This window comes from Micromonospora aridisoli (assembly GCF_056150025.1).
In genome coordinates this window covers 1-42,323 of the sequence record NZ_JAXCFK010000025.1, presented here as the reverse complement: position 1 = coordinate 42,323, position 42,323 = coordinate 1, and the positions used below count along the sequence as shown (strand labels likewise).

Genomic DNA, 42,323 nt, shown 5'->3' with positions numbered 1-42,323 from the left:
GCCCAACACTGGAACAGCTGACAACCCTAGACATTCCTCCACAGGGGGAAACAAGACCGCCGGCCGGCACCCGAACCAGGGCGCCGGCCGGCGGTCTTTGCTCTGCCGGGGCGGCCGGGGCTCCGCCCCTGCTCATCTGGTCCGGGTACCGGTGTGGCAGCGTGATCGGATGAGCTGCGCGCCGGTCGACGTCGACCTCGCCCTGGTCGGTGGGGGCGGCGCCGCCTCGCTGGTGTTGGCCGCATTGGCCCGGCACGGCGTACGCGATGTGCGGATCGCCGTCGTCGATCCGGTGCACCGGCGCGGCCAGGACCGTACATGGGCGTTCTGGGACCAGCCGGGCAACGACCTGGACGAGCTGCTCAGCGCCAACTGGTCACGGGTCGAGGTGGTCACGCCCGACGCGCACCGCGCCCTGGACCTGGCGCCCCTGCGGTACGCGATGCTGCGCTCCGGCCCGATCTACCAGCGGGCCGCCGAGGCGGAACGGCGCCTGGGCGCGCTGCGGATCGTCGCCGCTGCCGGTGACGTCGACGACGACGGTGAACGGGTGCTGGTGCGCGCCGTCGACGGTCGGCCGCTGCTGCGGACCCGCTGGCTGTTGGACTCCCGGCCGCGACCGCCGCGCCGGCCCGGTCGCACCAACTGGTTGCAGCACTTCCGTGGCTGGTGGCTGACGGCCGACCGGCCGGTCTTCGACCCGGCACGGGCGGTCCTGATGGACTTCCGCACCCCGCAACCGGCCCGGGGCGTCTCCTTCGGCTACGTGCTGCCCGTCGACAGCCGGTACGCGCTGGTCGAGTACACCGAGTTCTCACCCGACCTGCTGACCGGGGCGGCGTACGACGCCGCGCTGGCCGGATACCGGGATCTGCTCGGTCTCGATCCGGCCCGCCTCACTGTGACCGAGGTCGAGAACGGCGTCATACCGATGACCGACGGTCCGTTCGTGGTCCGCCCCTCGCCGCGGGTGGTGCGGCTCGGCACGGCCGGCGGTGCCACCCGTCCCTCCACCGGCTTCACCTTCTCGGCCATGCACCGTCAGGCCGAGCAGGTGGCCCGGGCGGTGGCCGCCGGCCATGCGCCGGTGCCGGCGCCCGCGTACCCCCGCCGGCACCGGTGGATGGACGCGGTCGCGTTACGGGCGCTGGACCGCGACCTGGTCGACGGCCCCGCGTTCTTCGGCCGGCTCTTCGACCGCAACCCGGCGCAGCGGGTGCTGCGTTTCCTCGACGGCGAGACCACCGTGGCCGAGGATCTGACGGTGATGCGCTCCACCCGCCTGCGACCCATGGTCGCCGCCACCGTCGGCGATGCCGCCGGTCGGATCCGCGATCGGCTCATGCCCTCGCACCGCCCCACCTGGACGGTGCCGCCGCCGGTCGTCGACCGTGAGCCGCCCACCGGAGACCGTCCGCTGCGGTGAGCCGCCCGTCGCCGCACCTCGGCGGCGGCCACCGGTGCCGGACCGGCGTCGGATAGGTTCCACACATGGTGGACGAGGCAGCCGGCCGGGTGGTGCGGATCTGGACCGACGGGGCGTGCAGCGGCAACCCCGGCCCGGGTGGCTGGGGCGCGGTGCTGCGTTACGGCTCTCATGAACGTGAGCTGCGCGGCGGGGAGGCGAACCCGACCACCAACAACCGGATGGAACTGACCGCGGCCATCGAGGCGCTGGAGAGCCTGACCCGCCCCGTCACCGTCGAGCTGCACACCGACAGCACGTACGTGCGCAACGGCATCACGAGCTGGCTGGCGTCCTGGAAGCGCAACGGCTGGCTGACCGCCGCCAAGCAGCCCGTGAAGAACGCCGACCTGTGGCAGCGGCTGGAGGCGGCCTGCGCCCGGCACCGGATCACCTGGTTGTGGGTGAAGGGCCACAACGGGCACCCGGAGAACGAGCGGGCCGACGCTCTGGCGAATCAGGGCATGACCGAGGCCCGCGCCGCCGCCACGACGGGTCGCCGCTGACCGGTCGATCAGTTGGCTGCCGTCGGGCAGGATGAACGTACCTGCGATCCGGAGAAGCCAGTGGCACGATCACGTCCCGCCCAGCCGACCCTCGCCGACGTGGCCCGCCTGGCGCGGGTGTCCACCGCCACCGCGTCGCGGGCGCTCAGCGGCAACGGCCCGGTCTCCGCTCCGGTACGCGAGCAGGTGAGGCGGGTCGCGGCCGAGCTGGCGTACGTGCCGAACCCGCTGGCCGTCTCGCTGGCCAGGCGACGAGGTCACCGGCTGGTGATCGGCGTCGTCGCCACGCACCCCCAGATGCTCGCCGACCAGTACGTGACCCGGCTGGTCGGCGCCGCCGCGGGGGAGGCCGACGGGCACGGTCTCGGCGTCTCGACGCGGTGGATACGCCCCGGTGACGTCACTCCCGTCGTGGAGGTCGCCCGTGACCGGGGCGTGCACGGGGTGCTGCTGGTCAACCACGATCTTCAGCTGCTCGACGCGGTGCCCGCCGCCCTGCGCGGGAGAGTCGCGGTGGTGGGCCCGGGCTTCGGGCGGGTCGCCTCGCACGACGTGGACACCCGGGCGGCGATGCGCGCCAGCCTGCGGCATCTGATCGCCGGTGGCCGGCGGCGGATCGCCATGCTGACCGGGCCGAGCTGGGTGCCGAGCATGCGGCAGCCGCTCTCGGCCTACCGGGCGAGCCTGCGCCAGCACGGCCTGCCCGTGCGTACCGTGACCGCAGGGCTGAGCCTGGCGACCGGGGCGGCGGCAGCGCAGCGGGTGCTGCGACGCTGGCCCGACACCGACGCGATCGTCGCGATCACCGACATCACCGCCCTGGGTGCGCTGCGGCACCTGGCCGAGCAGGGGCGTCACGTCCCCGACGACGTGGCCGTGGTCGGCTTCGACGACGTGCCGCTGGCCGAGCTGGGCCGGCCGGCGCTGACCACCGCCACCCATCCGGTGGAGCGCATCGCCGTCGGTGCCGTGCGTTGCCTGCTCGACGGCACCGCCGACGCGTCGGCCCAGGTCGTCCATCCGTCGACGCTGGTGCACCGGCAGAGCGCCTGAACCGCGCCACCTCGGCACTTGCGGTGTAACCGCTTCCACACCGTACGGTCCCGACATGGACACGACGGGGATGCGCCCGGGCCCGGTGAGCTGGCCGTACCGGGACGAGGACCAGCTCGACCTGCCCGCCTACCTGGCCCGGATCGGTCACCCGTCCCGGCCGAGGGTGAACGAGGAAACCCTGGCGTCACTGCACCGGGCGCACGTGGCGGCGATCCCGTTCGAGAACCTGGACATTCCGCTGGGCCGTGGGGTAAGCGTCGAACTGGCCGTCATCCAGGCGAAACTGGTCGGGCACCGGCGCGGCGGCTACTGCTTCGAACACGGTCTGCTCTTCGCGGCGGTGCTGGAGAAGCTCGGGTTCACCATCACCCGGACACTCACCCGCACCGGTGACCCGGCCGTGCAGCCGCGACCCCGCTCGCACCTGGTGGTGCGGGTCCGCCTCGGGAACGTCGACTGGCTGGCCGATCCCGGCTTCGGCTCCGGACTGCTCGAACCGGTTCCGTTGATCCATGCCCGGGTGCACCCGCAGGGCCGGTGGCGGCTCCGCACCTGGCTCGGCGGCGACGGCGGCTGGCGGTTGCAGCAGTGGCGACCCGACGGCTGGGAGACGCTCTACACCCTCGTCGACGAGACCACGTACCCGGTCGACGTGGAGGGCGCCAACCAGCTCACCGCGACCAGCCCAGGCTCACCCTTCGTCGGCCAGCTGGTCGTCGTCCGCAAGGACGACGACCAGGTCCGGAGACTCGTCGGCCGGGAGTACGCCGTCGAGCGTGCCGACGGTGTCACCGTCACCCGCACCGTGGCCGCCACCGAGCTGGGCACCCTGATCGCCGAGCTGGGCGTCGAACTGTCCCCGGACGACCTCGCCGTACTGGCCCGACCCACCCAGGCAGAGAGGTGATCCGCATGTCCGACCCACCGATCCGGCTGGCGGTGATCATTGGCAGCGTCCGGGCCGAGCGGTTCGCGCCACGGGTCGCGGACTGGTTGCTCGGCCGGCTGAAAGGCCGTACCGATTTCGACGTCGACCTGATCGACCTCGCCGGGCTGACCCTGCCGGCGGCGATGGACGGCACCGGCGACACCGGGGGTTTCGCCGACCGGATCCGGCGGGCCGACGCCTTTCTGGTGCTCACTCCGGAGTACAACCACGGCTATCCGGGACCGCTGAAGACCGCGATCGACAGCGTCCACCGGGAGTGGTGGGCCAAGCCGGTCGCCCTGGTCTCCTACGGCGGGATCTCCGGCGGCCTGCGCGCCGTCGAGCAGCTACGGCTGGTCTTCGCCGAGCTGCACGCGGTCACGCTGCGGCACTCGGTCGCCTTCGCCAACGTGTGGGAGCGGTTCGACGCCGACGGTGACCTGCGCGACGCCGAACGGGTTGCGGAACACCTCGCCGCTCTGCTCGCCGACCTGCGCTGGTGGGCGACGGCGCTGCGCACCGCACGGTCCGTCGAGCCGTACCCCGGTTGACGGCCGCGCCGACAGAGCTGCCCTGCCCGTCGCGGGGACGGGGGACGGCGGGCAGGGCCGTCCGGGCGTCTCCCGGGTCACCGTCCGAGCTGGCTCGACGAGATCCGGGAGATCCCCGGGCACCGGTCAGCGGCGCCGGCCGCGCCGCGCCGTCGACGTCGCGGCGTGCGGCAGCTGCGACCAGTGGGCCGGGCGGACGATCCGCTCCGGCAGCCGGGTCCGCAGGTCGCCACGGGCGGCCTCGACCTGCGACCGGTGCAGGAACAGGGCATCGGCGAGGTCCGCCCCCCGCACGTCCGCCCCGCGCAGGTCCGCGCCGGTCAGGTCCGCCCGGGCGAGGTCGACCGCGCGCAGGTCGGCACCGACCAGCAGCGCGCCGCGCAGGTTGGCTCCGCGCAGGTCGGTACGGCGCAGGTCGCGGCCGACCAGCGCGGCGCCGCGCAGGTCGACGCCGGCTCCGTCGCGGGCGCGGGCCAGGTCGGCGGCGCGCGACAGCAGCGCGTTGACCGTTCCCCGGTGCGCGTCGACATCCAGGGCGAGCAGCGTTTCCGGGTCGGCGGCGGCCAGCCGCTCGGTCTCGGCGAGCGCGGCGGTCAACCGCCCGCGCAGCTCGGCCGGGGGACCCAGCCGCAGCGCCTCGGTCAGATACCACAGCAGCTCGTGCAACGGACGCATGACCGCGAAGACGTCGAACATCTGCCGCGCGCTGCCCGGCTCGCTGCGCCAGTCCCGACCACCGAAGGTCACCTGAGCGACCCGCTGACCCGCGCCGAAGCAGTCGAAGACCGTGCAGCCGGCGAAGCCCCGCCCGCGCAGCTCGGCGTGGATGGCGCAGCCGAAGTCCGCGCGCAGGTTGCGGCACGGCTGGCCGGCGGGCTTGTCGAGCGCGAAGTCGGCCGAGGCGGCGAACGCGGGGGCGACGCAGCACAGGCCGAAGCACCGGGCACAGTCGGCACGCAGCTCGCCGCCACCCGCCAGCGGGTGTCCCTCGGACATGCGACCCGTCCCTCCCGGCACCGGTTCGATAACGTGCAACAGCTCTATTGCCTGTAGTGGATCCCTCTGACATATTCCTGCGTGGACGCTGCCAGCGACGGTCGCCAATCCGGATGCCGCGCTGCGGTGACGCCGTCATGCCGGAGGGACCCCCGTGAAGCGTAGACGTCGCCATCTGCTCGTGGGCCTGGCGGTCGGTGCCCTGGTGGCATCGACCGGCCTGGTCGGAATTCATTACGCCGGAGCCGAGGTGCCGGCACCCGTCGCGGCCGGCGGGGAGATGCCCAACGCCCTCGGCGCCCACCTGGAGCGGCTGCGCCAGGCCGTTCCCGGCGACGGCGGCATGTCACCCGACGGGCCCGGGGGCGCCGCCCAGCAGGCGTTCCTGGAGCGCGCCTACCCGGCCGACGCGATCACCATCGCCCAGCTGGACCGGTCCAAGGCGGCCTTCACGGCGGCCGACAAGCGGTTCAGGGGCAGCCGGCAGTGGACCAACATCGGTCCGAGCGAGGCGCTGTACCCGTTCACCGAGTACCGCAACGCCTTCAACTACGTGCCCAACGAGTACGTGGCCGGCGGCCGGGTCACCTCCATCGACATCAGCCCCGACTGCTCCAAGCTGCTGTGCCGGGCGTACGTCACGCCGGCCGGTGGTGGCGTCTGGGGCACCCTCAACATCCTCGCCGCCGAGCCGAAGTGGTTCTACCTGGGCGGTCCGCTGGGCATCAACGCCGCCGGCGCGGTGACGATCGACCGCAACGACCGCACCGGCCTGACCATCTACGTCGGCACCGGCGAGGCCAACACCTGCGGTTCCGGCTGCGTCGCCGGCGTCGGCCTGTACAGGTCGACAAACGGGGGCCTGACCTGGTCCGGCCCGCTCGGCAAGGACGTCCTCGCCGGCAAGGGCATCGGTGAGATCACCATCAAGCCCGGTGACCCCAAGACGCTCTACGTGGCCACCACCACGGCGCTGCGCGGCATGTCCAGCTCCTGCTGCACCGGGGTCACCCGGCCGGTGCCGGACGCCGAGAAGTGGGGCCTCTACAAGTCCACCAACGGTGGCAAGAGCTGGAAGTTCATCCACAACGGTTCGGCCGACGCCACGGCCTGCACCGGCAGCCTCGCCGAGTACAACAACACGACCAGCTGCTCCCCGCGCGGTGTACGCCAGGTCAAGCTCGACCCGCGCGACGCCAACATCGTCTACGCCTCCTCGTACGCCCGGGGCGTGTGGCGCTCGTCCGACGCCGGTACGACCTGGACGCAGATCAAGCCGTCGCTCAACGCCGCGATGTTCCAGACCCGCGCGGCGATCGACGTGACCGCCCTGCCCGGCGGCAAGACCCGGATGTACGTGTACGAGGGCAACACCGGCACCCCGTACTCGCGGCTGTTCCGCAGCGACGACGTGGCCGCCGGCTCCCCGGCGTTCGCCGACCTGACCAGCTCCAACCCGGCCGACCCGGGCTTCGCCACCTACAACCAGTGCACCGGTCAGTGCTGGTACGACGTCTTCGTGCACACCCCGCAGGGGCACCCGGACATCGTCTACACCGGCGGTTCCTACCTGTACGGCGAGACCGTGGCCAACAAGCGGGCCGTGGTGCTGTCCACCGACGCCGGGGTCAGCGGCACCGACATGACCTACGACGGCACCGACGAACTGCACCCCAACGGCCTGCACCCCGACCAGCACGACCTGGTCACCAACCCGCGTAACCCGTACCAGTTCTTCGAGGCCAACGACGGTGGGGTGATGCGCTCCAGCGGCGAGTTCGTCGACCGTTCGTCCTGGTGCGACAACCCGGACCGCAACCTGACCACCCAGGCCCAGCGGGACCGCTGCCGGCAGATGCTGTCGAAGATCCCGTCGAAGCTGGAGGGGGTCAACAAGGGCATGAACACCCTGCAGTTCATCAGCCTCTCGGTCAGCCCGCACGACGTGAACCAGTTGCAGGGCGGCACCCAGGACAACGGCACCTGGGAGAACAAGGGCCAGCGTCAGCGCTGGGTCAACACGATGATCGGTGACGGCGGTGCCTCCGGCTGGGACGTCGCCCGCCCCGAGTTCCGGTTCCACACCTTCTACGACGTCTCGCCCGAGGTGAGCTTCGCCAACGGCGACATCGCCAGCTGGATCTGGACCGCGGACCCGATCTTCGGCCAGCCGGGCAACCTGTTCTACGCCCCGGTGATCACCGACCCGAAGGTCAGCGGCACCATGTTCGCCGGCACCGGGCTGTCGGTGTACCGCACCAAGACCTTCGGCCTGGGCGACCGGAGCCTGGCCGAGGCCGACCGGATCTGCAACTCCTGGACCGGCACCTACGAGGAGGACTGCGGCGACTGGGAGCCGCTGGGCACCACCGGCCTGACCGCTGCCGGCTGGGGTGACCGGGCCGGCGGGGCCGTGTCGGTCGTCCAGCGGGTCGACTCCGACAGCTCGACCGCGTGGGCGGCCACCAGCACCGGCCGGGTCTTCGTCTCCCGCAACGTCGACGCCGAGCCGGCCTCCGCGGTGACCTGGACCCGGGTGGACACCGCCGCCACGCCGAACCGCTTCGTGACCAGCATCCACGTCGACCCGGCCGACCCGGCCCGGGCGTGGATCTCCTACAGCGGGTACGGCTCGAACACCCCGGCCACCCCCGGTCACGCCTTCGAGGTGCGGGCCACGGCCGACGGGGCGACCTGGAGCGACCGGTCGTACGACTTCGGGGACCAGCCGATCACCGACCTGGTCCGCGATGACGTCACCGGCGACCTGTACGCCTCGACCGACTTCGGGGTGCTGCTGCTGCCGAAGGGCAAGACGTCCTGGACCAAGGCCGCGGCCGGCATGCCGAACGTCGAGGTCGCCGGGCTGACCGTCGTGCCCGGCGAGCGGGTTCTCTACGCCGCCTCGCACGGCCTCGGCGCCTGGAAACTCAGTTTGAAGTAGGGTTTCCGATCATCGGCACAACGTTGGCGAGGGGCCGCACCCGCGGCCCCTCGCCGCTGCCCGAGCGGGCCGCCCGGCTGTGGCGTACGCTCGGCGCGGCCTTCGTCATCCTGGTCTTCGTCCCGCCGCTGCTGCTGCTGGTCTCCGGCTCCCTCACCGAGCCCGGCCTACCGCCGTCGCCGACGCCGCAGCTGGTGCCCGACCCGCTCTCCACCACCGGCTACGAGCGCGCCCTCGACCTCGGTGGTCTGCTGCGCGCCTCGCTCAACTCCGTGCTCGTCGCCGTGGTGGCGGTGCCGCTGAGCGTGCTCGTCGCCTCGCTGGCGGGTTTCGCGTTGACCCGGCTCGCCCCGCGCACCACGGCCGTCGTGGTGGCGGCGTCCCTGGTCGCGCTCATGGTGCCGGCGACCGCACTGCTGGTGCCGCGCTTCGCGATCTTCCGGTTCCTCGGGCTGACCGACACCCTCGTCCCGCTGGTCGCCCCGGCCCTGCTGGGCACCTCGCCGCTCTACGTCCTGGTCTACTACCTGGCCTTCCGGGCGTTGCCGGCCGACCTGTACGACGCCTGTCTGGTGGAGGACCTGTCGCCGCTGCGCACCTGGTGGCGGGTCGCGCTGCCGCTGGTCCGCCCGGTGACCGCCGGACTCACCGCCCTCACCTTCGTGCTGACCTGGTCGAACTTCCTCGACCCGTTGATCTACATCTACGATCGTGACCTGTTCACCCTGCCCCTGGCGCTACGGTCGTTGTCCCTGCTGGACCCGACCAACTTCCCCGCCTTCCTGGCCGGGGCGGTGATCGCCACGGTGCCCGCGCTGGTGGTCTTCGCGTTGGCCCAGCGGCGTTTCCTGCACCACGACGACCGACCCGAGGGATGACCACCGTGCGACCCAGACCCCTGCTCGCCCTCGCGTTGAGCGCCGTGCTCGCCGTCACCGGCTGCGGTTCCGGCGGCGCGTCGTCGTCCACCGGTCCGGTCAAGCTGCTGGTGTTTGGCGCGCCGGAGGAACTGGGCGCGTACCGCACCCTCATCGAGGCGTACCAGCAGGCCCGGCCCGGCGAGCGGGTCCAGCTGATCGAGGCCAGCGACCGCAAGGACCTGCTGGCCCGGCTCGCCACCTCGGTCGCCGGTGGCGCACCGCCGGACCTCTTCCTGATGAACTACCGCTTCTACGGGCAGTTCGCCGCCAAGGGCGTGGTGGAGCCGCTGGACGAGCGGATCGCCGCCTCGGCGGCGCTCGACCCGGCCGACTACTACCCGGTGGCGATGGAGGCGTTCCGCTGGGACGACGCGCAGCTGTGCCTGCCCCAGAACGTCTCCAGCCTCGCCGTCTACTACAACCGCACCCTGTTCACGAAGTTCGGCGTGCCCGTGCCGACGGCCGGCTGGACCTGGAACGACCTGGTCGCCACCGCCACCCTGATGACCCGCGACGACCGGGGGCTGGTGATCAAGGGCACCGAGGCCGAGGGAGCCGCCCGGTTGCCCGCCGTGCACGGGCTCGGCGTGGAGCCGTCGATCATCCGGCTGGCCCCGCTGGTCTGGTCCAACGGCGGTGAGATCGTCGACGACCCGGAGCGGCCGACCCGGCTGACGTTGGACAGCCCGGCCGCCCGCGAGGCGCTGCGGAACCTGGTCGACCTGCGGCTGGCGTACGGGGTGGTGCCCAGCGACGCCGAGGTGGAGGCGGAGGACGACGAGTCGCGCTTCCTCAACGGTCGCCTCGCCATGCTGATGACCTCCCGCCGGGCCACCACCAACTTCCGCACCATCAGCGGCTTCGAGTGGGACGTCGCGCCGCTGCCGGTCTACCGGCAGCCGGTCGGCGTGCTGCACTCCGACGCGTACTGCATGACCCGGGGGTCGCGGAACAAGGACGCCGCGTGGCGGTTCATGGAGTACGCGATGGACGAGGAGGGCCAGCGGATCATCGCCGCGACCGGGCGCACCGTGCCCTCGCACATCGAGGTGTCCCGCTCACCGGCGTTCCTGGACCCGGACCAGCCGCCCCGCAACTCACAGGTCTTCCTCGACGCCATTCCCACCGTCCGGGCCCTGCCGACGGTCTCCACCTGGCCGGAGATCGAGGACCTCAGCTACGGCATCCTGGAGAACGCCATGCACCGCGGCGACAAGCTCGACGACGTGATCCGCGAGCTGGACACCAAGAGCCGGCCGATGTTCGCCCGGGGGGAGAACGGGTGAGCGAGCGTCAGCGAGCGAACCATCATCGCGGCGCGCTGCCGCCTCGCGGCGTCGCCGACCGCAGGGGGGCAGCGGCGTGACCGACGGACTGGTGCTCGACGGGGTCAGCGCCGCCTACCGCGACACCACCGTGCTGCACGAGGTGGACCTCACCGTCTCCCGGGGTGAGCTGCTGGTGGTGCTCGGTCCCTCCGGCGCCGGCAAGTCGACGGTGCTGCGGGTGGTCGCCGGGCTGGAACCGGTCACCGCCGGACGGATCAGCATCGCCGGTCGGGACGTCACCGACCAGCGGCCCGGCCGGCGCAACGTGTCGATGGTCTTCCAGTCGTACGCGCTGTTCCCGCACCTGACCGTGGTCGAGAACATCGCCTTCGGCCTGGAGGTACGCGACACCCCGCGTCGGCAGGCCCGCGAGCGGGCCCGGGCGGCGGCCGAGACGGTGGGCTGCGCCGGGCTGCTCGACCGCCGGCCCGGGCAGCTCTCCGGCGGCGAACGCCAACGGGTCGCCCTGGCCCGGGCCCTGGTCCGGGAGCCGGACGTGTTCCTGCTCGACGAGCCGCTGTCCAACCTGGACCTGGCGTTGCGCACCGAGATGCGCACCGAGCTGCGGGCCCTGCACGACCGGATCGGGGCGACCATGGTGCACGTCACCCACGACCAGACCGAGGCGCTGGTGCTCGCCGACCGGATCGCGGTGCTGCGCGACGGGCGGGTCGAGCAGGTGGGCACCCCGGAGGAGATCTGGCGCAGCCCGGCGAGCACCTTCGTGGCCCGATTCGTCGGCTCACCGTCGATGAACCTGCTGCCGGCTGACGGCCCGCTGCGACCGCGTGGCGACGCACCAGCGCTGCCCGACGGTCCGCTGGAGATCGGATTCCGGCCCGAGGCGGTCGCCCTCGACGCCGCCGAGGGCACCCCGGCCACCGTCGACCGGGTCGAGGTGATCGGCGAGGACGCCTTCGCGTACCTCAGCCTCGCCGCCGGGGAGCCGGTGGTCGCCCGGGTGCCGGCCGCCCGCCGGCCCGAGCGCGGCGCGACGGTACGCCTCGACGTGCGCTGGGCCGACACGCACCTGTTCCACGCCGACACCGGCCGACGGTACCGACCGTGAGCGCGGGCGGTGAGGCGTCAGCCACCCGGCCACGGGCCCGGGCGGCCCGGCGCCCGGACAGCCGGTCACGGCGACACCTGGCGTTGATGCTGGCGCCGTACCTGGTCGGGCTGGTCGGGCTGGTGCTGCTGCCCGCCCTGGTGACGCTGGGCATGTCGGTCACCGACTACGACCTGCTGCGCCCGCCGACCTGGGCCGGGCTGGACAACTTCGTCGCCCTGCTGGACGACCCGATCTTCCGGGTGGCGCTGCTCAACTCGGTGGTCTTCGCGCTGGTGGCCGTACCGCTGCGGGTGCTGCTGGCGCTCGGCCTGGCGCTGCTGCTGCACCGGCGGGCCCCCGGCGTCGGCACCGCCCGCACCGCGGCGCTGCTGCCCACCGCCGTACCGGAGATCGCCTACGGCCTGCTCTGGCTCTGGCTGTTCAACCCGCTGTACGGGCCGATCAACCAGCTGCTGCGCCTCGGCGGTGAGCACGGGCTGACCGTGCTGGGGCGTACCCCGCCGCAGTGGCTGACCGACCCGACCAGCGCTCGCGCCGGCATCATCCTGATGAGCCTGTTCACCATGGGGGAGACCTTCGTGGTGCTGCTGGCCGCCCGGCGCGCGCTGCCCCGCGACGTGTACGAGATGGCCGCCCTCGAGGACGCCACCGGCTGGGACGTCTTCCGCCGGATCACCCTGCCGCTGATGGCGCCGGTGCTCGCCCTGCTGGCGGTACGCGACGCCGTGGCCAGCCTGCACTTCACCTTCGTGCCGGCGTTCGTGGTGACCGACGGCGGCCCGCCACCGTACGCCACCACCTACCTGTCGCTCTTCGTCTACCAGACCGGCTTCGAGTACCTGCGGTACGGCTACGCGGCGGCGGCGACGCTGGTGATGATGCTGCTGACCGTCGTCGCGGTGCTGGTGCAGTGGCGGCTCATCCGCCGCTACCGTCGCTTCTACCAGGTGTGACGGCGGTACGGGCCCACCGCAGGAGGGCCGTGAAGGCGAGCGCGGCGGTCACCGCGCCACCGACCAGCCGCACCCGGTGCCCGGCGACGAACTCCTCGGCCACCTGGCGCAGGTACTGCGGCGAGTGGGTGCCGACCAGGTCGACGAACATGATCTCGTTTCGGGGCCAGAAGAAGACCACCGAGAACAGGAACTCACACGCGACGAACACCCCGGTCGCGGCGGCGACCCACCAGCGCAGCCGGCGGTCGCGCCAGGTGAGCAGGGTGGTGGCGGCACCGAGCAGCACCACCGAGGCACCCAGCGGCGGGAAGTAGTCGCTCGGGCCGCTGACGACCATGAACTCGCGGGCTCGCTCCAGCGACGCCGGTGCGTCGTGGAAGATGTTCGGATAGAGCATCACGGTCTCGGCCGCCACGCCGCCGAACGACATCATCGCCGCCCAGGTCAGCGCGACGAGCGCGATCCAGGTGAGTCTGCTGCGCGACACCGGTCCTCCTGCCGGTTCGGCGCCCCGTGCGGGCGCGTCGGTCCGTTGCGCTACGAACGCTAGGTCGGCGACGGTGGGTCATCTGCCGTCCGGCGACGCGAACGGGGGTCGCCTCTCGACGTACGGCGGTGACCGTCCGGCACGTCCGTGGGCGATGGTCGGCTGCGGCAGGTGTAGCCGGGGCGATGGCGGGTAGCCGCCGCGGATGGAGGTGGTCGAGGAGTCGCCGTACCGGTTCCGGATCGAACGGCACGACCCGATGCGGGTGCCGGGGGTGGTCTTCGCGTCCCGGTCGCTGCTGCCCGACCCGACGGCCGACCGGTCGCTGGAGCAGGTCGCCAACGTGGCCACCCTGCCCGGCATCGTCGACGCCTCGTACGCCATGCCGGACCTGCACTGGGGCTACGGCTTCCCGATCGGCGGGGTCGCCGCCACCGACGTCGAGGCCGACGGTGTGGTCTCGCCCGGTGGTGTCGGGTTCGACATCTCCTGCGGCGTCCGGTTGCTCGTGGCCGACCTGGGCCACGACGAGCTCCGCCCACGCCTGGACGCGGTGATGGACGGGCTGAGCGCGGCCACCCCGAGGGGCATGGGCAGCGGGGCGGTGTGGCACCTCACCGGCCGCGACGAACTCGACGCGGTGCTGCGCGGCGGTTCCCGGTACGCGGTGCGGCGCGGTTTCGGCGTGCAGCGGGACCTGGACCGGTGCGAGGACCACGGCGCGGTGGACGACGCCGACCCGGGCCAGGTCAGCGACCGGGCGATCGAGCGCGGCGCGCGCCAGGTCGGCAGCCTCGGCTCCGGCAACCACTTCCTGGAGGTGCAGGCGGTCGAGCAGGTGTACGACGAGCCGGTCGCCGAGGCGTTCGGGCTGCGCACCGGTCAGGTCTGCGTCATGATCCACTGCGGGTCGCGGGGCCTGGGCCACCAGATCTGCACCGATCACGTGCGGGTCATGGAACGGGTGATGGGCCGGCACGGCATCCAGGTACCGGACCGGCAACTCGCCTGCGCGCCGGTGGCCTCCGCGGAGGGACGCGCCTACCTGGGCGCGATGGCCGCGGCGGCCAACTACGCACGGGCGAACCGGCAGTTGCTCGCCCACGCGGCGGGGCAGATCTTCGAGCGGCTGACCGGGCGGCGCCTCGACCTGGTGTACGACGTCTCGCACAACCTCGCCAAGATCGAGGAGCATGTCGTGGCGGGGGTCGCGCGGCGGCTGTGCGTACACCGCAAGGGCGCCACCCGCGCCCTGCCGCCCGGGCACCCCGAACTCCCCGACGACCTGCGCGACGCCGGCCAGCCGGTGCTCATCCCCGGCTCGATGGGCACCGGCTCGTACGTGCTGACCGGGGTGGCCGGCTCACCCGCCTGGGCCTCCACCTGTCACGGGGCGGGCCGGGTGCGCAGCCGCAAGCAGGCCGTCGCCGCCGGCCACGGCACCGACCCGCGCGCCGAACTGGAGGAGCAGGACATCGCGGTACGCGGAGCGTCCCGGCGCGGCCTGGCCGAGGAGATGCCGTCGGCGTACAAGGACATCGCGGCGGTCGTCGAGTCCGCCGAGGGGGCCGGCCTGTGCCGCAAGGTGGCCCGGTTGGTGCCGCTCGGCGTGGTCAAGGGCTGACTCAGACGTCGAGCGTCACCGCACAGGACCAGCCCTCGCCGTCGCGACCGAAGCGCAGCTCGTGCAGCGAGACCGCCTTGGGCACCGCGCCGGTGAGCTCCAGCTCGGCGGTGGCGCTGGTCCGCCAGCGGATCGACAACCCGCCGCCGGCGTCGTCGGTCACCTCGCTGGCCAGCGGCAGCTCGTCGGTCGTCTCCATCCGGAAGATCACCTCGTCGAGGACGGTCACCAGCAGGTCCGCGTCGGCGGCGGGCGGCGCGTGGAACGTCCGCTGGGCGCTGGGCCGAGCCACGCCCGGGTCGGTGAACGACTCGACCAGCGCGGCGACCGCCTCGGCCACGCAACCGGCCCGGTCCGGCGCCCACGCCTCGATCCGGACGTCCGCGGTGTGCGGTACGCACCGGTGTCCCCGAGCCGGCTCCATGCATCCGATGATGCCCGCCGCGACCCCGCTACGCCGGCCGTACCTCAGACGTCCTGCGGCAACCAGTAGACGGAGACGGCGAGGAGCGGGTCGGGCCCGTCGTTGCGGATCTGGTGCGGCACCTGGCTGTCGAACGCGACCACGTCCCCCGCGCGGAGGCGGGCGCTCCGATCGGCCCATCTCAGCGTGCCGGTGCCGGCCACCACGACCCACACCTCCCGGGACCGGTGGACGTCGAGGTCGTTGGCGGTCCCGGGGGCGACCGACCAGCGGGCGACCTCGAACGGCGCGGGCGCGGTCGACGGGAACGGGAGCAGGGCACGCTCGACCGGGCCGCCCTCGGCGAAGGCGTACCAGGGTTCGAACCGGACGGGGCCGCTGGTGACGGCTGGGCTGGTGCTCGACATGCCGTCGAGACTGCCGGGCGGCCGACGGCACCGTCTGGCGGCAATCGGTCGTCGCGTTCCGAGCCACTCGACGTCGGTGGGGAACCCGGCTCACCTCGTCCGACGCGGGGCATCGGGCAACCACCACGCTAGTGTGCGCCGAGGCGGGCGATCGGCTCGACCAGTTCGCGCTCCTCGTAGGACAGGTGTGACAGCAGCGTGTCGCTGAGCAGGTCCACCGCGGCCCGCAGGTCGGCCATGCCGTCCTGGGTGGCCACGAAGGCGACCAGCGCCCGGTCGACGCCCTCCAACACGTCGTGGATGGCGTGGTGCTCCTCCTCGAGCCGGTCGATGACCGGCTTGAGCCGCGGGTCGGCCCGCCGAAGGTGGGGAAAGAGCGACCGGTCCTCGATGGTGTGGTGGGTGGTCACCACCCGGCAGTACGACTCGCAGTAGGTGCCCAGGGTCCACTTGTTCTGCCGCATGGTCATCGTGTTGATGTGCGAGCGGGCGGTGCCCACGTCGATCAGCCCGGCCGCGACCTGCTCGACCAGGTCGTGGATCTGGGCCAGTTCGGCCCGCAGCCCGTCGTGGACGTCGATCAGGTGCTGCGCACCGGCCTGCTCGTGCGCGGTGTAGGTGCGCTGCGGGTCCGGTGCCGGCCCGGTCGGTCGGGCCGACTCGTCCCACACCCGTACGTCGCTGCGGCGAACGCCGTCATCGGGAGTGGGGGTCACGGCGAACGGAGCCGCCCCGACCATGCTCCGGTGCCGTCGGTCCGGGCCCTGCGCCGTGGCCGGGCCGGGGGCGGCGTCGCCGGTGGCGGTGGCGGTGGTGCTGCCGGGCGCGGTGCCGGCCGGCGGGGTGGCGCGTTCGGCGGCGACCAGTTCCCGGGTGGCCGGCGCCACCTCGGCGGCGAAGCGCCGCAGGTCGTCCGGGTTGTCGCTGCCGAGGATGAAGGTGCTGATCCCCTCGGTCAGCGCCAGGTCGGCGAGTTCCTCGGCCCACTGCTCGGCCGGACCGTCCAGCGGACCCCGCCCGGTGGCCGCGAACCGGCCGTTGACGTTGAGCAGGCGGCGTACGCCGGTGGGGGACCGGCCGGCACCGTCGGCGGCCTCGTCGATGATCGCGTTGCCTCGGGCCAGGTCGCCGGGTTGCAGGTAGGCCAGCGAGGGCAGCCAGCCGTCGGCCCGGCGTCCGGTCAACGCCAGCATGCGCGGCTTGTAGGCGCCGAGCCAGATGCCCACGTCGTGCGCGGGGGCCGGTCCCCGCTTGGCACCGACCGCCCGGTGGAACTCGCCCTCGACCCGGACACCGCCCCGGGCGTCGGCGTCCCAGATCTGACGGATGATCTCGATTGCCTCCTCCAGGGCACGTACGCCCTGCCCGGGGGAGAGGCGTCGCCCACCCATCGCCTCGATGGCGTCCCAGAACGCGCCGGCGCCGAGGCCGAGTTCCATCCGGCCGCCGCTGAGCAGGTCGAGGCTGGCCATGCTGCGGGCGAGCACGGCGGGCGGGCGCAGCGGCAGGTTGGTGACGTTGGCGGAGAGCCGTACCCGTTCGGTGCGGGCGGCGACGAAGCTGAGCAGTGTCCAGGTGTCCAGGAACGCCGGCTGGTACGGATGGTCCTGGAACGTCACCAGGTCGAGCCCGACCTGCTCGGAGAGCATGGCCAGGCCGACCGGCCGCGCGGGATCGGCGTTGCCGGGGGTGAGGAACGACCCGAAGGTCAGTGGGTGCCCGTAGTCGCTCATCTCGGCCGTCCTTCCGATCCGGCGGCGTCGCCCGCCACGGGTGAAATGCTATGTCCCACAGAACATCATCGCTAAAGAAAATATGTGACTTACGCTATCGTGGGATGATGAGCGGTGCCCAGGCCAGCGACCCGATCAACGATGACCTCGGATGGATGCTCGGCGTCGTCTTCCGCGCCTACGCTCGCGCCGCCGACCACGCCGTCGGTGACCTGCCCGGCGGGCCGCGCGGCTACCAGGTGCTCACCTCGGCCGACCGGCAGCCCGCCCCCAACCAGGGCGCGATCGCCGAGGAACTCGGCATCGACCGGACCGTGCTCACCTACCTCATCGACGACCTGGAACGGGACGGGCTGGTGGTCCGCCGACCCGATCCGGCGGACCGGCGCAGCCGCCTGGTCACCCTCACCGAGGCCGGCCGGGAGGCCGCGCGACGCCGCCGGGAGGCCCTCGGCGCGGTCGAGGCGCGCCTGCTGCGGGAGCTTTCCGCCGAGCAGGCCGAATCCCTGCGCACCCTGCTGCGCCAGGTGGCCTGCGCGGCGCAGGCGGTGGACCCGCTCACCGACCTGTGTCAGGCGGTCGAGGCGGCGGCCGAACGTCCGCCGGCCACCCGCGCCGGTCGCCGTCGACCCACCCGCACCTGACAACGGACCCCCGCGCGGCACGACCTCCCGGCGTACCCTGCCGGGGATGCGGATCACGAAGTACACGCACTCCTGCGTCCGGATCGAACACGACGGCGTCGTGCTCGTCATCGACCCGGGCACCTGGAGCGAGCCGCGGGCGCTGGCCGGCGCCGACGCCGTGCTGGTCAGCCATGAGCACACCGACCACGTCGACGTGCTCCGGCTCGCCGGTCTCGGCGTGCCGGTGTACGCGCCGGAGGGTGCCGTCCTGCCGGACCTGGCGCCGCTGCCGGTGACCCGGGTGCGGGCGGGGGAGCGGTTCACCGCCGCCGGCCTGGAGGTCACGGCGGTCGGTGGACGGCACGCCACCATCCACGGGGGGCGGCCCGACTGTGTGAACCTCGGCTATCTCGTCGCCGACGCGGTCTATCACCCGGGCGACTCACTGCACCCGCCCGGCCGGCCGGTGCGCACCCTGCTGGTGCCGGCGCAGGCGTCCTGGCTGAAGCTGACCGAGGCGATCGACTTCGCCGTCGGGGTCGGCGCGACCGAGGTCATCCCGATCCACGACGCCCAGCTCAACGAGCGTGGTCTGGCCAGCGTCAACGGCTGGTTCGGTGAGACCGTGCCCGGCTACCGCCATCTCGCGCCGGGCGAGTCGCGCTGACCCACCCCGGGCGCGGCCCGGAACGGCCGCCCCGTGCCGGCCGCCCCGGGCCGCGCCCGGGGTGGGCCGCCCGCTACGCCTCGAACCGTGGTTGGTCCGGGGTCAGCACGCTGACGCGTGTCGGGACATCCCAGCCGTGTCGCAGTCCGGCGGCGAGCGCGTCGAGCACCGCCGGCACGTCGCGCACCGCCTCGTCGTGCATCGCCTCGACGACCACCAGGACGGCGCGGGTGTCCTCGCGTACCGCCGACCAACCGCTCTGCCGGTTGGTCCAGCGTCGCGCGTGGGCCCGTCCATGTCGCGCACCGCCTCGTCGTGCATCGCCTCGACGACCACCAGGACGGCGCGGGTGTCCTCGCGTACCGCCGACCAACCGCTCTGCCGGTTGGTCCAGCGTCGCGCGTGGGCCCGTCCATGCGGATCGGCGAAGATCACCTCACCCGGCTCCGGATGCTCCTCGACGCCACCGAAGGTCAGGTAGCGCTCGTCACCCCGGGCCGGGCGCACCTCGATGCCCCCGCCACAGCGGTCGACGTCGAGGATCCCGACCGGCACCGCGTACGCGGCGGAGACGGCGTTGCCGAGGTCCACGAGCGGGTGTACCCGGGGCAGGTCGCCGGAGGTGCGGAGCCGCCGCAGCAGCGACTCCGCGGCGCAGCGGTACCTCGTGGGAGCCAGGCCCATCCGCGCGAACGCCCGCCGCCACGCCTGGATCTCCGCGAATCCCGCCTCGGTGCCTCCGGCGAGCCGCCGGCGGGCCGCCGCGAGCAGCTCGGTCAGCGGCAGCTCCGCCCGGGGCCGGCCGGCGACTCCCTCGGCGTACAGCACGCCGGCGACCAGCGTGGGGTGCTGCGCCCACACCTGTGGTGAGTGCTGGAAGAACACGCTCGGCACCTCGTCCGCTCACGCCTCGGCGCGGGCCAGCAGCAGCCCGAGCCCCAGGAACGACCCGGCGAAGCACCGGCGCAGCCAGTCGGCCACCCGGGGCCGGTCGAGCACCCGTCGGCGGACCGCGGCGGCGCAGAGCCCGTAGCCGACGAAGACCACCAGTGTGGTCGCCGTGAAGACCGCGCCCAGCGCGAGCATCCGGCCGAGCGCACCCGGGCTGCCGGGGTGCACGAACTGCGGCAGGAACGCGACGAAGAAGATCGTCAACTTCGGGTTGAGCAGGTTCATCGCCACCGCCGAGCCGATGATCCGGCCGGCCGGGCGAGCCGGGGTCTGGTCGTCGACGGTGAACGCGCCCCGCTCGCGTAACGTCGCCACCGCCAGCCAGAGCAGATAGCCCACGCCCAGGTACTTGACCAGGTCGAAGGCGAGTGCGCTGGAGTGCAGCAGCGCGGCGAGCCCGGTCATCGCCGCCACCAGGTGCGGCAGGGTGGCCAACGTGCCGCTGAGCGCGGCGAGCAGGGCGGCCCGGTGCCCGCCGGTCAGGCCGGCGGAGAGGGTGAACAGCACCCCGGCACCCGGGGTCGCGACCACCACGAGTGTGGTCAACAGGAACGCGATGGTCACGAGAAGTGCTCCCTGGTCCGGTGACGGTACGACACCACCCTGCCGTCAGAATGGTCCGGTGAGCAGTGCCAAAACCGCGCCATCCGACAGGTCCACAACCGTGGGTAGGGGAGCGGGCCCAACGGCCCGGCCGATCGCGGAGCCCACCCTCAACGCCGGGGCGGACTTTCTGCACCTGGACATCACGCAGGCCCCACCGGGCGGTCGGGCCACCTGGCTCGCCGACCGGCTGCGCCGGGCGATCGCCGACGGCACCGTCCCGGTCGGCTCGCGGCTGCCCGCCACCCGGACCCTCGCCGCCGACCTGCGGGTGTCGCGGGGCGTGGTGGTCGAGGCGTACCAGCGGCTGATGGAGGACGGGCACGTCACCGGCCGGGGCCGGGCCGGCACGGTGGTCGTCGCCACCGCGCTCGCGGCCACGGCCGCGGCGCCGACCGGCGAATCGCCCGGCGCCGCGTCGTCGAGCCCGCCACCGGATCCGGCCGCCGTGTTCCGGTCCGCACCCGACACCGACATCTTCGACGCGGTACGCACCATCCCGGCCCGGATCGACCTCACCCCCGGCGTACCCGACCTGGCGGCGTTTCCCCGCGCGGCGTGGCTGCGTGCCGAGAAGGCGGTGCTGGGCCGGCTGCGCGCCACCGACCTGGGTTACGGCGATCCGTGCGGGACACCGACGCTGCGTCGGGCGGTGGCCGGCTGGCTGGCCCGCAACCGGGGCGTCGTTGTCGACCCGGCGGAGGTCATCATCACCACCGGCGTCTCACAGGCGCTCGGCCTGCTGGCCCAGGCGCTGCGCGACGACGGTGTGACCACGGTGGGCGTCGAGGACCCCGGGTCACTCGGCGTCCGGCAGCACCTCGACAACTGGCGGCTCACCACCGTGCCGATCCCGGTGGACGACGCCGGCGTACGGGTCGACGACCTGACCGCCAGCGGCGTGCCGGCGGTCATGCTCACCCCGGCGCACCAGTTCCCGACCGGTGTGGTGCTCGACGGGGAGCGGCGCCGTCAGCTCGCCGACTGGGCCCTCTCCGGCGGCCTGGTCATCGAGGACGACTACGACGCCGAGCACCGCTACGACCGGCCCCCCGTGCCCGCGCTACGGGCCACCCTGCCGGACCGGGTGTGCTACGCCGGGAGCGTATCGAAGTTGCTCGCCCCGGCGCTGCGGACCGGCTGGCTGCTGGTGCCCCGCCGATACCGCGACGCGGTGGTGGCGGCCAAACGCAACGCCGATCTGGGCAACGCCGTCCTGCCCCAACTCGTCCTCGCCGAGCTGATCACCTCCGGAGAGTTCGAGCGACAACTGCGGCTGCTGCGCCGCCGGCACGTACGCCGTCGCGACGCGATGATCGCCGCCCTGGCCCGTCACCTGCCCGAGGCGACCGTCCACGGCGCGGCGGCCGGGCTGCACCTGACGGTCACCCTCGACGGCGGCATGACCGACACCGAACTGGCGGCGGCGGCGCTGGCGCGCGGGGTGAAGGTGCAGCCGCTGTCCTGGCACTGCCTGCGGCCGTACCGGCCGGGCCTGGTGTTGGGCTACGCGGCCAACACCGACACGGCCATCGACTCGGGCATCGCGATCATCGCGGCGGTGCGGCGGGGCGGGTGACCGCCGTCGGTCACCCCCGGCGCGGTCGGGCCGGCCGCTCACCGCCCAGACGGGCGTCGGCGGCCTGCTGGCCGTCGTCGTCGCCCACCATCTCGCAGACCGCCGCCGCGTCCGCCCAGTGCCGGCGGGCCTCCTCGTGGTTGCCGAGCAGCGCCGCCGCGTCGCCCCGATGAAGCTGCGTCCGACCCAGCCCGGCGTCCGGGCGGCCGTCCTGCCGCAGCCGCCAGCTCTCGGACAGCAGCTCGTACGCCTGCTGGGCCTGCCCCGGAGCCACACCCAGCAGCGCCACACCCGCGTTGAGCAGCGCCACGGCCTGGTTGGTCGGGTCGCCGAGCGACTCGTACTCGCGGAGCGCGGCCCGCCACGCCTGCGCCGCGTCGAGGTGCTCGCCCATCGCCGAGTGGACCAGCACCAGATTGGTCAGCGCCGCCGCGTAGCCACGCGCGTCGCCGAGCGAACGGAACGAGTTCGCCGCGCGTACCAGCAGGTCGTGCGCGACCTCCAGTTCACCCCGCGCCAGCCTCGCCGCGCCCAGGCCCAGGTTGCTGAGCGCCTGGCCGGCGCGGTCGGTGCCGGCGCGGTGCCGGCGTGACAGCTCCAGATGCTCCACCGCCTCGTCGGTGCGGCCGAGGTCGAGCAGGGCCAGGCCGAGGTTCATCCGCGCCTGGGCGGTGCCGCGCCGCCCCTGCCCGGCCACTGCCAGGCTGAGTGCGGCCACCGCGCCATACGGGTCGTGCCGGCGGCGGCGCAGCACCCCCAGTTCGTTGTGCGCCCAGCCGGCGATCTCCGCCCGGTCCTGCGCGGTCGGGTTGGCCAGCACGGTGCGGCAGACGTCCTCCCACTCGTCGAGCCGCTCGGTGTGGGCGAGCCACCCGCACAGCGCCACGGCCAGCCGGAACCACCAGCCACGCACCCGCCGGGGCAGCGTCTCCACCGCCCCGGCCGGTACCTTCACCACCGCCAGCAACAGCTCCTGATGCAGGTCGAACCAGCTGTAGGGATCGTCGTCGGGCAGCCGGTGGTCGCGGTCCAGCGCGCCGGCCGCCAGCGCGGCCAACTGCTGCTCGGCCCGACGGGCCAGGTGCCGGGTGAGTCGGGCCTGCACGGTGACCCGGCGGCGGACCGGCTCGGCCTCCCGCAGGTGCAGCCGGGCGTACGCCCCGAGCAACGGGCGGACCTCGTACCGGTCGCCGGGCGCACCGACGATGAAGGCGCCGTCGGCCAGCTCGTCGAGCAGGGCGGCGACCCGGTGCGGTCGGCGGTCGGCCAGCGCGGCGATGGTCGCCCGGTCCAGCGGCACCGGGCTCAGTGACAGCAGCCGCCACAGCCGGCGGGCCTCGCCGCTGAGCGCGTGATACGCGGTGTCGCGGGCGGTGACCAGTGCCGTCACGGGTGATACACCCACCCGCTGGTGCGGAGGGGTGTCGGCGGCGCGGCGCAGCGCGTGCAGCACGTCGGCGTGCCGCCAGCCGTGCTGCGCGCTGCGCCGGCCCAGCTCGGTCACGGTGCGCGGCTGCCGCCCGCAGAGCTCGACGATGTCCCGTACCGCCGGGTCGGTACGGGGATCCGGTCGGTGTGGCCGGGCCACCGCCGTGGCCGAACCGGCCTCGGCGAACATCTCCACCGCGTCGTCGACGTCCGGCTCGGCCAGCCAGTACGCGACCACCCAGTCGACCTCGGCGAGCCGGCCGGTGCCGGCCAGCAGCAGTCGGCAGTTGTGGGCGGTCGGCGGTAGCAGCGGCCGCACCTGCGCCGGCGAGTCGACGTTGTCGAGAACCAGCAGCACCTTGCGACCGTCCAACTGGCCGCGCAGTGCGTCGGCGGCGTCGGCGAGATCGTCCGGTCGTCCGGAACGCGGGGCCCGGGTACCGAGGATCCGCGCCAGCGCGGTCAGGATCTCCCGGGGCGAACGGGCCCGACCGCCCCAGCGCACGTCGAGGTAGTACTGCCCGTCGGGGAAGGCGGCGCGGCTCAGGTTCGCCGCCTGCACCGCACACCAGGACGTGCCGACGGCCCGCCGGCCCACCACCGCCACCGCGTGTTTGGGCGCGAGCATCGCCACGACCGCCTCCGCCTGGCCCGCCCGCCCGGTGTATCCCGCAGGCCAGGGCAACGTGGGCGCGCTGCTGCTCGCCTGGGTCGCCACATCGTCGGCGGCCAGCAACTGGTCGCGTTGCCGACGCCGCCACTCCACCAGGAAGGAGGCGGCCACCCCGATCGCCGCCAGGCCGAGGCTCGCCGAGCCGAGTGCGGTCAGGGACAGCTCGGAGAGCAGATTGCCGGTGACGTTGCCGAGCACGGCGCTGATCCCCGCGCCGGCCACCCCGCCGACGGCGAGCAGCACGCTCAGCAGTCGGGGCCGCCGGTCCCGCGCCGGAGGCCCGGTCACCGCACACCCCCGGCGACCAACCCGGCGACCACCTGCCGGCGCGCCAGCACGAACACCAGCACCGGCAGGATCGACGCCAGCACGCACCCGGCGGCGAGCGTGCCGCTGCCGGCCACGAAGCCACGGGTCTGTCCGGCGAGGAACAACCCGAGCGGGGCGGCGTCCGGGCCGCTGAACAGCAGCCCCACCACCAGGTCGTTCCATACCTGCACGAACTCCAGCACGGCCACCGCCACCAGCGCGGTGCGGTTGTGCCGGGCCAACCGGCGCAGCGTGCCCCACCAGTGCCGCCCGCCGATGCGGGCCCCACGGATCTGCTCGGCGGGCAGGTCGGCGAAGGAGTTGCGCAGCACCAGCACGGCGAACGGGACGCCCAGGGCGATGTGCACCAGGGCCACGCCCCGCGCCGTGCCGGAGGAGAGCGCCAGCCCGAGCACCTCGTTGAGCGGACCGGCGATCACCTGCACCGGCACCACCACCGCGGCCATCAGCACCAGCCCGGTGGCCTGCGCGGCCGGGCCCGTCAGCCAGGCCAGCGGGTACGCGGCCAGCAGCGCGACGCCGAGCACCGCGGCGGTGACCACGGTGGCCAGCACGAGCGTGAAGCCGAGGCTGCGCCACAGCTCCGGGCCGGTGAGCACGGCCCGGTAGGAGTCCAGACCCGGTGGGCCGGACCACCAGCCTCCGGTGGCCGCCCGTACCGGGTTCTGCAACGAGGTGGCCGCCAACACCCCCAGCGGCAGCAGCCAGGCGATCGCCGCACCCGCGGCGAGCAGCCGGACCAGCCGACGCGGTGGCGACGCGGTCGCGGCGCCGCCGGCCGGCTGCCGCGGTGGTGGCCACGCCTGCCGGACGAACAGGGCCACCACGAGCATGCCGGCGGTCACCGCGACCAGCCAGATCACCCCCAGCGCGGCGCCCTCACCGGTGGTCGTCGCGCCGGAGGTCTGCCAGATCCGCAGCGACAGCACCGCCGCCTCGTCCCGCACCGAACCGGGCGTCATCACCACGAGCAGGTCGAAGGTGCGGCTGGTGCCGACGGCGACCAGGGCGAACACCACCGCGACGGTACGCAGCAGCAGCGGTCGCCACTGCGCGTCCCAGAGCACGTCGCGGCGGCTGCCGCCGAAGGCCCGGACCGCGTCGACGAGCCCGGTCGGTACGGCGTCGAGGGCGGCCCGGAACACCAGCATCGCCAGCCCGACCCAGGCCCACACGAACGCCGACATCACCGCCACGGTGACCAGTTCCGGGCCGAGCAGCTGCGGCAACTGCTCCGGGGCGCGTCCGGTCACCCGGGCCAGCAGCACGGTGGCCAGCCCCCGCCGCGGATCCGGATCGTAGAGCAGTCGGAAGGTCACGCCGGTGACCACCAGCGGCAGCGCGGTCGGCACCACCAGGATGAGCCGGACCAGCCAGCCCTCCTGCGAACGCCGGGAGGCCGCGGCGAGCAGGTAGCCCAGCACCGTGACCACCGCCGGCACCAGCAGCGCCCAGAGCAGGGTGCGCCCGATCACCGCGCCGGTGCCGGGTGCCGCGAGGGCCGCCCGGTAGTGCTCTGCGCCCACCCAACGGCCGTCGGTGGTCACGCTGGCCTGCACGGTACGCAGCACCGGCCAGGCCAGCAGACCGCCGAGCAGCACCACGGCGGGTGCCAGCAGCGCCCAGCTGACGCCGGCCGCGGGGTAGGCCCGCCCGCGTCGGGGCGGCCCGACGTCGTCGAGCACCGCCAGCTCGCCCAGCAACGGCCCCCGGCTCACCTGCTCTCTCCCGCCGCCCGGGCCGCCTCAGCGAGTTGCCCGGTCGCCCGACGGACCGCCTCCCGGGCCGGCGACCCGTCGGTCACGTGCATGAAGAAGTCCTGCATGATCCGCCAGATCCCCACCCCGTCGGTGCCGGTGAACGTCCCGGGCAGCCGGTCGGAGAGGTCGAACTGCACGGTGTCGGCGGCGCGTAGCTCGCCGGCGAGCCGCCGGCGCAGCGGGTCCCGGTAGCTGTTCACCGGCACGGCGAGGTTGGGGGAGAGGTAGCCACCGGCGTCCAGCCAGGGCAGGAAGGCCACCGCGTCGCTGAGCCAGCGCACCAGCTCCGCGCCGTCCGCGGAGCCGGCGAACGCCACCGCCGCGTCGCCGCCGACGATCAGCGGCTGATCGGCCACCCGGGCACCGGGAAAGCGGAAGGTGGCCAGCGGCTCGGTGCCACGGCGGAACCGGGCGACCACCGCATCCACGAAGTCGGCCTCGAACACCATGGTCGCCTCGCGGTGGTGCACCACCTGGATGATCGACTCCTCGAACTGGGTGAGCAGGGCACGTCGCCCTCCACCCGGGAAGGCGCCGTCGACGCTCCACAACTCGGCGAGTCGGTCCAGCGCGTGTCCCACCTGTCGGTCCCGCCAGTCGGCCTCGCCACGGGCCAGCGCCTCGTACAGGTCGGTGCCGGCGACGTCGGCGAGCACGTTCTCGAACCAGTCGGTGAGCACCCATCCGTCGGCCGCGCCGATCGCCAGCGGGGCCGGACCCGCGCCCGCCCGGTGCCGCGCGCCGAGCCGGCGGGTCAACGCCACCAGCGCGTCCCAGGTTCTCGGTGGTTCGGTCAGCATCGACGGAAAGTGCCAGAACAGCGACTTGTGCGCCGCCTTGATCCACACGCCGTAGCGGCGTCCGTCGACGCTGAGCAGGTCGGCCATGCCGGCCGGGGCGGTGTAGGTGACGGCGGGGGTCACCTCGTCGAGCCAGCCCCGTCGGGCGTACTCGACCACCAGCCCCGGGCGGGGCAGGATCGCCACGTCCGGGCTGGTGCCCGCGGCGCGCCGGGCGGTCAGGAAGGCGTCGATGTCGTTGCCCACACCGACCACCTGCACCGGCACCGGGTAGCCGGCGACCACCTCACCGAACCGGGCCAACTCCCCACCGGCCCAGACCACCGCGACCTGCACCGACCGGCGACCCCGCCCGCATCCCGCGGCACCGGCCACGGATGCCGTGGCGGCGGCCCGCAGCAGCGTACGACGGCGCAATCCGACCCCGGTCATGGCCGCACCGCCGACTCGACCGGCTCGGCCGAACCCTCGTCGGTGATCGGCACCCGGTCGGAGACGCCGGCCAGCACCTCCTCGTCGGCCGAGCAGAGCAGCACCGTCACACCCGGGGCGTCCGGCGGGGACGCCCGGTCCAGCAGGTCGGACAGGCGCACCCCGTCGACGGCCGTCGGCAGGTCGACCACCAGCACCTCGGGCAGACAGGCCATGGCCCGGGCCAGCGCGACCCGGAACCGCTGCGCCTCGGACAGCAGGTGCGGGCGCAGACCCAGCGTGGGGGCGAGTTCGAGCCGGTCGACCAGCACGGCCGCCCAGCCTTCGGCGACGTCACGTACCCACTGGCGACGGCGCTGACCGTAGGAGATGTTGCGGCCGACGGTGAGGTGGGGAAGCAGCGCGCTGTCGGCCGGGACGTACCCGATGCGGCGGCGCAGTGGCGGCAGGTCCGTGACGTCGCGGCCACCGACCAGGATCCGGCCGGCGACCGGCGGAGCCAGCCCGACCACGACCCGCGCCACGGCGGTCGCCGTCCGCGGCCGGGCGACCAGGGCCACCGTCGCGCCGACGGCCACGTCGAGGTCGATCGGTGGCAGGTCCGGCACGGCAACGAGTTCGTGCATGCGTAACGTGACCATCACCTCCGGCGACCATCGTCGTCATCCCAGCCTGTCACAGGTGGGCCACGCTCGGTGCGCCACCCCGCCGTCCATCATGGCCGCAGCCGATGCCGGGTACCGTCTCCGGCATGGCAGCCGCGACCCCCTTCGCCGCCGGCCGCGACGCCGACGTGTACGCCCTCGACGACGGTCTGGTGCTGCGCCGTTACCGCGACGGCAGCGACGTCACGGTGGAGGCCCGGTTCATGTCCCACCTGCACGCCGCGGGGTTCCCGGTGCCCCGGGTGCACCGGGCGGCCGGTGCGGATCTGGTCATGCGCCGGGTGCCCGGCCCGACGATGCTCCAGGCGCTGGTCGCCGGCACCACCGAGGTCGGCGCCGCCGCCCGGATCCTCGCCGACCTGCACCGCCGGCTGCACATCGTGCCACCACTGCCGGGCGCGTCCGAAGACGAGCGGATCCTGCACCTGGACCTGCACCCGGACAACGTCATCCTCGCTCCTAGTGGTCCGGTGCTCCTCGACTGGCGCAACGTGCGCCACGGACCACCCGGTCTGGACGTAGCCATGACCGCGCTGATCCTCGCCCAGGTCGCCGTCGACCCCGATCAGCCGATGGCCGACGCCGCCGCTGCCGCCCTGCGGGCCTACCTGTCCGCGGTCCGCGACCACGCCGTCCCGCTGGTCGCCGACGCCCTGGCCATCCGGCGCGCCAACCCCACCCAGACCGCCACCGAACTCGCGCTGCTCGACACCGCGGCGGCCATGCTCACCTCCTGACTCGCCGATCTTGCGCTTGTGGTCGCCGGGATGCCCCTTTTTGTCAGGTATGCGGCGGCAGAAAGTGCAAGATCGCGGCGTGGGTGGGTGGGAGGGTAGGGTCCGGTCGTTGGCGTGGGGTGGGAGGTGGGATGGGTCGGGAGCATGTCGACGTGCTCATCGTCGGCGCCGGTCTCTCCGGCATCGGTGCCGCCTGCCATCTGCGCCGCCGCCACCCGGGCCGGACTTACGCGCTGATCGAGGCGCGCGACGAGATCGGTGGCACCTGGGACCTGTTCCGCTACCCCGGTGTGCGCTCGGACTCGGACATGTTCACCCTCGGCTACTCCTTCGCACCGTGGACCGCCCCGAAGGCCCTCGCCGACGGTGCGACCATCCGCGACTACCTGCGGCGTACCGCCGACGAGCATGACGTCACCCGCCACATCCGGTTCCGGCACCGGGTGGAGCGGGCCGAGTGGGACTCCGACCGGGCCCGCTGGACGGTGCACGCCCGCCGCGAGGACACCGCCGAGACCGCCGTGCTCACCTGCTCCTTCCTGTACGCCTGCACCGGCTACTACCGCTACGAGGCCGGTCACACGCCGCACTTCACCGGCCAGGAACGGTTCGCCGGCCGGATCGTGCACCCGCAGCACTGGCCGACCGACCTCGACCACACCGGTCGGCGGGTGGTGGTGATCGGCAGCGGTGCCACCGCGGTGACGCTGGTGCCAGCGCTGGCTCAGCGGGCCGCCCGGGTGACCATGCTGCAACGCTCACCCACGTACCTGCTGGCGTTGCCCGCACACGACCGGTTGGCCGACGCGGCGCGGCGGCTGCTGCCGGCACGCCTGGCGTACCGGCTCGTACGGTGGAAGAACGTCCTGCTCACCACCGCCAACTACCAGCTCAGCCGGCGCGCTCCCGGGCTGGTACGCAGGCTGCTGCGCCGGGGCGTGGCCCGCCACCTGCCCACCGGCTTCGACGTCGAGCGCCACTTCACGCCCCGCTACGACCCGTGGGACCAGCGGCTGTGCGTGGTGCCCGACGGGGACCTGTTCACCGCGCTATCCGACGGGCGCGCCGAGATCGTCACCGACACCGTGGACACCTTCACCGCCCGGGGCGTCCGGCTCACCTCCGGCCGGGAACTGCCCGCCGACGTGGTGGTCACCGCCACCGGGCTGGACCTGCTCGCGCTCGGCGGGATGACGCTGCGGGTGGACGGCGCTGACGTGGACCTGTCGGAGACCGTCGCCTACAAGGGGATGATGCTCTCCGGCGTGCCCAACTTCGCCATGACCATCGGCTACACCAACGCCTCCTGGACGCTCAAGGCCGACCTGGTGGCCGGCTACGTGTGCCGGCTGTTGCGGCACCTGGACCGCACCGGCGCCCAGATCGTCAGGCCGGTCGCCCCGCCATCGGGCCCGCGTACGCCGCTGATCGGTCTCACCTCCGGGTACGTGCGCCGCGGCGTCGGGCACCTGCCCCGCCAGGGCCCCCGGGCCCCCTGGCGGCTGAACCAGAACTACGTCCTCGACCTGCTGCTCATGCGGTACGGGCGGCTGACCGACGCCGGCGTCCGGTTCGACCGGACCGGCGCACCGCGAAGGAGTCCCGTTGATGCGTAGGTTCACCGCCACCGGCGGGGTTGCCGTGGTCACCGGCGCGGCCGGCGGCATCGGGGCCGCGCTGGCCCACGGCCTGGCCCGCCGGGGTGCCGAGCTGGTCCTCGTCGACCGGGACGCGTCCGGGCTGGCGGCGGTGGCGGACGCGATCCGCGCCGAGCATCCCGCACGGCGGGTGTGGACCCACGTGGTCGACCTGGCCGACACGGACGCCACCGCCGCCATCGCCGAACAGATCGGCCAGCGGCACCCGCGGATCCGCCTGCTGGTCAACAACGCCGGCGTGGCGCTGGGTGGCCGGTTCGACGAGGTGACGCTGGCGGAGTTCGGCTGGGTCGTCGACGTCAACTTCCGGGCCGTGGCGCAGTTGACCCACGCGCTGTTACCGGCACTGCGGGCCGAACCCGGTGCGCACCTGGTCACCATCTCCAGCCTGTTCGGCCTGATCGCGCCGCCCGGGCAGGTCGCCTACGCGGCCAGCAAGTTCGCGGTGCGCGGCTTCACCGAGGCGCTGCGGCACGAACTCGCCCCCGAGGGCATCGGCGTGACCTGCGTGCACCCCGGTGGCATCCGCACCCGCATCGCCCGCGACGCCCGGGTGGGCAGCGGCGTCGACCGGGTCGAGTACGAGGCCGGCCGGCAGCGCTTCGAACGGCTGCTCACCATCGACCCGGCCGTCGCCGCCGAGGTCATCCTGCGCGGGGTGACCCGTCGGCGGGGACGCGTGCTGGTCGGCTGGTCGGCGCGGTTGCTGGACCTGCTGGCCCGGATCGCGCCGGTGGGGCACGGCCGCCTCCTGATCGCCGCCGCCGGCACCCGCCGGTCCACCGCCGGGCGGACCCGGACCCCGGCCTGATCGCGCCGCCCGGCCCCGGCACCCCACCACCGCCGGAGTCCTCGGGTGCCCCCGGTCGGTGGCCGGTAGCTGGGCGTCAGCGACCTGCCGGGCACCGGCGGCTAAGCGGTGCCGATCCGCCGCAACGGCGGTAGGTTCGCCTCCGGAGGCGAACGTGGCCGCGTCGCGGCGACGACGGCGCTGTGGGCCGGCGCGGAGTAGGAGGACAGCGTGAGCCAGCAGGTACGAGGAGTCATCTCCCGCAGCAAGGGCGCGCCCGTCGAGGTCACCGAGATCGTGGTGCCCGACCCCGGGCCGGGCGAGGCGGTCGTCCGGGTGCAGTCCTGCGGGGTCTGCCACACCGATCTGCACTACCGCGAGGGCGGCATCAACGACGACTACCCCTTCCTGCTCGGTCACGAGGCCGCCGGCATCGTCGAGCAGGTCGGCGCGGGCGTGGACGCCGTGACACCCGGTGACTTCGTGGTGCTGAACTGGCGGGCCGTCTGCGGGGTGTGCCGGGCCTGTCGGCGGGGCCGCCCGTGGTACTGCTTCGCCACCCACAACGCCGCCCGGAAGATGACCCTGACCGACGGCACCGAGCTGGCTCCGGCGCTGGGCATCGGCGCCTTCGCCGAGAAGACCCTGGTCCACGCCGGCCAGTGCACCAAGGTGGACCCGGCGGCCCGACCGGCCGCCGTCGGGCTGCTCGGCTGCGGGGTGATGGCCGGTCTCGGCGCGGCGATGAACACCGGCGGGGTGACCCGGGGCGACTCGGTGGCGGTGATCGGCTGCGGGGGCGTCGGCGACGCGGCCGTGGCCGGCGCGGTGCTGGCCGGCGCGACGACGATCATCGCGGTGGACACCGACTCCCGCAAACTCGACTGGGCCCGCCGGTTCGGCGCCACCCACACCGTCAACGCCTCCGAGGCCGATCCGGTCGCGGAGATCCAGGCCGCCACCGGCGGCTTCGGCGCCGACGTGGTGATCGACGCGGTCGGCCGGCCGGAGACCTGGAAACAGGCCTTCTACGCCCGCGACCTGGCCGGCACCGTCGTGCTGGTCGGCGTACCCACCCCGCAGATGCAGGTGGAACTGCCGCTGCTGGACGTCTTCGGCCGGGGCGGCGCGCTCAAGTCCAGTTGGTACGGCGACTGCCTGCCCAGCCGGGACTTCCCGATGCTCACCGAGCTGTACCTGCAGGGCCGGCTCGACCTGGACGCCTTCGTCACCGAGGAGATCGGCCTGGACGGGGTGGAGGAGGCGTTCGCCCGGATGCACCGGGGCGACGTGCTCCGCTCGGTGGTGGTCCTCTGATGGCCGCCCGGATCGACCACACGGTCACCTCCGGCACCTTCTCGCTGGACGGTCAGACCTTCGACGTCGACAACAACGTCTGGGTCGTCGGCGACGACACCGAGTGCGTCGTGATCGACGCCCCGCACGACGTCGACGCCATTCTGGAGGTGGTGGCGGGACGGCGGGTCGTCGCGATCGTCGCCACCCACGCCCACGACGACCACGTTCGGGTCGCCCCGGCGTTGTCCCGCGCCACCGGTGCCCCGGTGCTGCTGCACCCCGCCGACCGGGTGCTGTGGGACCTGGTGCATCCCGACGAACCGCCGGGCGGCACCCTCGAGGACGGCCAGCCGATCGAGGTCGCCGGCATCACGCTGACCGTGCTGCACACCCCCGGGCACAGCCCCGGCGCGTGCTGTCTGTACGCCCCCGCCCTCGGCGTCGTCTTCACCGGCGACACCCTGTTCGCCGGCGGACCGGGCGCCACCGGCCGCTCGTACAGCGACCACGGGACCATCGTCGACTCGATCCGCGAACGGCTGCTCACCCTGCCGCCGCGGACCGTGGTGCACACCGGTCACGGCGACAGCACCACCGTCGAGGCCGAGGTGCCGCACGTGCCGAGCGGCACCTGACGCGGGAAATCCGGGTGCGCCGACGGACCGCCGGCCACGACACTGCTGGCGTGCCGCCCACCCCGTACCCGACAGGGACCCCCGCCCAGCGCGCGGCGCTGCGACACGTGCGGACGGTGGCGCTGCGGGACCGTCCCGCCGCGCTGGCGGCCATCGGGCGGGCGCTGGCCGGCACCGGCGTACGCCTCGAACCGGAGCGGCTCGTCGCCGCGATCGGCCGGCAGGGGCGGGTCACCGTCAACTTCCATCCCGACCGGCTATGCGCCGACGGCAGGACGGTGGCGGAGGCCCTCGCCAGTGATGGGGTCTACCGCAGTCAGTTCGAGACGCGGATCTCCAACGGCGGGCTCACCGCGTACCCCGGCGGCGACCGCGACCGCTGGGAGCGGCGGATGTTCGGCGGCGCCTACCAGCGACCGGGCGTCCACCCTGCGGAGCGTCCGAAGTACGGCGGCCTGAACCTGCTCGACCACCCTGACGGAGCCTGCCCCCGGTTCGGCTCCTGCCACCTGCGACTGCGTCCCGAGGTGCTGGCCCGGACCACCCTCTGCTTCGGTGACAGCCACCTCGGGCCACGGGACGTCGGCACGGTCGACGTGGTCGAGCCGGTGCTGGCCGCACTGATCGCCGCGACCGCCGAGACCGGCGTGTGCCTGGGCCGGCGCGGGATGGACCTGATGGCCGTCACCGATGAGCTGCTGCGCCGCCGGGAGGCGCTGGCCGCGCGGCCCCGCGCCGCCGGCCGGGCGCTCGACGACTACATCGAGGCGCAGGTCCACGGCGAGATCCGGCTCAGCAGCGACGTGTTGGAACTGGTCGTCGATCCCTCGTTCCGGGGCACCGACACCGAGGCGAGCCTGACCACCGCCGCCCGGCGGTACGGATTCCCGCTGCGCTGGCACGCCGGCTTCGCGCTGCCGGTCGACCGGGTCGACGCCGAGTTCCGTGGGCCGGCGATCCCGCCGCTGGCGGCGCGGGTGCACGCCGAGTTCGCCCGAGCGGACGAACCGCTGCACGCCGCGCTCATCGGGCGTGCCGCCGCGTCGGTGGTGACCGAGCCGGGCCGGTGGGCCGACCGGGGACCGCTGCCGGACACGATGCAGCACCTCAAGCAGCTCTGGCACGTCCTGGTGCGGTTCGGCACCCCGTACGAGGTCTGATCACGCCTGTCCGTTCCGTGTCGCGCCGGCACCTCCGTGCCGGGCTGCGCCGTGACCCGGATCGCAGCCCGCGGAGACCTGGTCATTTCCGGAATGCCCGACACCGCGACCGGGTTGTGTCCCCGTAGCGCCGGTTGGCAAACCCTCGACCGGCCTGCGCTATCCCCCGAGAGCGGCTCAACCCCGAGCGGCTCGTACCCGATCGAAAGGGCAACCATCGTGAAGCCGGACTTCAGTCGATGGCTCCCCGCCATCGCGACGAACCCGAACCGGAAGACCGCGCTCAGCGTGGTGGGCGTGACCGCCCTCGCCGGACTCGCCTTCGGCCCCACCGCCGTCGCCGCACCGATCACCGAAGGCCCGCACACCGGCGCGGTCGCGGCGATCGACCGGGCCACCGGACGCGCCAGCACCGGTGCCACCGTGGAATCCGGGCTGACCACCGGCGGCCGCACCGACAAGCCGGACGCCGGCAAGCCGACGCGTGACCAACTGATCCCGCACGGCTCGCAGGGCGCTCAGTCGCGCATCCCGCTCGACAAGGCCCAGCGCGACAACGCCAAGACCATCATCGAGGTGGCCAAGCGGACCGGGGTGGGCGAGCGCGGCGCGGTGATCGGCATCGCCACCGCGCTGCAGGAGTCGAAGCTCTACAACCTGGGTCACCTGGGTGCGTGGAACGACCACGACTCGCAGGGGCTGTTCCAGCAGCGTCCCTCCACCGGATGGGGCAGCGTGGATCAGATCACCGACCCCGAGTACTCCTCGACCGCCTTCTTCGAGGCGCTGAAGAACGTCGGCGGCTGGCAGGACCTGCCGTTGACCACGGCCGCGCAGACAGTGCAGGTATCGGCCTACCCGTTCCACTACGCACAGTGGGAGGAGCAGGCCGCGGACATCGTCGCCCAGCTCTGGTGACACACACGAAATGACCGGCCGGCCCGATCACGGGCCGGCCGGTCCGTGTCCGTCGCGGTGTGGTGTGCGGCCCATCGCGCCAGACGGTCAGGCCAGGGGCGTGGCCTCCCGGCGCAGCATCGAGGAGCCGGCCCCGACCGACCAGCCGGCCACCCACCGGGTCGCGCTCGCCCGCCGGGTCCGGTCGGCCAGGTGGTACCAGTCCATCCGGCAGTTCTGCCGGGTCACCTCCAACACCCCGTACCCGTGCCCGTCCAGTTCGGTCCAGCGCACGTGCGGGTTGGTCGAGCGGATCAGGGTCGTACCGAGGCCGCTGAGCGCGTTCCCGGCCGGCAGGCCCAGGAAGTCGTTGACGTTGTCGCTGGTGACCGACGGCACCACGAACTCGGCGGCGGCCGGGTTGGCCTGCCCGGTGCCGCGGGTGGTCACCTCGTTCGCCCACGAGGTGTGGATGTCGCCGGTCAGGAACACCACGTCGCGGGTGCCGGTGACCCGCAGGTGATCGATCAGTTCGTTGCGGTCGGCGTTGTAGCCGTCCCACTGGTCGGTGTTGAGCACCGCCCCGTTCTGCGGTATGCCGAGCAACGTCCCCAGCGGGCCGAGCAGCCACGCCGGGAGCGCCCCCACGTCCAGTCGGGCGATCATCACCGGGTTGCCGACCAGTTTCCAGCGGGCGGTGGAGGCGGCCAGCCCGTTCTTGAGCCAGCTCATCTGGGCGCGTCCGGTGATGGTCCGTCCCGGGTCGTCCACCGAGGTGCCCGAACTCTGCTGCGATCGGTAGGTCCGCAGGTCCAGCATGGACAGCTCGGCGAGCCGGCCGAACCGCAACCGTCGGTAGATCGCCCCGTCGGTACCGGTCCGCACCGGCATCCACTCCAGGTACGCCTGCCGGGCCGCCGCCAACCGGACGGCGAAGTCGCCCTCGGCTCCCGGCGTGTGGTTCTCTGCCCCACCGGACCACTGGTCGTTGGCCACCTCGTGGTCATCCCAGGTGATCACCCAGGGCACCGCGGCGTGCAACGCCTGGAGATCCGGATCCGTCTTGTAGAGAGCGTGCCGCGCCCGGTAGTCGGCGAGCGTCAGCGTCTCGTGGGCCGGGCTCACCGGACGCACGACGGTGGCACCGGCGGCGAACTGCCCGGTGCCGTACTCGTACAGGTAGTCGCCCAGGTGCACCACGAGGTTGAGGTCGCCGCGCTCGGCCAGGTGCCGGTACGCCGCGAAGTAGCCCGCCTCCCAGTTCGAGCAGGAGACGACGCCCAGCCGCAGCCGGTCGATCTCCGCGTCGGGGTCCGGGGCGGTCATCGTACGACCGGTCGGAGACCAGCCGCCGGCGTAGCCGAACCGGTACCAGTACGTGGTGGCGGGTGCCAGGCCCGTCACCGCCACCCGCACCGTGTGGTCCCGGCCCGGCCCGGTGACCTGGACGCCCTGCGCCACCAGGGCTGCGAAATCCGGATCGGCGGCCACCTGCCACGTCACCTGCACCTCGGGACCCAGCCCGGAACCCGGCTGGGCCTGCTCGGTGGGAGTCAGTCGGGTCCACAACAGGATCCCGTCCGGCAGCGGGTCGCCGGAGGCGACGCCGTGCCGGAAGGCACCGGCGGCGGCCTGGGCGGCGGCGCTGCCGGCGAGGGTGGCACCGGCGAGCGCCGCAGTGCCGGCGGACGCGCCGGCCACACGCAGGAGGGTACGACGGTCGAGGGTGTTCGTCATGGTTGATGTGTCTACCGGTCCCGGCGCTCCTTGCGCTGCCCCGCAGACCACTGTTCGCCGGGGTTTCCGCCGTCGTTCTCGTAGCGCCGGCGGCGACCGTGCCGCGGGTATGACCAACGGCGACCGTCCCTTGGCGAGCCGCGAGTTCAGGCCGCCGTGCGGTGCCGGTGGCGGTGGTTGCGGACGATGTCGACGGCCGCCGCCACCAGGGCCAGCGCGATGATCGCGGCCGAGGTCAGCAGCGACCGCTCGAACGCCCTGGACCAGGCGTCCACGCCGTCGGCCAGCGCGGAGAAGAAGACCGAGCCGACGACCGCGATGCCGGCGGCCGAACCGATCCGCTGGCCGGTCTGCAACATGCCGGCGCCGCTGCCGGCCTGCGCAACCGGCACCTCGGACAGGGTCAACGTCTGGTTCGGGGCGATCACCAGCCCGCTGCCGAGGCCGGCGACCAGCAGCGGCAGCGCGGTCACCCAGGGCACCGGGGCGTGCGGCAGCACCTCGATGGCCAGTGCGGCCAGGCCGAGACCGGTCACCACGGCGATCAGTCCGATGGCGACCAGTGGGCGGCCGTACCGGTTGACCAGCCGTCCGCCGATCGCGGAGGCGACGGCCGAACCGAGCGCGAACGGGGTGATCGCCAGGCCGGCGACCAGGGCGCTGTAGCCACGTCCGTTCTGCAGGTAGAGAGTGAAGATGAAGAAGATCGCGGTGAAGCCGCCGAAGTAGAGCAGCGCGATGGCCGAACCCAGGCCGTACGACCGGTGGCTGAACAGCCGGACGTCGAACAGCGGCGGGCCGTGCCGGGCGTACCGCCGCTCCCAGCTGACGAATGCGGCGAGCGTGACCAGGCCGGCGGGCACCAGCAGCCACTTCGCCGTACCCTGCCACTGCTCGCGCTGCACCAGCGGCAGCAGCACCAGCGTCACACCGACGCCGAGCAGCAGCACGCCGACCGGGTCGAACCGGCGTTGCGCGCCGCGCGGGGTGACCCGGCCGGGCAGCAGCCGCCAGCCGAGCAGCACCGCGACGATCCCCACCGGCACGTTGACGAAGAAGACCCACCGCCAGCCGTGCTCCGGGCCGCCGGCGGCGATCAGCAGGCCGCCGAGCAGCGGACCGACGGCGGTGGAGATGCCGATGGTGGCACCGAGCCAACCGAACGGCCGGGCCCGCTCCGGCCCGGGGAAGAGCTGCTGGATGAGCCCGGTCACCTGCGGGTTCACCACGCCGGCGGCGGCACCCTGCAGCAACCGGGCGGCGATCAGCCAGCCCGGGGACTGGGCCAGCCCGGCGAGCGCGCTGGTCAGTGTGAACAGGGCGATGCCGAAGACGAACGCGTTGCGCCGCCCCCGGACGTCACCGAAGCGCCCCGCCGGCACCAGGACCAGCCCGAAGGCCAGCGCGTACCCGGACAGCACCCATTGCAGGTCACTCGGACCGGCCCGCAGGGCACGATCGAGGGACGGCAGCGCGACGTTGACGATGCTGATGTCGAGCAGCGTCATGAACGCCGCGACCAGCCCGACCCCGAGCGCCTGCCAACGCCGCCGCTCGTCGACGGCGTCGCCGGTCACGCCAACTGTTGGGCGCAGAAGCGTGGGCCGAAGTCGAGGCCGGCCATCGGCGAGTCCTCCCGGTGCAGCAGGTTCTTCTCGGTCAGCAGGTGCAGCGGGGTCTGCAACTGCTCCTCCGTCAGGCCGCACTCCTGGGCGATCATGTCCGGGTAGGGGACCTGGCCGCGGGCCTCCAGCGCCGCCACCGCGTCGTACACCCGAGCCTCGACGTCCGACAGCCGCACCTCTTGCATGGTGTCCTCCTCGCGCTTCGGTCCGCCTGCGGCAGGCGGTCTGCGGCGGGCGGTTACCCGGTGCGGGGGAGAAGATGCCCGCCCGGGAGACGCGCTGGTCAGCCGGGCGCGACGCCGGGTCCGACGAGGACCTGTCCGCCTGCCGGGCACCCGGTTGACCTACCCTGCATCAGTGAGCGTCTGGGAACTCGTGGTGATCGGCGGTGGCCCCGCCGGGCTCTCCGCCGCCTACACCGCCGCCCGTCGGGGAGTACGCACGCTCGTCGTCGAGCGCGCGGCACATCCCCGGTACAAGACCTGTGGTGGCGGTCTGATCGGCACCTCGCTGGCGACGGTGGGAGGGCGCATCGAGGTGCCCGCCCACGACACGGTCGACCGGGTCACCTTCACCCTCGACGGGCGACGCGGGTTCAGCCGCCGGCACGGTGCGGGGCCGCTGGTGAGCATGGTGCGCCGGGAGGAGTTCGACGACCGGCTGCGGGCGGCGGCCGTGTCCGCCGGGGCCGAGGTCCGCGAGCGGGTCGCGGTCCGATCGGTGGAACAGACCCCGGAGGCGGTACGGCTGCGCCTGGCCGGCGGCGACACCCTGCTCGCCCGAACGGTGATCGGTGCCGACGGTTCCTCCGGGATCAGCGCGCGGCACGTCGGGGTGCGCTACCGGCAGGTGGACCTGGGGCTGGAGCTCGAACTGCCGGCCTCGCCGGAGCAGCAGACCCGCTGGCGGCACCGGATGCTGCTGGACTGGGGCCCGCTGCCCGGCTCGTACGCCTGGGTGTTTCCGAAGGGGGACCGCCTGACCGTCGGCGTGATCGCCGCCCGGGGCGAGGGGGAGGGGACGCGGCGGTACCTGCGCCGGTTCGTCGATCGGCTCGGTCTGGCCGGGGTGCCGCCCGCGCACGACTCGGGGCATCTGACCCGGTGCCGGGCGGACGACTCGCCGCTGCGGCGGGGACGGGTGCTGGTCGCCGGTGACGCCGCCGGCCTGTTGGAGCCGTGGACCCGGGAGGGGATCAGCTACGCGTTGCGCTCCGGTGAGCTGGCCGGGGCGGCGGTGGCCGATGGCGATCTCGCCGGCTACGAACGGACGGTGACCGAGCGCCTGGTACCCGCCATGCGGGCCGGACACCGGCTGCTCGACGTGTTCTGCCGGCGACCGGAGGTCTGCCACACGCTGCTGGGTACGCCACCCGGCTGGCGCGCGTTCACCCGGTTCTGTCTGGGCCGGGCCGACTTCGACGAACTGGTCGGTTGGGCGCCGGTCCGGGCCGCGTTGGCGCTGGCGGCCCGCCTGCCCGCGCCTCGGCGCCAGCTCGGCGCGGAGGTGGCCCGGGGCTCCCACTGACCACGCCGGCCCCCGACCGGTGCCGGCTACCCGTCCAGGATCCTAGGATGCCTCAGACGTGGTGACGGCGACCGCCGGGCGTTTCCGCCGACCACGCCCGGGTAGGGGCTTGCGGGACCGCATCCCACGACCCCGCGAGGAGACCGCCGTGAGCGAGACCCAGCACACCCAGCAGGACCCGACCGAGCAGTACGGGCAGCAGTCGGGGCAACCGAACCAGCAGCAGAACCCACCGGGCCGTACCGGCGAGATGACGCCGAAGCCCGACCACGGCGAGGACTCGTACCGGGGTACCGGCAAGCTCGACGGCAAGAAGGCGCTGATCACCGGCGGCGACTCGGGTATCGGCCGCGCGATCGCCATCGCCTACGCCCGGGAGGGCGCCGACGTGATGATCTCCTACCTCGGTGAGGAGGAGGACGCGGACGCCCGCGAGACGGTCCGGCTCATCGAGGCGGCCGGCCGTAAGGGTGTCGCGGTACGGGGTGACATCGCCGAGGAGCGCAACTGCGAGACGTTGATCGAGCGAGCGGTCAGCGAGCTGGGCGGCATCGACATCCTGGTGAACAACGCCGCCTACCAGATGGCGCAGGAGAAGGGCATCGCCGGGATCAGCACGGAACAGTTCGACCGGGTCTTCAAGACCAACCTGTACGCGATGTTCTGGCTGTGCAAGGCGGCGCTGCCGCATCTCGGCGAGGGGTCGACGATCATCAACACGTCCTCGATCCAGGCCTTCGACCCGTCACCGCAGCTGCTCGACTACGCCACCACCAAGGCGGGGATCGCGAACTTCACCAAGGCGCTCGCCGCCGACCTGGTCGACCGGGGGATCCGGGTCAACGCGGTGGCCCCGGGGCCGATCTGGACGCCGCTGATTCCGGCGACCATGCCGGAGGAGAAGGTGGAACAGTTCGGCACCGACACTCCGGTCGGCCGGCCCGGCCAGCCCGCGGAGCTGGCGCCGGCGTACGTCTTCTTCGCCTCGCAGGAGTCGAGCTTCATCACGGGGGAGGTCCTGGGCGTCACCGGCGGCCGCTTCACCAAGTGACCCGTGGGGGAGGGACCCGGTTGACGCGGTGGCCCCGCTGACCTGTCACGGGTCAGCGGGGCCAGCCGGCCAGTTGCCGTCGTACCCGGGCGATCTCGGCCGGACCGAGGCCGTAGCGGGTGAACCGGCCGTCCGGAATCCGGTCGAGGTAACGGCCGGCCGCCCGGACATCGTCGTCGTCCAGGGCGGGATCGAGCTGCCGGGCGAGTTCCAGCAGTTCCGCCACCGGCCGGTGTTCCAGGGCCGAGGCCACGTCGATGTAGTCGCGCACCTCGCGGCGGTTGACCAGAGCGGCGGTCTTGTTGGCGATCAGGTCACGCACGTCCATCACCGGCCCGAGGTCCATCACCACCGGGCTACGGTGTCGGTCGAGGCGGGCCAGGCTGAGCCGGATCCGCCTGCCGTCCCGGGCGACGACGAAGTCCCGCAGATCCCGGTCGAAGCCGTCGAAGAGGTCACCGAGGTCGCTGTCCGGATCGGCGTCGGCCACCTCGAATCCGGCGGCCTCCAGGGCCGTCCGGACGTCGGCGGCTGCCGCGGCGGCGGCGCCCTCCACGTCGGCGAAGAGGTCGACGTCCTCGGTGGGGCGGGTGACGAGTCCGTGCGCCGCCCAGGCCACGCCGCCGCCGAGGACGAAACGGTGCGGCCCGGCGACGGTCAACGCCACCCGGGCGACCTCTCGGTAGAACTCGTGCGGATGCGGGTCGAGGGCTGCCCCGGTCACCCCGACCGCAGGCCCCGGTGTCGGCTCTCCCACGCCAGCCGTACGCCCCGGGGGAGGTTGAGCAGGTGCCACACCCGCCGTAGCGTCCGGCCGTTGACCAGGCGGCGCAGGTCGTCGGCGTTCGTGGTCTCGCGCAGCACGTTCTCGTACATCCAGAGCAGCTGGTCGGGATCGGCGAGGTCGAACGCACGGTCGGCGCACCACATCAGCCGCACCGGCAGCTCCACCACTCCCCGGGTGGGTCCGCGCAGCTCGGCGAGCGTCCGGGCCACCACGGCGGGACGACCGGGCCGGGCCAGGTGCGCGACGCCGGTCGTGGCGGTGGTGACGGCCTGCATGCTGTCAGGGTAACCCCAGACCGGGTCGACCCGGACCCATGACGTGCTCCGGGCTTCGCCCACGACGCGCCGATCCGCCGCCGTCGCCCGAACTTGGCGCGAAACTCTCTCGTGGGCGTCGAGGCGACTTTCGGCGGGTTGTGGGTGCGTTTGTTGTCGCTGGGGCAGCAAGAAATGCACCCACAACCGCGTGGGTAGTTGACGCCTGCGTGGTATGTCCGCCTCCCGGGGTGG

General features: G+C 73.4%; 39 protein-coding genes. 23 read left to right on the top strand and 16 right to left on the bottom strand.

What is annotated here, in order from left to right:
- Positions 1 to 169: 169 nt before the first annotated feature.
- From SM447_RS28975 to SM447_RS28955, 5 genes are all read left to right on the top strand, one after another.
- Positions 170 to 1,426, top strand: coding sequence for a lycopene cyclase family protein (locus tag SM447_RS28975; protein ID WP_474576054.1), 1,257 nt, complete (start codon positions 170 to 172; stop codon positions 1,424 to 1,426).
- Between the two features lie 65 nt (positions 1,427 to 1,491).
- Positions 1,492 to 1,971: a ribonuclease HI gene (gene rnhA / locus SM447_RS28970; RefSeq protein WP_474576053.1), complete on the top strand. Its 480-nt coding sequence runs from the start codon at positions 1,492 to 1,494 to the stop codon at positions 1,969 to 1,971.
- A gap of 60 nt (positions 1,972 to 2,031) precedes the next feature.
- Complete coding sequence (locus SM447_RS28965; protein ID WP_474576052.1) at positions 2,032 to 3,024, top strand: LacI family DNA-binding transcriptional regulator; 993 nt, start codon at positions 2,032 to 2,034, stop codon at positions 3,022 to 3,024.
- Between the two features lie 55 nt (positions 3,025 to 3,079).
- On the top strand, positions 3,080 to 3,934 hold the full coding sequence (locus SM447_RS28960; RefSeq protein WP_474576051.1) for an arylamine N-acetyltransferase family protein: 855 nt from the start codon (positions 3,080 to 3,082) through the stop codon (positions 3,932 to 3,934).
- A 5-nt stretch (positions 3,935 to 3,939) separates the two neighbouring features.
- Positions 3,940 to 4,506 carry an NADPH-dependent FMN reductase gene (locus SM447_RS28955; protein WP_474576050.1) on the top strand — a complete coding sequence of 189 codons (567 nt, stop codon included), beginning with the start codon at positions 3,940 to 3,942 and terminating at the stop codon, positions 4,504 to 4,506.
- A gap of 126 nt (positions 4,507 to 4,632) precedes the next feature.
- On the opposite strand, the gene SM447_RS28950 is transcribed toward SM447_RS28955, so the two are convergent.
- Positions 4,633 to 5,502: a pentapeptide repeat-containing protein gene (locus SM447_RS28950; RefSeq protein ID WP_474576049.1), complete on the bottom strand. Its 870-nt coding sequence runs from the start codon at positions 5,500 to 5,502 to the stop codon at positions 4,633 to 4,635.
- A gap of 154 nt (positions 5,503 to 5,656) precedes the next feature.
- Here SM447_RS28950 and SM447_RS28945 point away from each other — a divergent pair, with 154 nt between their 5' ends.
- The 5 genes from SM447_RS28945 (at position 5,657) to SM447_RS28925 (ending at position 12,719) form a co-directional block, all read left to right on the top strand.
- The gene (locus tag SM447_RS28945) at positions 5,657 to 8,446 is read left to right on the top strand and encodes a WD40/YVTN/BNR-like repeat-containing protein (RefSeq protein WP_474576048.1); all 2,790 of its coding nucleotides are present in this window, start codon (positions 5,657 to 5,659) and stop codon (positions 8,444 to 8,446) included.
- A 23-nt stretch (positions 8,447 to 8,469) separates the two neighbouring features.
- Positions 8,470 to 9,324 (top strand): carbohydrate ABC transporter permease, encoded by an 855-nt coding sequence (locus tag SM447_RS28940; RefSeq protein ID WP_474576047.1) that lies wholly within the window; start codon positions 8,470 to 8,472, stop codon positions 9,322 to 9,324.
- Positions 9,321 to 10,652: an ABC transporter substrate-binding protein gene (locus tag SM447_RS28935; RefSeq protein ID WP_474576046.1), complete on the top strand. Its 1,332-nt coding sequence runs from the start codon at positions 9,321 to 9,323 to the stop codon at positions 10,650 to 10,652. Before SM447_RS28940 ends, SM447_RS28935 begins: the two co-directional genes overlap by 4 nt.
- Before the next feature lie 76 nt (positions 10,653 to 10,728).
- Positions 10,729 to 11,763, top strand: coding sequence for an ABC transporter ATP-binding protein (locus tag SM447_RS28930; RefSeq protein WP_474576045.1), 1,035 nt, complete (start codon positions 10,729 to 10,731; stop codon positions 11,761 to 11,763).
- 86 nt (positions 11,764 to 11,849) lie between these two features.
- Positions 11,850 to 12,719 (top strand): carbohydrate ABC transporter permease, encoded by an 870-nt coding sequence (locus SM447_RS28925; RefSeq protein WP_474576055.1) that lies wholly within the window; start codon positions 11,850 to 11,852, stop codon positions 12,717 to 12,719.
- On the opposite strand, the gene SM447_RS28920 is transcribed toward SM447_RS28925, so the two are convergent.
- Positions 12,685 to 13,209: a DUF1772 domain-containing protein gene (locus SM447_RS28920; protein WP_474576044.1), complete on the bottom strand. Its 525-nt coding sequence runs from the start codon at positions 13,207 to 13,209 to the stop codon at positions 12,685 to 12,687. The genes SM447_RS28925 and SM447_RS28920 overlap by 35 nt on opposite strands.
- Positions 13,210 to 13,414: 205 nt before the next feature.
- Here SM447_RS28920 and SM447_RS28915 point away from each other — a divergent pair, with 205 nt between their 5' ends.
- Positions 13,415 to 14,833, top strand: coding sequence for an RtcB family protein (locus SM447_RS28915; RefSeq protein ID WP_474576043.1), 1,419 nt, complete (start codon positions 13,415 to 13,417; stop codon positions 14,831 to 14,833).
- Between the two features lies 1 nt (position 14,834).
- Here the strand turns inward: SM447_RS28915 and SM447_RS28910 are convergent, their stop codons facing one another.
- The 3 genes from SM447_RS28910 to SM447_RS28900 form a co-directional block, all read right to left on the bottom strand.
- On the bottom strand, positions 14,835 to 15,257 hold the full coding sequence (locus SM447_RS28910; protein ID WP_474576042.1) for an archease: 423 nt from the start codon (positions 15,255 to 15,257) through the stop codon (positions 14,835 to 14,837).
- 44 nt (positions 15,258 to 15,301) lie between these two features.
- On the bottom strand, positions 15,302 to 15,664 hold the full coding sequence (locus SM447_RS28905) for a cupin domain-containing protein (protein WP_474576041.1): 363 nt from the start codon (positions 15,662 to 15,664) through the stop codon (positions 15,302 to 15,304).
- A gap of 128 nt (positions 15,665 to 15,792) precedes the next feature.
- The gene (locus tag SM447_RS28900; RefSeq protein ID WP_474576040.1) at positions 15,793 to 17,397 is read right to left on the bottom strand and encodes an LLM class flavin-dependent oxidoreductase; all 1,605 of its coding nucleotides are present in this window, start codon (positions 17,395 to 17,397) and stop codon (positions 15,793 to 15,795) included.
- Positions 17,398 to 17,501: 104 nt separating this feature from the next.
- On the opposite strand from SM447_RS28900, the gene SM447_RS28895 reads away from it, so the two are divergent.
- Entirely contained in the window at positions 17,502 to 18,041 is a 540-nt protein-coding gene (locus tag SM447_RS28895; RefSeq protein WP_474576039.1) for a MarR family winged helix-turn-helix transcriptional regulator, read from the top strand.
- 46 nt (positions 18,042 to 18,087) lie between these two features.
- A complete protein-coding gene (locus SM447_RS28890; RefSeq protein ID WP_474576038.1) occupies positions 18,088 to 18,690 on the top strand; it encodes an MBL fold metallo-hydrolase in 603 nt (200 codons plus the stop codon).
- A gap of 102 nt (positions 18,691 to 18,792) precedes the next feature.
- Here the strand turns inward: SM447_RS28890 and SM447_RS28885 are convergent, their stop codons facing one another.
- Together SM447_RS28885 and SM447_RS28880 are read right to left on the bottom strand one after the other, a co-directional pair.
- Positions 18,793 to 19,575 (bottom strand): B3/B4 domain-containing protein, encoded by a 783-nt coding sequence (locus tag SM447_RS28885; protein ID WP_474576037.1) that lies wholly within the window; start codon positions 19,573 to 19,575, stop codon positions 18,793 to 18,795.
- Positions 19,576 to 19,593: 18 nt separating this feature from the next.
- Positions 19,594 to 20,205: a LysE family translocator gene (locus SM447_RS28880; RefSeq protein WP_474576036.1), complete on the bottom strand. Its 612-nt coding sequence runs from the start codon at positions 20,203 to 20,205 to the stop codon at positions 19,594 to 19,596.
- Between the two features lie 100 nt (positions 20,206 to 20,305).
- Here SM447_RS28880 and pdxR point away from each other — a divergent pair, with 100 nt between their 5' ends.
- The gene (gene pdxR / locus SM447_RS28875) at positions 20,306 to 21,823 is read left to right on the top strand and encodes a MocR-like pyridoxine biosynthesis transcription factor PdxR (RefSeq protein ID WP_474576035.1); all 1,518 of its coding nucleotides are present in this window, start codon (positions 20,306 to 20,308) and stop codon (positions 21,821 to 21,823) included.
- Between the two features lie 10 nt (positions 21,824 to 21,833).
- Here the strand turns inward: pdxR and SM447_RS28870 are convergent, their stop codons facing one another.
- Genes SM447_RS28870 through SM447_RS28855 form a run of 4 tightly spaced genes read right to left on the bottom strand, consistent with a single transcriptional unit; the run spans position 21,834 to position 27,872 of the window.
- Entirely contained in the window at positions 21,834 to 24,212 is a 2,379-nt protein-coding gene (locus SM447_RS28870) for a hypothetical protein (protein ID WP_474576034.1), read from the bottom strand.
- Positions 24,209 to 25,972, bottom strand: a complete 1,764-nt coding sequence (locus SM447_RS28865) for an ABC transporter permease (protein ID WP_474576033.1) — start codon at positions 25,970 to 25,972, stop codon at positions 24,209 to 24,211. The genes SM447_RS28870 and SM447_RS28865 overlap by 4 nt, the downstream gene beginning before the upstream one ends.
- On the bottom strand, positions 25,969 to 27,246 hold the full coding sequence (locus SM447_RS28860; protein ID WP_474576032.1) for an extracellular solute-binding protein: 1,278 nt from the start codon (positions 27,244 to 27,246) through the stop codon (positions 25,969 to 25,971). The genes SM447_RS28865 and SM447_RS28860 overlap by 4 nt, the downstream gene beginning before the upstream one ends.
- On the bottom strand, positions 27,243 to 27,872 hold the full coding sequence (locus tag SM447_RS28855; RefSeq protein WP_474576031.1) for an ATP-binding cassette domain-containing protein: 630 nt from the start codon (positions 27,870 to 27,872) through the stop codon (positions 27,243 to 27,245). The genes SM447_RS28860 and SM447_RS28855 overlap by 4 nt, the downstream gene beginning before the upstream one ends.
- A 125-nt stretch (positions 27,873 to 27,997) precedes the next feature.
- On the opposite strand from SM447_RS28855, the gene SM447_RS28850 reads away from it, so the two are divergent.
- From SM447_RS28850 to SM447_RS28820, 7 genes are all read left to right on the top strand, one after another.
- Positions 27,998 to 28,648: a phosphotransferase gene (locus SM447_RS28850; protein WP_474576030.1), complete on the top strand. Its 651-nt coding sequence runs from the start codon at positions 27,998 to 28,000 to the stop codon at positions 28,646 to 28,648.
- Between the two features lie 131 nt (positions 28,649 to 28,779).
- The gene (locus SM447_RS28845) at positions 28,780 to 30,264 is read left to right on the top strand and encodes a flavin-containing monooxygenase (protein ID WP_474576029.1); all 1,485 of its coding nucleotides are present in this window, start codon (positions 28,780 to 28,782) and stop codon (positions 30,262 to 30,264) included.
- Positions 30,257 to 31,117 carry an SDR family NAD(P)-dependent oxidoreductase gene (locus SM447_RS28840; protein WP_474576028.1) on the top strand — a complete coding sequence of 287 codons (861 nt, stop codon included), beginning with the start codon at positions 30,257 to 30,259 and terminating at the stop codon, positions 31,115 to 31,117. The genes SM447_RS28845 and SM447_RS28840 overlap by 8 nt, the downstream gene beginning before the upstream one ends.
- 210 nt (positions 31,118 to 31,327) lie before the next feature.
- Entirely contained in the window at positions 31,328 to 32,413 is a 1,086-nt protein-coding gene (locus SM447_RS28835) for an S-(hydroxymethyl)mycothiol dehydrogenase (protein WP_474576027.1), read from the top strand.
- Positions 32,413 to 33,030 carry an MBL fold metallo-hydrolase gene (locus SM447_RS28830; protein ID WP_474576026.1) on the top strand — a complete coding sequence of 206 codons (618 nt, stop codon included), beginning with the start codon at positions 32,413 to 32,415 and terminating at the stop codon, positions 33,028 to 33,030. The genes SM447_RS28835 and SM447_RS28830 overlap by 1 nt, the downstream gene beginning before the upstream one ends.
- 50 nt (positions 33,031 to 33,080) lie before the next feature.
- Complete coding sequence (locus tag SM447_RS28825) at positions 33,081 to 34,190, top strand: DUF3626 domain-containing protein (RefSeq protein WP_474576025.1); 1,110 nt, start codon at positions 33,081 to 33,083, stop codon at positions 34,188 to 34,190.
- Positions 34,191 to 34,409: 219 nt separating this feature from the next.
- Positions 34,410 to 35,108, top strand: coding sequence for a hypothetical protein (locus SM447_RS28820; protein WP_474576024.1), 699 nt, complete (start codon positions 34,410 to 34,412; stop codon positions 35,106 to 35,108).
- Between the two features lie 87 nt (positions 35,109 to 35,195).
- Here SM447_RS28820 and SM447_RS28815 read toward each other — a convergent pair whose 3' ends face one another.
- The 3 genes from SM447_RS28815 to SM447_RS28805 form a co-directional block, all read right to left on the bottom strand.
- On the bottom strand, positions 35,196 to 36,824 hold the full coding sequence (locus tag SM447_RS28815) for an alkaline phosphatase D family protein (RefSeq protein WP_474576023.1): 1,629 nt from the start codon (positions 36,822 to 36,824) through the stop codon (positions 35,196 to 35,198).
- 146 nt (positions 36,825 to 36,970) lie between these two features.
- On the bottom strand, positions 36,971 to 38,401 hold the full coding sequence (locus tag SM447_RS28810; RefSeq protein ID WP_474576022.1) for an MFS transporter: 1,431 nt from the start codon (positions 38,399 to 38,401) through the stop codon (positions 36,971 to 36,973).
- Positions 38,398 to 38,634, bottom strand: a complete 237-nt coding sequence (locus tag SM447_RS28805) for a hypothetical protein (RefSeq protein ID WP_093405548.1) — start codon at positions 38,632 to 38,634, stop codon at positions 38,398 to 38,400. Before SM447_RS28805 ends, SM447_RS28810 begins: the two co-directional genes overlap by 4 nt.
- 172 nt (positions 38,635 to 38,806) lie before the next feature.
- Between SM447_RS28805 and SM447_RS28800 the strand changes: the two genes are divergently transcribed.
- Together SM447_RS28800 and SM447_RS28795 are read left to right on the top strand one after the other, a co-directional pair.
- Positions 38,807 to 39,976: a geranylgeranyl reductase family protein gene (locus SM447_RS28800; protein ID WP_474576021.1), complete on the top strand. Its 1,170-nt coding sequence runs from the start codon at positions 38,807 to 38,809 to the stop codon at positions 39,974 to 39,976.
- A gap of 148 nt (positions 39,977 to 40,124) precedes the next feature.
- Positions 40,125 to 41,027, top strand: a complete 903-nt coding sequence (locus SM447_RS28795) for an SDR family oxidoreductase (RefSeq protein ID WP_474576020.1) — start codon at positions 40,125 to 40,127, stop codon at positions 41,025 to 41,027.
- Between the two features lie 52 nt (positions 41,028 to 41,079).
- On the opposite strand, the gene SM447_RS28790 is transcribed toward SM447_RS28795, so the two are convergent.
- Both SM447_RS28790 and SM447_RS28785 read right to left on the bottom strand, forming a co-directional pair.
- Positions 41,080 to 41,751 (bottom strand): nucleotidyl transferase AbiEii/AbiGii toxin family protein, encoded by a 672-nt coding sequence (locus SM447_RS28790; RefSeq protein ID WP_474576019.1) that lies wholly within the window; start codon positions 41,749 to 41,751, stop codon positions 41,080 to 41,082.
- Positions 41,748 to 42,089 (bottom strand): hypothetical protein, encoded by a 342-nt coding sequence (locus tag SM447_RS28785; protein WP_474576018.1) that lies wholly within the window; start codon positions 42,087 to 42,089, stop codon positions 41,748 to 41,750. The genes SM447_RS28790 and SM447_RS28785 overlap by 4 nt, the downstream gene beginning before the upstream one ends.
- Positions 42,090 to 42,323: the final 234 nt, after the last annotated feature.

Bases quoted from the DNA above. Each gene is read 5' to 3' on its own strand.
- SM447_RS28975 (WP_474576054.1), top strand. From the start codon at position 170: ATGAGCTGCGCGCCGGTCGACGTCGACCTCGCCCTGGTCGGTGGGGGC.
- rnhA (WP_474576053.1), top strand. From the start codon at position 1,492: ATGGTGGACGAGGCAGCCGGCCGGGTGGTGCGGATCTGGACCGACGGG.
- SM447_RS28960 (WP_474576051.1), top strand. From the start codon at position 3,080: ATGGACACGACGGGGATGCGCCCGGGCCCGGTGAGCTGGCCGTACCGG.
- SM447_RS28955 (WP_474576050.1), top strand. From the start codon at position 3,940: ATGTCCGACCCACCGATCCGGCTGGCGGTGATCATTGGCAGCGTCCGG.
- SM447_RS28950 (WP_474576049.1), bottom strand. From the start codon at position 5,502: ATGTCCGAGGGACACCCGCTGGCGGGTGGCGGCGAGCTGCGTGCCGAC.
- SM447_RS28935 (WP_474576046.1), top strand. From the start codon at position 9,321: ATGACCACCGTGCGACCCAGACCCCTGCTCGCCCTCGCGTTGAGCGCC.
- SM447_RS28925 (WP_474576055.1), top strand. From the start codon at position 11,850: ATGCTGGCGCCGTACCTGGTCGGGCTGGTCGGGCTGGTGCTGCTGCCC.
- SM447_RS28915 (WP_474576043.1), top strand. From the start codon at position 13,415: ATGGAGGTGGTCGAGGAGTCGCCGTACCGGTTCCGGATCGAACGGCAC.
- SM447_RS28910 (WP_474576042.1), bottom strand. From the start codon at position 15,257: ATGGAGCCGGCTCGGGGACACCGGTGCGTACCGCACACCGCGGACGTC.
- SM447_RS28905 (WP_474576041.1), bottom strand. From the start codon at position 15,664: ATGTCGAGCACCAGCCCAGCCGTCACCAGCGGCCCCGTCCGGTTCGAA.
- SM447_RS28900 (WP_474576040.1), bottom strand. From the start codon at position 17,397: ATGAGCGACTACGGGCACCCACTGACCTTCGGGTCGTTCCTCACCCCC.
- SM447_RS28895 (WP_474576039.1), top strand. From the start codon at position 17,502: ATGATGAGCGGTGCCCAGGCCAGCGACCCGATCAACGATGACCTCGGA.
- SM447_RS28890 (WP_474576038.1), top strand. From the start codon at position 18,088: ATGCGGATCACGAAGTACACGCACTCCTGCGTCCGGATCGAACACGAC.
- SM447_RS28860 (WP_474576032.1), bottom strand. From the start codon at position 27,246: ATGACCGGGGTCGGATTGCGCCGTCGTACGCTGCTGCGGGCCGCCGCC.
- SM447_RS28855 (WP_474576031.1), bottom strand. From the start codon at position 27,872: ATGCACGAACTCGTTGCCGTGCCGGACCTGCCACCGATCGACCTCGAC.
- SM447_RS28850 (WP_474576030.1), top strand. From the start codon at position 27,998: ATGGCAGCCGCGACCCCCTTCGCCGCCGGCCGCGACGCCGACGTGTAC.
- SM447_RS28845 (WP_474576029.1), top strand. From the start codon at position 28,780: ATGGGTCGGGAGCATGTCGACGTGCTCATCGTCGGCGCCGGTCTCTCC.
- SM447_RS28840 (WP_474576028.1), top strand. From the start codon at position 30,257: ATGCGTAGGTTCACCGCCACCGGCGGGGTTGCCGTGGTCACCGGCGCG.
- SM447_RS28830 (WP_474576026.1), top strand. From the start codon at position 32,413: ATGGCCGCCCGGATCGACCACACGGTCACCTCCGGCACCTTCTCGCTG.
- SM447_RS28815 (WP_474576023.1), bottom strand. From the start codon at position 36,824: ATGACGAACACCCTCGACCGTCGTACCCTCCTGCGTGTGGCCGGCGCG.
- SM447_RS28805 (WP_093405548.1), bottom strand. From the start codon at position 38,634: ATGCAAGAGGTGCGGCTGTCGGACGTCGAGGCTCGGGTGTACGACGCG.
- SM447_RS28785 (WP_474576018.1), bottom strand. From the start codon at position 42,089: ATGCAGGCCGTCACCACCGCCACGACCGGCGTCGCGCACCTGGCCCGG.